This is a genomic window from Streptomyces sp. SID486, from assembly GCF_009865385.1.
In the GTDB taxonomy this organism is placed as follows: Bacteria; Actinomycetota; Actinomycetes; order Streptomycetales; family Streptomycetaceae; genus Streptomyces.
Genome location: NZ_WWJT01000048.1, coordinates 1 through 55577, shown reverse-complemented (window position 1 = coordinate 55577; position 55577 = coordinate 1). Strand labels below are relative to the sequence as shown.

Here is a 55577-nt window from a genome sequence, read left to right as displayed (position 1 = left end):
GCCCTTGCCGAACTCGGTCATGTTGGCGAGGAGCGGGACGGGGACGGCCTTGCGGAGTGTCTCGAACTCCCGCTCGTCGGCGAGGGCTTCAGGGAAGAGCGCGTCGGCGCCGGCGTCCACGTATGCCTTCGCACGGTCGATCGCGGCTCCCAGACCCTCGACGGCCCGCGCGTCGGTGCGGGCCATGAGGAGGAAGTCCGGGTCCCGGCGGGCATCCACCGCGGCGCGGATACGGCGGCTCATCTCCTCGCGCGGGACCACCGACTTGCCGTCGAGGTGCCCGCAGCGTTTGGGGTTGACCTGGTCCTCCAGGTGGAGTCCGGCGAGGCCGGCGTCCTCCATCAGCTGGACGGTGCGGGCGGCGTTCACCGGTTCGCCGAAACCGGTGTCGGCGTCGATCAGGACGGGCAGGTCGGTCACCCTCGTGGTCTGCTGGGCTCGGGCCGCGACCTCCGTGGAGGTGGTCAGGCCGATGTCGGGCAGGCCCAGGTCGGCGGCGAGGACGGCGCCGGAGAGATAGGCGGCCTCGAATCCGGTGTCCTGGATCAGGCGGGCGGACAGCGGATTGACGGCACCGGGCATGACGAGGACCCGGTTGTCGGCCAGTCGTTCCCTGAGTGCCCGGCGGCGCTGAGCGGGCGTGGTCCGGGTGTGCAGCATCAGAAGAGGCCCTTCGGCAGGCCCGCGTCGTACGCGGCGACGGCGGCGGTGTCGACGACCGGGAACAGGCCGCTCAGTTCGGCGGAGGACAGTTCGGCCAGGCGCTCGGCGTCGGCCAGGAAGCGGTCCTGATCGGCCGGTGCCACGACTCCCTCGGTGAGAGTACGGAACTTGCCCGCGTAGGCGGGCCGGTCGAAGGGGCGGGCCCCGGCGGGGTGGGCGTCGGCGACGGCCAGCTCGTCCTCGATCACGGACCCGTCCTCCAGGGTGATCACCGCGCGTCCGCCGAAGGCCCGGCGGTCCGGGTCGGGGTGGTGGTAGCGGCGGGTCCACTCCGGGTCCTCGACTGTCGTGATCTTTCGCCACAGCGCGACGGTCTCCGGGCGCCGGGCGCGCTCGGGGGCGTAGGAACGCTCGTGGTGCCAGGTCCCGTCCTCAAGGGCGACGGCGAAGATGTAGGGCACGGAGTGGTCGAGGGTCTCGCGGCTGGCCGCGGGGTCGTACTTCTGGGGGTCGTTCGCGCCGGATCCGATCACACGGTGGGTGTGGTGGCTGGTGTGCAGGACCACGGAGCGCACCCGGTCCAGCGGGCCGGTCTTCTCCCGCAGCCGCCGGGCCAGGTCGATGATCGCCTGGGCCTGGTACTCGGCGGAGTGCTCCTTGGTGTAGGTGTCGAGAATGGCCCGCCGTGGATCGCCGGGCTCGGGGAGCAGCACGGTGTAGCCGGACTCGGGGCCGTCGAGCATCCAGGCGAGGAAGCCGTCCTCGCCCTCGTAGACGGGTGACGGGGAGGTCTCCCCACGCATGGCCCTGTCGACGGCCTCCACGGCCGCCTTGCCGGCGAAGGCGGGCGCGAACGCCTTCCAGCTGGAGATCTCGCCCTTGCGGGACTGCCGGGTGGCTGTCGTGGTGTGCACGGCCTGCTGGACGGCCTGGTAGACCGTCTCGGTGGGCAGCCGCAGCAGGGCACCCAGGCCGCAGGCGGTGGCCGCGCTCAGGTGGGCCACATGGTCGATGCGGTGCTCGTGCAGGCAGATGCCCTTCACCAGGGCGACATGGATCTCGTAGGCGGCGACGATCCCCCGCAGCAGGTCGGCACCCGCGCGGCCGGTGTGCTGAGCCACGGCGAGCAGCGGCGGGATGTTGTCGCCGGGATGGGAGTAGTCCGCCGCCAGATAGGTGTCGTGGAAGTCCAGCTCGCGCACGGCGGTGCCGTTGGCCCAGGCGGCCCACTCCGGCGAGACCCGGGCGTGGGTCCCGAAGACCGAGGCCCCTCGTCCGGCCGCACCGTGAGCGGTGGCCTGGGCGCGGGCGACGGCGACCGGCCGGCGCAGCAACGAGGCCACGGCGACCGAAGCGTTGTCGATCACCCGGTTGACGGCCATGGCGCCGCTGCCGGCGTCCAGACGCTCGGTGCTCGTGGCCACCGCCGCGAGCTTCCAGGCGAGTTGGTCCTCGCGGGGCAACCGGTCGGCGCTGGGGTGGACACGGACGTGGTGCTCGGTCACGGGACTCCTCGCGATGTCGGGCGGCAGTGCTGAAGGCGGCTGACGTGAGAGAGCCTTCCCGGCGACCGGCCATCGGGCCACCGCTCCACAGTGCGGAATGTGTACAGCGCGGAGCTGCGAATCTGCGAAAACTGCGAATTCTGCGGATGCTATGTTCGCAAGGAGGCAAGCTGACGGGGAGGTGCGCCCATGGCCCGACGACCGGCGGACCGGAAGATCTACGCCCACGCCAAGCTGCGTCGGCTGCGCCGTGAGCACGGTATGAACCAGGTCGACATGGCCCGCGCCCTCGGCATCTCCACGAGTTACGCCAACCAGATCGAACAGAGCCAACGCCCGCTCACGGCACCCGTACTGCTGCGGATCGCCCAGGTCTTCGGTGTCGACACCGAGTTCTTCTCCGAGGCCGACGACGACCGGCTCGCCATCGACCTGCGAGCCGCGCTCGCCGACGAGGCGTGCGGGGTGTCACTGCCGGCCGACGACGAAGTCTCCGCCGCCGTCAGGGACCATCCGGAAGTGGCCCGTGCCCTGGTCGCGCTGCACCACAGATACCGCGACACGGCCGAACAGGCTGCCGCCCTCGCCGTACCGGGGACCGACGGAACACTGCTGCCTCACGGCGAGCCGCACGACGAGGTCCGGGACTTCTTCTACGCCCACCACAACCACTTCGAGCCGCTGGACAGCGAGGCCGGACAGCTGGCGGCGGCGCTGGAGCTGCGGCCGGGCCGGGCGGCCGACCCGATCACCGCTCGGCTCGCCGAACGGCACGGTGTGCGTGTCGTGCAAGCAGCTCCCGACCACTCCCCCGACGCCCGCCGCTACGATCCGCAGACCGGGGTGCTGTTCCTCTCCCCCTGGCTCAGCGACGGTCAGCGGGCCTTCCAGCTCGCCACCCAGCTGGCGTTGCTGGAGCACGGCCCGCTGCTCGGCCGACTCTCCGACAGTGCCGCTGAACTGACGTCACCGGAGTCGTCGGCGCTGGCGCGTATCGGTCTGGCCAACTACTTCGCGGGCGCTCTGCTGATGCCCTACACCGCCTTCCACACCATCGCCGAGGAGGTGCGGTACGACGTCGAGTTGCTGTCCGCCCGCTTCGGCGTCGGATTCGAGACGGTCTGCCACCGCCTGAGCACGCTGCAACGCAGCGGCAGCCGAGGCGTGCCGTTCTCCTTCCTGCGGGTCGACCGGGCGGGCAACATCTCCAAGCGGCAGTCGGCCACCGACTTCCATTTCTCCCGGCTGGGCGGCACCTGCCCGCTGTGGACGGTCTACGAGGCGTTCTCCGCGCCGGGCCGGATCCTGACACAGGTGGCGGAGATGCCGGACGGGAAGCGGTACTTCTGGGTCGCGCGGACCATCGTCCGAGGTGGCTTCGGCCACCACGCGCCACGCGCCGAGTTCGCCGTGGCACTCGGCTGCGAGCTGCGGCACGCGCACCGGCTCGTCTACGCGGAGGGCATCGCCCTGGACGATCCCCGCGCCGCGACACCCATCGGCCTGGGCTGCCGGATCTGCGAGCGCCGCGACTGCGCGCAGCGGGCCCGCCCGCCGGCCGGCGGGCGCCTGGCCATCGACCCGGACCGGCGTACGTACGTGCCGTACGCGGTGGACACCCACGCCCCATGACACCGACAGCCGGAGCCACCGAGCCGGAAGCCGTGGCCCGCTGGCTCACCGACCCGGGGAGCGCACCGCACGGGGGTGAGTCCGTACAGGTTCCGTGCGGGAGAGTCGCGCGGTGGCTGGAGGAGGCGGGGCTGTCGAGGGTCGTGTGCTCGCTGTGGCCGGGCCGGAGGTGGCGCGGGCGGCGATCAGTGCGGCGTGGGACATACCCGCCGCTGTCTTCTGACGCCTCGATGTGCCTCCCCTCACGTTGACCGAGCTCAGCGGCCGGCCTGGGCGCTGGAATCTGCGGCTCGGGCGCCCCCTGGCCGTGCCGGACGTCGACCAGGACTCGTCACCGACATTCAGGACGCCGGATCCCGGTGACGGCGCAGCAACGCCGCCAGCTCGCAGCGGAGGCAGGAACCAGTCTGGGCGGACGTACTTTCGGCACAGGGCGCCGACGACGTGTGGGCCCGCCCGGTGCAGTCCTCCCCCTGTGAGGCGATCAGGGCCTCCAGGTCATGGAGCAGTTGTTCGGTGCGCTTGGCCTGCTGGGCGAGGACCCGTACCCGGGCGCTCTGGCCGCCGATCTGCCGTCGGCTGGCGATGAGCTGGTCGTATTCCTCCCGGGTGAGGGCGACCGCCTCACGGCCGCCGAGGGTGATGTGGCGCGGCTGGGGGGTTCTGGCCACTCGGTTCCTCCGCTCATCGGCCGGGTGGTCCGCGTCGGGTCGGGCTGCACTGTCGAGCCGTACGCACTCTTGAGGTGGGACTCGGTGTCCGGAGAACGCCAGAGGGCCCCCGGATGGTTCCGAAGGGCCCTCTGTTGTCCGGAAGGAATCAGTGCGCGGCCGGAACCGCGCTGCCGCTGGTGGCCGCTGCCGGCTTGGGGGCCAGCAGGCGTTCCGCCAGTTCACCGAAGAGCAGACCGAAGCCGGCCCACAGGGCGGACTGGATGGCCAGTGCGGACAGGCGGAACCGCCACAGCAGGGCGGCCGGGAAGTCCTTCGGCACCTCGTTGATGACGGGCAGGAACGCGTAGGCCAGACCGATCACGACGGCGAAGGCGGCCACCGCGACGACCGTCGCCCACCAGGTGCCCAGGCTGGGCGCCAGGCGCTTGCCCAGGATGGTCGCGGCGACCGCGAGGAGGACGCTGAGCAGCATCATCAGGAAGTACAGCGTGGTCCGCTTGCCGATGGTGTCGGGGTCGCCGACCGAGGGCGGGTTCGCCGGGTACTTCAGGAACGGCACGACGTAGACGGCGAGCAGGGCGCAGCCGGACAGCAGCAGCGCGGTCGCCCGCGGGCCGAAGCGGCCCACGCGGCCGAGCGCGAAGCAGTACGCGAGCGCGGCGATGCCGCCGAAGGCGACCCCGTAGACGAGGACGCCGGTGGCGAGGCCCGCGGTGGACTGCAGGGAGCGGGAGACGACTTCCATCTCGTGCTCGTGGGAGTGGGCGTCCTCGAAGGCGATCGCCTTGTCGACGCTCGGCTCACCGAGGAGGTAGGCGACGACGAGGGCGAGCACGCCGGCGGCAAGGCCGGCGAGCATGCCCCGCACGAGGAGGTTTCTTACCGTTGCGGAGTTCATGGGTGTGCGGCGTCCCTCGCGTCAGTGGCAGGGGAAGCCGAGCAGGTGGCGGGCGTCGTGCACCCACTCGTGGACGTCGGTGCCGTTGACCACGGAGGTGGCGCCCTGCTCGGCGCCGACGAAGTAGAGCAGGACCAGCATCAGGACGCCGAAGAAGACCGCCCAGGGAGCTATCGCCTTCAACGGCAGCTTGGCGGGGATGGCGGGAGTGCTGGCTGTCGGCTGGGCGACGGTCTGCGCCATGGCAGGGCCTCCTCTGGGAGTTCGCGTCCCATCTCGGTGGTGCACAGGACGACGGCCACGGGTCTGACTCACGCAACACCCCAGGAAGGGGTCCCGCATACAGTGGCGCGACCGTGCCGGATTCCCACCGGCTTCCGTCTCGCCGTCGTCGATATCGGACAGACCGTACCGCGTGACGCATGCACGGCCAAGACCGCGTCCGCCCGGCGTGATCTTCCTCTCCCACCGGACGGACGGTACGGGCATGGGCTTCGTGGTTCAGCGGTGCCGGAACACCGGTGGTCGTCTGCCGACGAACGCCCCCATGCCTTCCTTCTGGTCGGCGGTCGCGAACACGGCGTGGAACAGACGGCGTTCGAAGCGGACGCCTTCCGTGAGGGTGGTCTCGAAGGCCCGCCCGACCGCTTCCTTGGCCATCATCGCGACCGGCAGCGACATGCCGGCGACCGTCTCGGCTACGGCCAGGGCTTCGCCGAGCAGGTCGTCGGCAGGGACTACGCGGGAGACCAGTCCGGCTCGCTCGGCTTCGGTCGCGTCCATGGTGCGCCCGGTCAGGCACAGCTCCATGGCCTTGGCCTTGCCGACGGCACGGGTCAGGCGCTGGGAGCCGCCGATGCCGGGGATCACCCCCAGCTTGATCTCGGGCTGGCCGAAGACGGCCGTGTCGGCGGCGAGCAGGATGTCGCAGAGCATGGCGAGCTCACAGCCTCCTCCCAGGGCGTATCCGGCGACGGCGGCCACGGTGGGCGTACGCAGTTGTCCGAGGCGGTCCCAGGCGGCGAACCAGTCGGCCAGGTACATGTCCATGTATCCCTGTGGCTGCATCTCCTTGATGTCGGCACCGGCCGCGAACGCCTTCGCCGAACCGGTGATCACGATGCAGCCACAGCCCGGGTCCCGGTCGAGGGCCTCGGTCGCCGCGACGACTTCGTTCATGACCTGGAGGTCGAGGGCGTTGAGTGCCCTGGGCCGGTTCAGGGTGAGCAGGGCGGTCCGGCCCTTGCGCTCGACCAGGATCGTCTCGTACTCGGCGGCCGGTTCCGTGGTCATCCCTCAGCTCCGCTCTGGTCCCTGATCGTGCGTACGATGCCGGAGAAGTCCTCCGTGGCACCGGCTCGCTCGGCATAGGCGGAGTACAACTCGGCGGCTCTTAGGCCGAGTTCCGCGTGCACTCCGCCCGCCCTGGCCGCGTTGGCCGCGAGCCCCAGGTCCTTGGCCATCAAGGAGGCGGCGAATCCCGGACGGTAGTCCCGGTTGGCCGGGCTGGTCGGCACGGGCCCGGGAACGGGGCAGTTGACGCTGAGGGCCCAGCACTGCCCGGATGCCGTCGAGGCCACGTCGTACAGGGCCTGGTGGGACAGGCCGAGGCTCTCGGCGAGGACGAACGCCTCACTGACGGCGATCATGGAGACCCCGAGGATCATGTTGTTGCAGATCTTGGCCGCCTGCCCGGCACCCGCACCCCCGCAGTGGACGGCCTTCTTGCCCATGGCTTCGAGCAGCGGAAGCGCCTCGGCGAACGCGGTCTCTCCCCCGCCGGCCATGAAGGTGAGGGTGGCCGCTTCGGCTCCCACGACTCCGCCGGAGACCGGTGCGTCCAGGGTTCGCATTCCGGCGGCTGCCGCGCGGTCGTGGGCGGCACGGGCGTCGGCGACATCGATGGTGGAGCAGTCGATGAACAGGGTGCCGGGCCGGGCGGCGGGCAGAAGGGTGTCGTAGAGGTCCAGGACATGGCGGCCCGCGGGAAGCATGGTGATGACCGCGTCGGCGTCGGCGACCGCGGCGGCCGCCGACGGCGCGGGTTCCACGCCTGCCCGCGCGGCGCTGTCCACGGCCTCGGGCACGAGATCGTGACCGCGCACGCGGTGCCCGGCCTTGACCAGGTTGGCGGCCATGGGGGCTCCCATGTGCCCGAGGCCGATGAAGGCGACGGCAGGGCTCACCAGGCCACCTCCGTGGTCGCGTCCGGACCGGCGAGTCCGAGTTCGCGCTCACCGAGCGGAGCGAAGAAGCGTTCGACGTCGGCTTCGGTCACCTCGACCAGGGTGGCCGGCGACCAGCGCGGATCGCGGTCCTTGTCGATGACCTGGGCGCGGATGCCCTCCACGAGGTCCGGATGCCGCAGGGCGGCGCGGGAGACGCGGTACTCCTGGTCGAGGACGCGCTCCAGCGGGCCGAGGCGCCGGGCGCGGGACAGGGCGGCGAGGGTGACCTTGAGGGCGGTGGGCGACTTGGCGAGGAGGGTCTCGGCTGCTTCCTTGGCGTCCCGGCCGCCGTCGGCGAGCAACCGGTCGACGATCTCCTCGACCGTGCCAGCGGCGTAGCAGGAGTCGATCCACGCCCGTCGGCTGCCCAACTCGTCCTCGGGGGGCGGCTGTACATGGCGGCCCAGTGCGTCGCGCACGGGCATCTCGGCGAGGTCGTCGATGAATCCCCTCAGTGCCGCGGACGGCACGAAGTGGTCGGCGAGCCCGCAGAGCAGAGCGTCCCCCGCACCGATCCGTGCGCCGGTCAGCGCCAGGTGCGTGCCCAGTTCACCGGGCGCCAGGCCGAGCAGGTAGGTGCCGCCGACGTCCGGGACGAAGCCGATCCCGGTCTCCGGCATGGCGATCCGCGAGCGTTCGGTGACGATCCGGACGCTGCCGTGCGCGGACACTCCGACCCCGCCGCCCATGACGATGCCGTCCATGACGGCCACGTACGGCTTGGGGTAGCGGGCGATCCGGGCGTTGAGGCGGTACTCGTCGCGCCAGAAAGCGGCCGAGGCGGAGCCGTCGCCGTCGCGGGCGTCGTCGTGGATGCTGCGGATGTCGCCGCCCGCGCAGAGGCCCCGCTCCCCGGCACCGGTGATGACGACGGTCTCCACGGCCGGGTCGCGCTCCCAGTTGCCGAGCGCGTCGTCGATGCGGCGGACCATCTCGTGGCTGAGGGCGTTGAGGGCCTTGGGCCGGTTCAGGGTGATGTGGGCGGCCCGGCCGGTGGTGTGGAACAGGACGGGTTCGTCGGTGGCGGTCATCCGCACACCTCCGTCAGGCCGCGGGCCACGATGACGCGCATGATCTCGTTCGTTCCTTCCAGGATTTGGTGGACGCGCAGGTCTCGGACGATCTTCTCGATGCCGTACTCGCTGAGGTAGCCGTAGCCCCCGTGCAGCTGGAGTGCGCGGTCGGCGACCGAGTACCCGGTGTCGGTGGCGAACCGCTTCGCCATGGCGCACAGGTACGGTGCCTGCGGGTCGCCTCGGTCGAGGGCTCCCGCGGCCTGCTGGACCAGGGCACGGGCGGCGGCCAGCTCGGTGGCCATGTCGGCGAGGCGGAAGCGCAGCGCCTGCGCGTCGAGGAGCCGGGCGCCGAACGCCTCCCGGTCGGCGAGGTGGGCGAGGCTGCGGTCGAGGGCGCTGCGGGCGCCGCCGAGCGAGCAGGCGGCGATGCCGAGGCGGCCGCCGTTCAGGCCGTTCATGGCGATGCGGAAGCCCTCGCCCTCGCGGCCCACGAGCCGGTCGGCGGGCAGTCGTACGCCGTCCAGGACGACCTGGCGGGTCGGCTGGGCGTTCCAGCCCATCTTCCGTTCATCGGGGCCGAAGGTGAGCCCGGGGTCGTCCTTGTCGACGAGGAAGGCCGAGACGCCGTCAGGGCCGGCGCCGCCGGTACGGGCCATCACGACGTACACCTGAGAGGCGCCCGCGCCGGAGATGAACTGCTTGACGCCGGTCAGGACGTAGTGGTCGCCGTCGCGGACGGCCCTGGTGGTCAGCGCTGCCGCGTCGGAACCGGCGCCCGGTTCGGTCAGGCAGTAGCTGGCGAGGTCCTCCATGGCGCACAGGCGGGGCAGCCACCGGTCGCGCTGGGCGTCGTCGCCGTAGCGGTCGATCATCCAGGCGACCATGTTGTGGATGGAGAGGTATCCGGCGATGGACGGGCAGCCGGAGGCGAGGGTCTCGAAGACGAGCACGCCGTCGGTGCGGGTGAGGCCGGAACCGCCGGACTCCTCGCGGACGTAGACGCCGCCGAGTCCGATCCCGGCCGCCTTGCGCAGCACATCGACGGGGAAGTGCTTGTCGCGGTCCCAGTCCAGGGCGTGCGGCGCCAGGTGGTCCTGGGCGAAGTCGAGGGTGGTCTCGACGAGGGCCTGCTGGTCCTCGGTGAGCCAGGTGGTGGTCATACGGCACTCAGCCCATCGTGGGGATCGTGAAGCTGGCGCCCTCGCGCAGCCCGGCCGGCCAGCGGGAGGTGACGGTCTTGGTGCGGGTGTAGAAGCGGATCGCGTCCGGGCCGTGCTGGTTCAGGTCGCCGAATCCGGACCGCTTCCAGCCGCCGAAGGTGTGGTAGGCGACCGGCACCGGGATGGGCACGTTGACGCCGACCATGCCGGTGTTCACACGCCGGGTGAAGTCACGGGCCGTGTCCCCGTCGCGGGTGAAGATGGCGACGCCGTTTCCGTAGGTGTGCTCGCTGGGCAGGCGCAGGGCTTCCTCGTAGTCGGCGGCGCGCACGACCGACAGCACGGGGCCGAAGATCTCCTCCTGGTAGATGCGCATCGCCGGGGTGACCCGGTCGAACAGCGACGCCCCCGCGAAGAAGCCCTTCTCGTGACCGGGAAGCACGAAGCCCCGGCCGTCCACGACGAGTTCGGCGCCCTCTGCGACACCGAGGTCGATGTACTCGCGGACTCTGTCGACGGCGTCCCTGCCGACCAGCGGACCGAAGTCGGCCTGCGGGTCGTCGCTGCGGCCGATCCGCAGCGCGCCGATGCGCTCCTTCAGCCGGGCGACCAGCGCGTCGGCGGTGTCCTCGCCCACGGGGACGGCCACGGAGACGGCCATGCAGCGCTCGCCTGCCGAGCCGTACCCGGCGCCGATCAGGGCGTCCACCGCCTGGTCGAGATCGGCGTCCGGCATCACGATCATGTGGTTCTTGGCACCGCCGAAGCACTGGGCACGTTTGCCGTGGGCCGCGGCGGTCGCGTAGACGTGCGCGGCGACGGGGGTGGAACCGACGAAGCCGAGGGCGGCGACGCGGGGATCTTCCAGGAGGGTGTCGACCGCTTCCCTGGCGCCGTTGACGACGTTGAGGACGCCGGCCGGCAGGCCCGCCTCCAGGAACAGTTCCGCCAGCCTGAGGGGGACGGAGGGGTCGCGCTCGGACGGCTTGAGGATGAAGGCGTTGCCGCAGGCCAGGGCGGGCGCGGCCTTCCAGAGGGGAATCATCGCCGGGAAGTTGAACGGTGTGATGCCGGCGGCGACTCCGAGCGGGGCGCGCAGGGAGTGCACGTCGATGCCGGTGCCGGCGTTGTCGGTGAACTCGCCCTTGAGCAGATGCGGGATGCCTGCGGCGAACTCCACGACCTCCAGACCGCGCTGGATGTCACCGTGGGCATCGGCGATGGTCTTGCCGTGCTCGGACGACAACAGCCGGGCGAGCGCGTCCTTCTCCTGTTCGACGAGGTGCAGGAAGCGCAGCAGGACGCGGGCGCGGCGCTGCGGGTTCCACCCGCCCCACTCGCGCTGGGCGTCGACGGCGACGCTGATCGCCGCCTCGGTCTCGGCCCGGTCGGCCAGCGGCACGCGTGCCTGGACCTCGCCGGTGTTGGGGTCGTACACGTCGCCGTGGTTCCCCGAGGTTCCCGGGGTGTGCTTGCCACCGATGAAGTGGGTCAACTCACGTACGTCTGCGGAGTCGTTCGGACGGATCATGGGTGCCTGCTCTCGTCAGGTGCGGGTGATCCGGGATGGCGCGCCGAACCGGCACACAGGGACGCGGTGGCGTGCACGTGTGTGCGGGGGCAGCGCGAGAACGCGTATGGCGGGCGAACCGTCAGGCGGTGACGACGGGAATGCGGCGTGAGTGACGCCGGCGGCCGAGTCCGCCGGGATCGTGAATACGCAGCGGTGCCATGCGTGTCAGCTCCATCCTCGTGGACAACACGGAACATCCCGCGGCCGGTATCCTGACTCCCGGATCAGCGCGCGCCGTCCGCCTTCCCGACATCCAGCTCGTCAGTGGCGTCCTGCTCGACGGCGTACTCCCCGGTCACAGTGGCGGGACCGTGCCGGAATCACACCGGCTTCCCTGCACCGCGGGCCTACCCCTCGAATATATAGTTGGACGTCCTAGTAAATCCACCCCCGCAGGCCGGGTTCCGGTGGTGTTCGAGGTCAGCGGGGTTCGGATTCGGCCGTCCGGGGGGCCACGAATCGCACGGGCGCCCGGAAGCGGGCCTTGCGGGCGGCGCGCCGGAAGGTGGTCAGGACGGCGGGTCCGGCCAGCAGCACGCACACGAAATTGGTGACCGCCCGGCCGGTGTCCCAGCCCAGCGAGGTGGCCAGGTCGAACGCGACGTAGCGGTGCCACTGCTCGGTGAAGGGCAGGCCCGGCAGGTAGGCGATGGAACTGTGGGGGTCCAGGGAGAACGGCCAGAAGGAGAGGTTGAGCAGGAAGCCGAAGAGGTAGCCGGACAGCGAGCCGTACATGGCCAGCATCAGCACCTCGCGCCGGCCGCCCGCCCTGGGCAGGAACCCGGCGAGCATGCCCACGAAGGCGCAGCCGAACATCTGGTACGGCATCCAGGGCCCGACTCCCCCGGTGATCAGCGCGGAGGCGAACAGCGAGGTGCAGCCGAGGACGAAGCCGAAGCCGGGACCGTAGACCCGCCCCGCCAGGACCAGGACGAAGAAGACGGTCTCGATGCCCGCCGTTCCGGCGCCGAGCGGGCGCAGGGCGGCGTTGACGGCGGAGAGCACGCCCAGCATGGCGAGCGCCTTGGAGTCGATGCCTCCCTCGGCGATCTCCGAGAGGACCACGCACAGGACGAGCACCAGCAGGACGCCGAAGATCAGCGGGGGCGCGTAGTTCGAGCCGAACGTGCCCGGCGCGACCACGAACGGCCAGAAGAAGGCGACCAGTCCGAGGAAGGCGGCCAGCCCCATGACCACGCCGGCGCGTGGGGTCAGCCGGATGGCGGTGCCGGTGCGTGGGTTCATGGGCGTGCTCCCTCGTCACAGTCGGCGGCGAGTTCGTGTGCCACTTGGTGCACCGTCAGGAAAGGCAGCGGGGAGAGGATCTTCGCCGTCTGCGGGGCGAAGGTCGGCGAGGAGACGATGACGTCCGTGGTCGGGCCGTCGGCGACGACATCACCTTCGGCCATCACCACGACGCGGTCGGCGGCACGGGCGACGAATTCGACGTCGTGCGTGGAGACGACGACCGTACGGCCTTCCGCCGCGAGGGCGTCCACGATGCCGATCAGTGCCGTCTTGGCCTGGTAGTCCAGGCCCCGGGTCGGTTCGTCCAGCAGGACGACCCGGGGTGCGGCCGAGAGCTGGATGGCGAGGACCAGCGCGAGTTTCTGCCCCTCGGAGAGATCTCGGGGATGGCTGGCGTCGTCGATGCCGGGCGCGAGCCGGTCGAGCAGGGCGCGCGCCTTCGACTCGGTGCCCGACTCGGCGTCGGCCTGGTCGAGTTCCTGTTTGACGCTCTCCAGGTAGAGCAGGTCGGCCGGGGTCTGCGGAACCAGCCCGACGAGCCGACGGGCTTGGGCCGGCGGTACCGAGTGCGGGTCCGTCCCGCCGGTGTCGCCGGTCACCCGCACGCTTCCCGCCCGGCGTGGTCCGGAGCCCTGCAGGGCCCACAGCAGGGAGGATTTTCCGGAGCCGTTGCGGCCCATCAGCGCGGTGACCTCACCCGCGTGCAGGTCGAGGTCGACTTCGCGTACGGCGGCGACGCCCCGGTAGCTGACCGTGACGCCGCGGGCGCTCAGCAGCCGTGTCCGTTCGCCGTCCGTCAGCGGGGACCGCACGGGTACGGGCGCAACGTCGGCGAGCGTGGCCCGCAGTGGTGCGGCGGCGCGGCGGGCGTCACGGACGGACAGCGGCAGCGGTGACCACTTCGCGGTCCGGCCGAGTTCGACGATCGGTGGTGCGATCGTGGACGTCCGCAGGATCTCGGCGGGGGTGCCGATGTGGGCGTGGCCGTCGCCGGGCAGGTGGATGACGCGGTCCGCGTACTGGACGACGCGTTCGAGGCGGTGCTCGGCCATCAGGACGGTGACGCCGAGGTCGTGGACGAGCCGGGTGACGGCGGCGAGGACCTCCTCGGCCGCGGTGGGGTCGAGGGCGGACGTGGGTTCGTCCAGGACCAGGACGCGCGGGTGGGCGGTGAGGACCGAGCCGATGGCGACGCGCTGCTGCTGGCCGCCGGACAGTTCGTGCAGAGCGCGGTGGCGCAGGTCGGCGAGGCCGAGCAGGTCGAGGGTCTCCTCCACACGCTTGCGCATGGTCGCGGCTGGAACGGCCAACTGCTCCATCGTGTAGGCCAGTTCCTCCTCGACCGTGTCGGTGACGAAGCCGTCGGCCGGGTCCTGGCCGACGACGCCGACGACGTCGGCGAGTTCACGTGGGGGGTTCTCGGCGGTGTCGCGGCCGTCGACGGTGACGCGGCCGTACAGGGTGCCGCCGGTGAAGTGCGGCACCAGCCCGTTGACGGCACCGAGGAGCGTGGACTTGCCGACGCCGGTGTGCCCGACGACGAGGCACAGTTCGCCTTCCTCCACCGTGAGATCGACGTCGCGCAGGGCGGGCTCGGCCGCGTCCTCGTACTGGACGGTGACCTGGTCGAAGGTGATCACGGGTTGTCGGCTCTCTGGGCGGGGCTGGGCGGAGGGGCGAGGAAACCGGCCGTTCCGGCGAGGAGGACCGCGACGGTCGGGACGAGGGGAAGGTCCGGCCAGGACAGCGGGTAGTAGGTGGGGTTGAGCTGGGCCGGGTCGTAGCCGAGGTCGCTGAAGAGCAGGACGGCGGACAGCACTCCGCTGCCGGCGACGGCCCACTCGGGCAGGCTCCAGGGGTCGGGCCGGTACACGGTGCGGGTGACGCGCCGGCCACCGAGTCGCAGGCCCGCGACGCACAGGACGGCTCCGACGGCCATCGCCGGCAGCCCCAGGAGCGCCGGCGCCGAGGCGTCGAGCAGCCCGTACGCCCCCGCGCACAGCCCGCACATGCCCAGCAGCATCAGGGCACCCGTGACGCGGCGGGAGCGCCGGGTGGCGGTGCCCGCCCGGCCGTAGCCGCGCGAGTCCATGGCGGCCGCCAGCCGCAGGGAGCGTTCGAGCGCGTCTTCCAGGACGGGTACGACGATGCCGCGCAGCGCCTTCATCCCCTGTGTCCGTGCCGCGCGCAGCTTCTTGGCGCGGCCGACGCGTTGCACGCTCTGCACGAGCTGCGGCGCCACACTGATCGCGACGGTGACCGCCACTCCGAGTTCGTACAGGGCGCCGGGCAGCACCCGCAGGGCTCGTTTGGGGTTGGCGAGGGTGTTGGCGGCACCGATGCAGCACATCATGCAGGCCAGCCGCAGCCCGTCGGTGGCCGAGGACAGCAGCGCCTCCAGCGAGACCGGGCCGCCGATCCTGATACCCGCGTACCAGTCGGGAGTGGGCAGGTGCGGCAGGGAGAAGAGGAAGTGGTCGTGCGGGGTGATGCCGGTGGCGAACACGGCACGGAAGACGACGCGGATCGCCACGACCGTCAGGGCGAGCCAGAGGTAGTACTTGAAGCCCCGCGCCCACGGTGCCTCGGTGCGCCGGGCCGTGACGACGTAGCCGAGGACGGCGAGCACCAGGAACAGCAGCAGCGGGTTGTCGGTACGGCTGACGGCGGTGGCCAGGGCGACGGCCCACACCCACCAGGCGACGGGATGCAGCGTGCGCGGGAGGCGACGGCCGCCGCCGTCGGACACCGTGACGGCCGGCGACACCTCCATGGTCGTTCGGGCCACTGCGGTCACTCGGTACGACGACGCCGGTGTGCCACGTACCCGGCGGCGCCGCCGATCAGGACCACGAGCCCGGCGCCGGTGGCGACCGGTACGAGCGAGCCCGAGCCGTGCTCGGCATCGGCGGCAGGCTCGGCGTTCACCACCCGGGTACCGCTACCGGTGGCCGGGCTCGACGCGGTGGGCGCCGGGCTGCTCGTGGTGGCAGTGGGCGACGGCGACGGGCTCGGCGACTTGCTGGGCCTCGGCTTCTCGGGTTTCGGTGAGCGCGGCTCGGAGGGCGTCGTCGTCTGCCGTCCGGGAACCGGGCCGGTGTCGACGTCCGGTGGCAGCGACGGCGCCTTGTGGGTCGATCCGGGCTTGCCCGTGTCACCCTGCGGCCTGGTGTTGTGGGCGCGCAACTGGTCCGGCGTGACCTTCGGGCGGCCTTCGGTGCCCTGGATGTCCGTACCGCCGAAGATCCACAGGTCGACGCTGCCGGGCCTGGGCTTGTAGAGCATGGCGCCCAGCTGGCTGTAGCTCCAGTCCCTGGCTCCGGGATCCGCGTGCCAGTACGACCAGTACGCGGAGGCCGGCGGGGTGAGCACGCAGTCGTCCTGGGCGGGCGTCGGGTACTGCTCACCGTTCTTGTAGCCGCTGTATCCGATCCTGCAGATGAAAGCCGGGCCGTCGTGACCGGTGCCGGTGGTCCTCCAGCCGCCCTGGTTGAGCAGCTCGTACCCCGTCGTCGGTGTGGTGCCGCAGGAGCGCAGGATCGGACCGCCCCAATGGCTGAGGTCCACGGCGAGGACGACGCCGGAGGTGGTGGTGCAGCGGCCCATGGGCTGCGGGTCGGCGGCCGCCGGGGTGGCGGTCGCCGCGACCGTCCCGGCCGTCAGGCCGAGCGCGGCGAGCACGCGAAGGAGACCGATGCGTTTCATCGTCCGCTCCCGGTGTCCGTGCGACGGCGGGCGACGATCACCGTGCGCCAGCCGGCGAGCACCAGCAGGGCGGCGATCGCGGCGAGGGCACCGACCTGGGTACCGGTGGAAGCGAGGGCACCGCCCCCGCCACCCCCGTTCGCGGTCGTCCCGCCGTCGCCGCCACCGGACTCACCCGTGGTGATGATGTCCGGGCCACTGCTGCTGGGTGTGGGTGTGGGCTGCGGTGACGTGCCGGTGAGGCTGCGCTTCAGCTTGCCGAACGAGATGCCGGTGGCGCCGCCGACGGCCTGGGTGGAGGCGCGCAGGTCGGAGCCGCGCTGACCGCCCTTGGCGACGTTGAAGCCACCGTCGGTGTTCTGCTGGGAGGCGAGGAACCTGCGTGCCTTGGTGATCTTCGAGGTGTACTTGCCGGCGTCCAGGGACAGCGCCTGCACGGCGAGGGCGGCGGAGTTCACCGAGTCACCCGCGGCGCCGGGGAAGCCGCCGTCGGCCAGCTGCCTGGACGCGATCCAGGTCAGCGCCTTGTCCACGGCCTTGTCCGCCTGGGCCCCGCCCGCCAGGTCGAGCGTCATGGCGGCGATGGCGGTGGAGTCGACGTCGGAGTCCATGGTGGAGGGAATCAGACTCGGCCAGGCGCCGCTGGGCTGCTGGAGGCTCTCGAGGTAGGTGATCGGCTGCTTGGCCGCCGTCTTCTGACCGGCACGCAGCTGCGCCATCACGGCCAGGGACTGGGCGAAGACCGAGGGCGCGTACCGGTAGGCGCCCTCGGCGGCGCAGGAGCGGTCGGGGACCGTGCTCGGCTTGGCGCAGACGGCCTTCGCGAGCGCGGCGATCAGGTCGTGCCCGGCGAAGTGACGCGGGTCGCGGCCGACGGCCTCGGCGAGCAGCGCGGTCTTGCCGAGGGAGCCGCCCGCAGCATACGGCGTGCCGATGCCGGTCCAGTCGTCGACGGTGCGGCCCTCGCCGTCCTTGCCGCGGTGGTCGAGGAAGTCGACGACGCCGCGCAGCCTGGCGTTGTCCAGGGCCGTGGCGGCCAGGGCGTAGGCGCCGTCGATGGTGAGGCCGAAATCGGCGCGGGCCGAGCCGGTACCGGCGGTGTAGTACTGGCCCTGCTTGAGGTTGGCCGCCTTGGTGAGGTAGGCGACGCCCTTCCTCAGATCCGGTCCCACGCCCGGAGCGGGAGCACTCGGTGAGCCGGTGGGCTTGGTCGGCGGCTCGGACGGAGGCACGGGCTTCTTCGCCGTGAGGGTGACCAGGCTCGTGCCCGCACCGGCGAGGACGGCGGGCGGAGTCGCGTAGAGGGCCGGGTCGGTGTCGGTCTCCTCGAAGCCGAAGCCGCCGCCCTTGAGCTGGTGCCGGGACAGCCAGCCGACGGCCGCGTCCGCGCGCTTGGTGTCACCGAGAGCGCGCAGGGCCTGCGCGGCGTATGCCGTCGCGGTCACGCTGCCGGAGGAGGATCCGGTATAGCCGGGGAAGGCACCGTCCGCGCGCTGGGTCTTGGTCAGGTAGGTGCGAGCGTGGGTGACGGCGTCGTCGTGGCCCCCGGCCTTGTGCAGCACCAGGGCGACCAAGCCGGTGGTGGCGGCGTCACCGTCGCAGTACTCGCCGGCGCGGATGAGGATGCTGGTGATGCCGCCGTCCTTGCACTGGAGTTGCGTGAGACGGTCGACGGTCGTGGCCGGGGGTGCCACCCCGGCGCGCAGCAGGGCCAGGACGGAGAGGGCCTGGCCCTCGGTGTAGGACGCGGACCGGAAGTCGCCCTTGGCGGTGCAGCCGGGCTGCGCGTCACCGGACTCGGGGCCCGCCGCGCACACGTTCTTCGTGAGGACGTCGACGAGGTCACGGCCGCCGAGAGCACGCGGATCGCGTTCGGTGACCTCGGCGAGGAGGGCGAGGCGGGCGACGGCGGTGGCGTCCGGCGCCTGGTCGGCGCCGTTCGGGTAGCCGAAGTCGCCGACGTGGGCGGCGAGGAAGTCGGTGACCTTGTCGACCGTGGCGCTCTTGCCGTCCACCGCGGCGAGCGCGTAGGCGGTGTCGGCGGTCAGCGAGTAGTTCGGTGTGGTGGCTCCGTCGTCGACGATGCGCTCGCCGTCGGTCAGGCGGCCCTTGAGCCATGCAGCGGCAGCGGTCAGGCCGACCGTGCCGGGGGCGCCGGTGGGCGTTCCGCCCGGGTCGGGTGTGTGGGTGGCGCCGGCGCGTACGTCGTCGGGGGTGAAGGCGGGCTTGCCCGTCGTGCCGCCGACGTCCGTGCCGCCGTAGACCCAGGCGTCGACATCGCCGTCCTTGAGTCTGCGGTCCATGGCGCCGTACTGGCTGTAGGTCCACTCGTCCTGGCCGGGTGACGCGGTCCAGTACGACCAGTACGCCGTCGCCTGCGGAGTCAGGACGCAGGACTCCTTGTCCGGGGTCGGGTACTGCGTGCCGGAGTGGAAAGCGCCGTAACCGATGCGGCAGATGAATGCGGGGCCGTCGTGCTGGGTGCCGGTGGTGGTGAAACCGGCGTCGTGCAGCAGGTCGTAGCCCGTGGTGGGCGTGGTGTCGCAACCGCGCTCCACTTCGCCGCCGAACGCCCCGAAGTCGACGGCGACGACAGCACCCTTGGTCGAGGTGCAGTCGCCGACCCCCTCGGCGGCGGCAGATGCCGTCGTGAAGAACGTCACGCAGGCCGCCAGCAGGACGAACAGGGCGGACACGAGTGCCGTGCCTCGCGCGCCCGCGATTCTCCCGTTTCTTCGCTTCCCCGTCCGCACCACGGCCCCCTCGCGCCTGCCCGACGTAGGCGCGGACGTGGCAGAGGGCCTCCGTCGGACGAGGAGTTCCCCGCAGCCGGAAGCTGGTCGCACCACGCCGTAGTCCACGACGGCGTCTGTTGCTGTTGAACACGCTCCAGGCATTCCGGCTCGCCCGGCGGTACCGGGCCTACGGTTGCGGGTCAGCGCCGGACTTCGACCGGCTTCCCCTGGAACTTATGGCGTATCAGCGGGATTTGAACACGTCTCACAGGCACCGTCAAGGTGGTCCACAGGCCGGCCGAGGTGAACACTGGCGGCTCGGCCACGCGTCCGATACCGTCCCACTGCCGAGTGGGGGAACCCGGTGGGAATCCGGGGCTGACGCGCAGCGGTGTGGGACGGCAGCGGCCGGCCCGAGCCCGAATGCCCAAGCGGTGAAGCACCTTTGGAAGCCGGTCCACGCGTTCCGGACGGCGGCCACGCCCGCTGCTCCGCAGGCCACCGTCGGCCCGGCACCGGGTCCGGCCGGCGTCCTCCGTCCAAGGAGCAGGCCATGCCCCGTTCGCTGTCCTACCGCCGTCCCGCCCTCGCCACGGCCGCCGCGCTCGGCGCCTTCGCCCTCACCACGCTGCCCGCCGCGGCCACCTCCACACCCGCGCAGATCGCCACGTCGAAGACGAACGGCGTCACCTACCTCAAGTCGCTCCAAGCGGCGGACGGTTCGTACGCCGGCTCCGGCCTGTCCAACGAGTGGGCCTTCAGCGCATTCGCCTCGGCCGGAACCGCTGCCGTGGACGTGACGCCCGGCGGCGACCCGAGCAAGAACGCGAGAACCGTCTACCGCAACCTGCTCTCCACCGCCGGCTGGCCCTCCACCTCCCCCGTGGCCACCGACTACGAACGCGCCACGCTGAACGCCTACGCCGCAGGCATCGACCCCTCCCGCGTCTCCGCGTCCCGCAACCTGATCGCCGACATCTACGGCTACTGGCAGACCGCCGAACCCGGCTACATCGGCCCGTCCGCCAACTTCAACGGCACCGTCTTCGCGGCCCTCGCCCTGAACGGTGCGAAGACCCAGTCCGGGCAGGCCCGCATTCCGCAGGCCCTGCGCGACGCGGTCGTCACCCGCATCCGGGCCAACCAGCACAACGACGGCGGCTGGAACTACAGCAAGGCCGAGGGCAACCCCAGCCAGCTCTCCGCCGCGAGCGACATCGACATGACAGGGGCGGCGATGGCCGCCCTGTGCGTGTCGGGCGTGCCGAACACGGACACGGACATCGTGCAGGCCAAGGCGTTCCTGAAGAGCAAGCTGGTGCCGAACAGCGGTGCCTTCAACGCCATGTTCGGCGTCAACACCGACTCCAACGGCTGGGCGGTGTCCGGCCTGAACGCCTGCGGCATCAACCCGCAGACCGGTGACTTCCTCACCTCCATGGGCAAGACACCGGTGGACTTCCTGATCGCCCAGCAGTTCAACCCGGGCGGCGGCTTCAAGTACCTGCCGTCCGACACCTCACCGGCGGCGTACGCGTCCATCGACGGACTCCGGGCCGTGGCCGGCGGCGGCTTCACGGCCACCCCGCCGGTTCCCACGACGCCGGGCGCGCCCCAGTGGGTGAGCCAGTCCTCCCTCACCGCCGGTACGGCCACGAAGCTGGGACTCACGGTGGACGACGGCGCGGGAAACCTGAAGGTGTGCTCCGTGGCCCTCACCCCGACCGGCTCGACGACCACGCTGGGCGCCCTCCTCGACGCGGCAACGAGCGCCGCCACGCCGTCCGGCTGCGTCACGAGCGTCACCCCGTCCTCCGGCACCGCCACGATCACCGCCGTCAACGGCAAGGCCAACAGCGGATCGAACACGTGGAAGGTCAGCATCGACGGCTCGGCGTTCACCTCCGCCACGCGGGGCACGGTCGTCGGTGTCGGCGACACGGTCGCGTTGCGCTGGGGCGCCTGACACCAGCGCCGTCGGTCGCGGCGGGACCTAGAGTCGAGGCATGCGCATCGTCTCCCTGCTGCCCGCCGCGACCGACATCGTCGCCGAGCTCGGATTGTCCGACCGGCTGGTCGGCCGTACCCACGAGTGCGACTGGCCTCCGCGCGAGGTGGCCTCGGTACCCGTCGTGACCGGAGCGGATCTGGATCAGGACGCGCTCACCAGCAGGGAGATCTCCGACGCCGTCGGCGGCTCGGCGCACTCGGGCTCGTCGCTGTACACGCTCGACACCGAGGCTCTCGCGGCGCTGCGCCCCGACGTGATCCTCACCCAGGACCTGTGCGACGTGTGCGCGGTCTCGTACGAGAAGGTCAGCCGGGCGGTGCGGTTGCTCGACGCCGACACCCGGGTCCTCAGCCTGGAGCCGCGCACCCTCGACGACGTCCTGGACTGCCTGGTCGGCGTGGGTGAACTGCTCGGCGTGCGGGAGCGCGCCGAGCAGCGACGGGCAGCCCTGCTGGGCCGCCTGGACCGGGTCCGCGCGGCGGTCGCGGGACGCGTGCGGCCCCGGGTGGTGGCGATCGAGTGGCTCGCCCCGTTGTGGCCCGCCGGACACTGGGTGCCCGAGCAGATCGGCACCGCCGGAGGCCAACCTCTTCTCGCCACGCCCGGTGAGCACACGAAGCCGATGACCTGGGAGGCGGTACGCGCCGCGCAGCCGGACGTCGTCCTTGTCCTGCCGTGCGGCTTTCCACCTGAACGCACCTTGCGCGAAGCGGAGTTGCTCAGAGATCTGCCGGGCTGGTCGGAACTGCCCGCGGTTCGGTCCGGCCGCGTGTGGGTACTGGACGGCCCCGCCTACTTCAACCGCCCCGGACCACGGGTGGTACGCGGGGCCGAAGTACTCGCCCACGTGCTGCACGGCGCCCGCACCGGAGAACCGGTCACACCGGCCGAAGCGCTGCTGTTCCCCGACCGGTGATGACGGGCAGGAGTCAGAACGCCGTCCAGGTGAACGCCACCTGGTCGCCGGCGTTCAGCTTGAACTGGCAGCCGCCCACCGGGGTGGACGTGCCGTTGACCGAGATGTTCCAGTAGGCGCTGCCTCCACCACTCACGTTCTTGATCGTGTCGACCGAGTAGTCGTCGAACGACGCGTACCAGGTGCCGTCCCAGGTGAAGTGCCGCTTACGCGCGGCATCGTCGAGGGCCGCCGTGGGCGTCGGCACGGCGGACGGGTTGGCGCCGCCGTTGGTGCCGTCGCATCTGTGCGTACCGCCGGTCGCGGTGGTGACCTCATGACCGCGGGTTCTGATCTTCCCCTTGAACAGCAGGCCGTCCGGTCCCTGCACGGTCAGGGTCACCTTGACGGGAGCGTTCGTGCCCGGCGTGCTGTCGGCGTGCGCGACGGCCGGCGCGGAGGCGAGGGCGAGTCCGAGGACGGTTGAGGCGATCACGGTGCGGCGTGCGGATGTGCGGTGCAAGGCTCGAGCCTTCCTGATGGGGTGGCCCGCAGCCCATCGCCGTAGGAGCGGGCCGGCACCTGGGGAGGCGGCCCCGTCGCCGTGCGGTTCGACGACTGGACGCACCGGGCCAGGGTGACCCGAACGAGGCTCTCGGCTCCTTGCTGCAGACCATGACAGTGAGAAGCGGTTCACGGCACGCGCCGGGTATCCCGACTCACGGCCACGCGGCCGCACACGGTTGCAGGTCAGCGCCGGTCTCCCACCGGCTTCCCCCAGTCACGCGCCTATGCGGTTGTCGTGCTGACAGCTCGCGCGCACACCGATCACCGTTTCGTGTGCGGTCGAACTGTGCTCACTCTATGGGGATTTGACGAACCTACGTCAGACTTCGCGACATCAGGTCTCGGGCGTTCCAGGGTCGGAGCCCAACGGCGCGCCCGCCTCGCGAAGTAACCGTGCGGCGTGGAGGGGTGAAGGCATACAGGTCGAGGATGTCCGGCAACGGAGTGACTCCCGGGCCGTCGGCGCGTACCCAGGCGATGATGTCCTCCGTCGCGTCCGTGTCGTTGACGAGCCCCAGCCAGACCGGCCGGCCAGCGGCGGCCCGGCCCACGGCGGACGGCTGTACGACGATGACGTTGGCCTGATCGCACACGTCAAGGCAGTCGGAGACGCGCACCGGCACCTCCGCCCGCAGTCGCGCGGTCTGGGCGGCGTGATCGATTCCGGTCACCTTGGGGCTGCCACAAGGTGAAAACCCAGCTGCCGGGACAGCGGCAGCAGCACTTCCTCGATGAGTGCATCCTCGCCGCACGTGTCCAGAAACGCGGCACGTGCTGTACGCCGCTGCATCTCGGCAACGCTCAGCGGACGATGCGGGTTCTTGGCCCGTGCCGCAGGTAGCAGTGCTTGTCCCCCCGGTAGAAGGCTTCGAACCCTTCCACCGTGCCCGAAACGGCGTGATCACATCGGCGCGTCCGCGACCGGACGAGATCGGACGCCGTGCTGCGGGCCCCGGTCGTCGCCGGGAGCCGTGAGGTTCGCGACCGCCGCCGTCGTTCTCGGTTGGGTCCGTGGTCAGGTGGTGGCGTTGTTGAACGCCAGCAGGTTGCTCGTTGGCGCGGGGACGGCGGTCAACAGGTCGCGCGTGGCCAGTGTCGTGATGGCGTCCGGGACGGTGGTGGTGGTCAGTCCGTCGGTGATCGACAGGAGGTACGCGGCGAGGCCGGCGATGTGGGCGGCGGCCTGCGCGGTGCCGGAGCCGGTGGTGGCGGCGTTGGGGCCGCCGATGTAGGTGGAGGGGATGTTGTGTCCGGGGGCGAAGACGTCGACGCCGGGTCCGTGGTTGGAGAAGTAGGCGCGCGCGTCACGGATGTCGCAGGCGCCCACGGTGAAGGCGCCGGACGCCCCGGAGGGTGAGTAGTCGCGGGCGTCCCTGCTGTCGTCGCCGGCCGGCACGACGACGAACAGCCCTTGTCGGGCGGCGGTGTCGACCCGTTCGTCGAGTTCGCGGTTGCGCGGCAGGCAGGCACCGATCAGGGCGACGGACGGTCGTCCGGAGGATCGCGCCTGTTCCGTGGTCCAGGCCAGGCCCTCGGCGATGTCCCCGGGGTCGGCGAGCGCATTGCCCTTCACCACCTTCACGGCGATGATCGACGCGTTCTTCGCGACGCCGTGCTTCGCGCTCGCGGCCGTGCCGGCCAGGAGAGTTCCCCGCCCGACGGTGTCCTCGTGTCCGGTCCCGGTCACGTCCACACCATGCCGGGCGCGCCCCGCGAATCCGAGGTGGGCGGTGTGGACGCCGCTGTCCAGGACGTAGATGTCCACCCCCTCGCCGGCCCGCACGTCGTACACGTACCTTTCGAACGTCTGGGCTGTCGGCTTCGGGCGCTGGGAGATGCGGGAGATGCCCCACGGCGCGCCGGTCTGGGTGGTGATGGCCATCTGTTCGCTCCTGGGCTCGATCGAAACGGGGGGAGCCGGGGGATTGCCCGGTGTGGTGGGCCGGTGTCCGCGCGGGGCGACGGTGACCGGCAGGTTCGGCCACCGTCGCTCGGGGGGTCAGCGGCGGTACATCACGTAGAGCTTGCCGGCGTGGGCGGCGGCGGCGGGTTCGTCCATCGAGGTGGCCCGTGTGTTGCCGCCGACGTATTCGCTGGCGCCCCATTTGGCGGCGGGGGTGTAGTCGGCGGCGCGCAGGTAGCCGTCCTCGCCCCGGCGCACGGCCCATGTCCTGTCGCCGTCGGTGGCGGCGGCGAGCCCGTGGGTGGTGCGCCAGCCCGCGGTCACGGAGGTGGGGGCCTGGGCGGTCCATTCGGTGGGGGACTTCGACGTCATGAAGTACACCTTGTTGTCGAGGCCGCGGCCGATCCGCCACACCTGCGAGGTACCCAGGGGGGCCATCGCGACAGGGCTGTCCACCTCCCAGTTGACGTCGGAAATGCGGGGGCTGCTCCATTCGTTGCCGCCGAGGGTCCTGTGGTAGAGCCGGCCCTGGCCGCCGACGTGGGTCGCCCACAGCCGCCCGGGAGTCGCAGCCATGGAGGGGGCCAGGTCCGTCCTGAACGAACTGCTGAGGAGGTACCTCGGGGACCAGACGCTGGCGAGTTCGTTGAAGGCGCTCACATACAGCAACTGATCCCTGCCGGTGACGACGTACCATAGCTGGCCGAAGGCGACGCACAGCGCGGGCGCGCGGTAGCTGAGGTCCCCGCCCACGTACTCGGGCGGCCTCCACGTCCCGTCGCTCTCCAGCCGTGTCCACATCACGTTCGTGTGGTGGGAGACGAACGCGACGTAGAGCCTGCCGTTGAACGAGGCCATCGCGGGAGGGCTGATGCTCTCCCAAGGCAGGGGGACCGGGCGCTCCCAGCCCTGCCGGGTGCGCACGGCGTATTCCAGGGTGCCGACGGGGAACGCGATGCCGCCGCCGGTGAACTTCACGTTCAGCTCGTGGTAGCCGACACCGTTGAAGTGCCAGCGCGCGGTCCCGCGGTTGGCGAGCACGGCCATGGCGTTGCGATCCAGCAACAGCGTCCGGGCGCAGGAGAGATCGTTCTGGTTGATCCAGCTGACCACGGTCATCGCCAGGGACGTGACGTCCATCAGGAATCCCAGGACACTGGGGGCCGCGGCGCTGACGGCGGCCCACAGGCTGGCGAAGATCGGGTCGTTGTTCAGCCGCATCAGCCGTTCGACGATGTTGTTGTCGTTGCCGTCGCCGGTGTCCCATTCCCAGCACGCGACGCTCAGGACCACCCCCTTGTTCGCGGCCCCGCTGAAGGCGTCGCGTTGCCAGGGGAACGGGCCGAAGACGCAGGTCCTGCCCGCGGCGGTGTCGTTCCCGCCCCATTCCTGCGACAGCAGCGGCTCCGCGCGCGAGATGTCGCTCTGGCCCCCCGACACCCAGCGGATCTCGTCCCGGGTGTTCGGCCAACCATCCCCGACCACTCGGTTGACCACGAAACTCTCGTACTCCAGCTTGAAGGTCACCGCCCGTGCGTCGTCGCCGGCCTCGGACTCGGGGGCCTCCCGTCCCTGGGAGGGCTCGGCCCACCGGGCGGGCAGGGTGACACCGAAGCCCCATTCGCGCATGCCCTCGACGAACCCCGCGGGGTCGAACTCCCCACCCTCGGCCAGTGCCGCCTCGTCGAGTGTCGACCAGTTCGACTGCGCCCGCCACTCCGCGTCCACCGCCGGCAGATCCTCGGCCAGGTCCGCGAAGTCGTAGCCCCGCGACACCGGACGCCCGGTGAGGACCTCGGGCACCCCCACCGCACTCCCACGCTCCGTCACCGCCTCGCGGTAGACCCGGCCCCACTCCTTGACGTCGTCCTCCGACAGGGCCATCCTCAGCCAGTCCAGCAGCAGTTGCTCCAGCGCCGTCGGCTCCTCGCCCTGCCGCAACCGGTCCGCGCCGTGCAGCAACGCCCCGAACATCACGTTGGCTTTCCGCATCCGTGCCAGGTTCCGCGCCGCCCGCGAATCCACACGCGCCCCCGACAACAAGCCCTGCAACCGCTCCAGCGGCGTGATCGCCTGCCCGTCACTCACAGGACCGCCCCCACTTCCCCACTCGAAGTGCACTCGGCCGTTCACACAACGCAAAGGACCGTACGGGAAGAACCCGACGCCAGGACGATTACCGGCGGATATTGGGCCGAAAGGCTGAACGCCCCTCCCGAGAGTGCGCTCGAACCGGCCTGCGGCAACACGGCGTTGTCCGTGAGGCACGCGGCCCCACCCGTGCCGGGAGGCGCGGCCGATCACCGGCACCGGCCGTCCTGCCCGGACGTATCGCGTTCCGGGGGGACCGGGCGATTCGCCTCGGCTCCGGGCTGTGGCGGACAGGAAGTCGCCGAGCGGCCGGCACACTTCGTCGCGTTCGATCTGCCAGCCGCTCGGCGGCGGGCAGGGCCTCCCCGCGGTCCCGGCCCAGCGTAGGGGCTGCCGAGAGTGCGAGAACCGGGTCAGCACGCTCACGCCGCGACCATGATCGTTCTCAGCGTCAACCGCTGTGCCGATGCTTCCCGAGGCCGGTCCCCTTCGAGGGACGCTGTTGGCGATTTGTCGCCTGTCCAGCAGAGCCGGGCGTTGCGCCGACACGGAAGCGCGGAAGGCTTCGGATGCCACTCCGGCAGGGCAAGGTCCACGAGCCGGAGTCGCGATGGGCCTGCGGGCGACGCGTCGACAACGTGTTGTGACATGGGACGAAGGACGGGATCGACGGCAACAGGCGTGGTGAAGTCATGCGAGGCGAACGAGGGTTACGGCTTCCTCTCGGATGACGCGGGCGGCCCGGATGTGTTCGTCCACTTCGCCGACGTTCGGATTCCGGGAAGCCTGCACCGGGAAGACCGGGTCTCATACGACGTCGTCTGCAGTGCGTCGTCTCCTGACCACGGTTCGATTGATCCCAGACGCCGGGAGACGCTGGACGTAACGGTGGTGGAACCCGAGCTGGTCGTCGAGGTCGGCGTCGACGTCGCCCGCGATGTTTCCGGCCGGTGGCGCCACCCAGCACGCCTGCATCGACCCCTCCCCCGCCGACGCCCCCGCCCGGCGCCGTCGCGCTGACGGCGGCATGGACACGGCGGTTCCGCCGACGCGCAACCGGCTGAGCGTGCCCTTATCCCCGGCCGCGGCCGCGCCGCCCGTCCCGCCCGCCCCAAGGGGACGGTTTCCCAGTAGGGGCGACACCACAGCCGTACGGACAGGAGCGACAGGCGGGGGCGCAAGGCGGTGGTGTCACGGGGGCGGGATACGGCGAGTGCCTGGCAGGTGGCGTTCAGGCGGCCTGGGTCAGCACACCAGGTCGTCGGGGAAGGCGGTCACATTCATACTGGCACCCTTCATACCGGCATTAGATCCTGTGTTCGAATTGCGTGTCACCTCGTACACGCCACTCGGGCCGTGATCGGGGGTCACACCCGGCGTGGCCGTCCTCACGGTCGGGGCGACCACGTCGGCCCAGGTCGGCGGAGTTCCTCAGCCCAGTTCCGAAGCGGTCCTTCGAGGACCAGGTTGTTTCCGCGGGCCACGGTCTGGAGCAGCTGGGCGCACACGGTCGCTTCGGCGGCCAGGCCGGCCGGACTGCCCAGCACGGGGAAGGCGACGCGGACGCGGGCAGCGGTGTCCGGCTGGAGCAGCGAGTCGGCGTAGAGCGTGGCGGCGTCGCGCCCACCAAGGCTTGTGACCAGGCGCTGACTGACCCTGCACGCGCCGGGGGCTTGCTGCTCAGCGACTGGATGCTGTCGACGGGCCGGCGTCCTCTGGGACCGATGACGGTGGGAAAAGGCGCTCTTCAAGAGCGGTCACTCCGAACAGCAGGGCCATCATCGCCACGGGCACGAGCAGGGCAAACAGGATCACAGCACCTCCCAGAGGGTCGGTCTGTGGCACCTGGCGGAGCCAGCTCCAGGATGCGGCCGAACGGGGGAACGTGCACCCCGTCCCACGGCCGCACGCCGGCCAAGGCGTCAGTGATCCCACGTCCAGGCGAGAGGCGGGCGGCCCGGGCGGTGAGCAGGGCAGGACCGCCGTCGTCGTGATCGCCCGCCACTTCGTACCCACGCGCTGACCTGGTCAGGGCGGCGCAGGCGTCAGGCGGTCGCCAGGCACTGCCACTCCCGGTGGCGGTGCCACTCGCAGGAGGGACTCCGACAAGACCACCCCTGATGGGCCATCAGCCCACCACGCCGCCTACGAATGCCCTCTGACCAGGAAAGACAGCGAACCACTGCTGGAGTACTAGTTGTCCTCCGGCGGCAGCCCGGCGTTTTGCCGGTCGAATGCCCGCTGGCGATCGGCGTACGACCGCTCGGTGTCCGCGGGCGCTGCCCTCCGGGTGGGCTCGGTCACCTGGTCCGTGCCGTAGACGTAGCACGTGGACTCATCGCTGTACGTCGGCCTGTACAGCGTGACGGCGTACAGGTTCTGGTCGGCGTTCGCGCACGTGACCGCGCGCACGATCCCGTCGTGGTACACCCCGTTCCTGCTCTCGCGGTGGCTGACGATGCGCACCTCCCGATTCGGGTCGGGCTGGAGTTCTGCAACCGTGGTCATAGTGAATCTCCCTCACTTCGAGAAAAGGGACAGAAGGTGGCTTTTGTCACCTTGGCATGCCGGTCTTCGACCGGAAAGCTACTGGTGGGTTACTCACTGGTCGGCGGCGAGCACTCTGTCGCGGAGTCGCGATGGCCGGGCCTGTCCATGTGCGCAGCCCGACCGACCGGAAAGGACAACGCCTGCGGCAGGCCAGACGAACCCGAGCCAGGTACATCTCGGGCCGCTGAGGCAGTTACCATCGCCAGTTCGATCTGCTCCGATCACACTGCCCAAACCCGGGCCCTGCACGCCTGCCTGCGCCGGCGCAACGCCGACGCCCCTGTCAGCGGCTTCACCACGGCAGTCCATACAGACGCCGGTTTGGGGAACGGCACCGTTCCCGTTCCCCAAACCGAGATGCCGAGGCCGGCGTGGCACGGTCCGGCCTGGTGTGACGAGGTCAGAGCACGGCGACGGTGAACGGCCTGTCTGCGGACCTGCCCTCGCTGTCGCTCGTGACGACCGTGATGGTGTCGGTGGCGTTGCCGCAGTAGCCGTGAGGTCCGCCGATGGCGGTGATCTCGCCCCGGCTGTTGTTGAGCGTGGCGACGATCGCCGCGCTGCTCAGGTCGATGTTGGAGTCCGAGACCTTGACGCAGTACACACCCGCCTGGTTGGTGCCGGTTCCCCGGGTGACGGCGTCGACGTTCTTGGATCCGAGGAGTGAGGCGGTGCCGCTGACCTTCGCGGCGGCGCGGGCGTACGGGGCGTCCAGGTTGCCGGCGGCCGCAGCGGTGCCGGACAGGACGGCCAGTGACGTCACGGCGCCGAGGGCGAGCGCGACGACTCGGCCGGAACGGGTGGAAATGCGCATGTGCCTGCTTCTTTCTCGGTCACGAGCACGCTGTCGAGCCAGCGCCGACCGGGGAGTTCGATCAGGACGGTCGTGCCGCCGGCCGACATAGGAGCAGAGGCACCTGCGACCGGCGTCACCACAGGAAGCCAAGCAGAGTTCCGGGAGAGGAAACGGTGCTGCTAGCAGTGCTCCACACCAACGCATGAAGCAGCACTCCCCAAACACCAATGGGAAGCACCACCCGCGCACTTCGCGCTCCCTGCGCTCCGGCCCAACGGGTGCCCTCGTCGGCGGTCGGCTGGAGTCACCCGGAACTGACCAGCCTCTCTATCCGGGAGACCTGCTGGGCGAGTGCACAGCCCACGTGGCGTGAGCGGCGCATCCAGAGCAGCGGGGGACGCGATCGGCCGCGTCCCTCATGGGCAGGTTCGGTCTGTCCGAGACGCGCACCCCACTGCCGGACGGAGAATCATATGAACACCACTCAGCTTGACCAGCCGTTCCGCATCATCGCTCGCGGACAGGATCTCCCACGTACCAGTCACGGCCATGCACTGTGCTGACGGCCCTCGGGTACGCGTCCCGGCGAGCACACGCCTGCCTGCTCGCTGTCCGGCCTCCCCCTGGGACTCTCGGCATGCGGGCGACGCGGAGGGAGCGCCCGCAGCAGCAGACCATGGTGACGCCGGTGGGGGCCGGGAGACCGGAGGACTGAGCCGACACCATCGCACAGACTCCGGCTTCGCGAACGTCCGGCACACGGTGGAGCTGTCCGGGGTGTCCCCGGATTGCGGCCGACGTCCGAAGGCGGACGAGCGCCGGTGAGCTCCGGCGCCACTCCCTTTCAGGTTGCCTCCGCCAAGGACAGCAGTCGCACCCCGAAGCACAGCCGCCGGCATGCGCCTCGCGGCCGGGCGCGCCCGGCGCGACGGCTGCCGGCAGCGCACAACACCCCTCCCCACGCCACGCGCCGCGCCCTTCCTTCACCGCGACCGCGGCGATGACCAGGGCAGCGAGCGGATCGGCCCACGACCAGCCGAACACGGCGTCGACGAGGAGGCCCACCAGCAGGACCGCCGACAAATAGGTGCACAGCAGGGTCTGCTTGGAGTCGGCCACGGCCGATGCGGAGCCGAGTTCCCGTCCGGCCCGGCGCTGGGCCGCCGACAGGACCGGCATGACCACGAGCGAGAGAGCAGCCAGCACGATCCCGGCCGGGGAGCGCGTGGCCTCACCTGCGCCGGTCAGGGCCCGTACGGCATCGACGGTGACATAGGCGGCGAGCGCGAAGAACGACAGCGCGGTGATCCGCAACGCGGTCTTCTCGCGGGCCTCGCGCGCCGCGTGCTCGCGGGCGGAGAACTGCCAGGCGACGGTTGCGGCGGAGGAGACCTCGATGACGGAGTCGAGGCCGAAACCGATCAGCGCGGTGGACGAAGCCAGGGTCCCGGCCGTGAGGGCGACGATCGCCTCGACGGCGTTGTAGGTGACGGTCGAGGCGACCAGGAGCCGTATCCGCCGGGCAAGCACACCGCGCCTGGCCGGGTCGGGGCCGAAGGACAGCGATATCTCTGCGCTCACGGTCAGCAGCATCCTTCGGCGTCGGCGCACGTCCGGTCGCCCTCGACGGCGACCACGGCGGTGCGCAGGTCGTCGAGCGCGTGGCCGAGGCGTTCGTCGGCGAGTTCGTAGCGGGTGCGGCGGCCGTCGGGGACGGTGACGACCAGGCCGCAGTCGCGCAGGCAGGCGAGGTGGTTGGACAGCCTGGTGCGCGAGATGGCCAGTGCGTCGGCGACACCAGTTCATAATGGTGTTCATTTTCATGTAGCCTTTACTCGCCACCCCAACCAGGAGGACCCTCATGGCCGTTCCCAAGCGGAAGATGTCCCGCAGCAACACCCGCCACCGCCGCGCCCAGTGGAAGGCGGCCACGCCCACGCTCGTGCCCGTCACCGTCGACGGAGTCTCGTACCTGGTGCCGCAGCGGCTGGTGAAGGCGTACGAGCGCGGTCTGCTGCGCCCCGAGGGCTGAGCGTTGCTGCCGTCCGACCCCTTTGCCCCCTCCGGCCGACTGCCCGTCACGGTCCTGTCCGGGTTCCTCGGTGCGGGCAAGACCACTCTCCTCAACCACGTCCTCGGCAACCGCGAGGGACTGCGTGTCGCGGTGATCGTCAATGACATGAGCGAGGTCAACATCGACGCCGCCCTGGTGCGGGGCGGCGAGGCGGCCCTGTCGCGTACCGAGGAACGCCTGGTCGAGATGACCAACGGCTGCATCTGCTGCACTCTGCGCGACGACCTGCTCGAGGAGGTCGACCGGCTGGCCCGCGAGGGCCGCTTCGACTATCTGCTCATCGAGTCGTCCGGCATCTCCGAGCCCATGCCGGTCGCCGCGACCTTCGCCTTCGCCCGTGACGACGGCGCCACCCTCGGCGACTTCGCCCGCCTGGACACCATGGTCACGGTCGTGGACGCCGCGAACTTCCTGCCCGAGCTGGCAAGCGGTGACGAACTCGTCGAGCGCGGCCTGGACCAGTACGCGGACGACGAACGCACCGTCAGCGACCTGCTGATGGACCAGATCGAGTTCGCCGACGTCATCGTCCTGAACAAGCTCGACCTCGTCGAGGAGGAGTCCGCCGACCGGCTGCGGGCGACGCTCACCCGTCTCAACCCGGCCGCGCGTCTCGTCCCGGCCGTTCACGGCCGCGTCAGGGTGAGCGACGTGCTGGGCACCCGGCTGTTCGACCTGGAACGCGCCCAACAGGCTCCCGGCTGGGTGCGGGAGCTCAACGGTGACCACGTCCCCGAGACGGAGGAGTACGGCATCTCCTCCACCGTCTTCCGCGCCGAACTTCCCTTCCATCCAGGTCGGTTGTGGACGTTCGTGACAGAGGAACTCGACAGCGGCGCATACGGACAGATCCTGCGCTCCAAGGGCTTTTTCACTCTCGCCAGCCGTCCGCACGTGACGGGCCTGTGGTCACAGGCCGGCTCCGTCGCACGCTTCGAACCGTCCGCCGCACGCGACACCGAGAGCCCCGAGTGTCAGGAACTGGTCTTCATCGGCACGCACCTGCACGCGGACGCACTGCACGCGGCACTGACCGACTGCCTCATGGCCGACGGCGAGAGCCTGCCGCCCACGGACCCGTTCCCCACCTGGGACACCTACGGCATCGACGACACCTGCGAGCATGAGCACCCCGAACTCGTGGCGCGCCCCTGAGGACCCCGGGCCGGGCGGCGAACACAGCCACGGCGCCGCCCGGCCCGGTACGGACACCAAGAGCTCCGGATAAATGCGTTGGGCCGACCGGCCCCCGCTGATAGCGTCTGGGCAGCCGTGAGAGAACGCGAGGAGGTGAGACCCATGAAGGCTGTATCCATGTGGGTGCTCCCCCATGTCGTCACGGTGGGCGATTGACGTAGGTGTCGCCGGGAGCGCCTCCGACAAGGCACTCCTGAGAGGCATCACCTATGAACTCTGTGCATTCCGCTCCGGGCACGGACAGCCATCCGGTTGTGGTCACGCGGGTCTCGGAAACGCAGTGGCACGCCGTGGAGGACGACCTGACGGTCGGCCGCGGCGTCGCTTCGCGTCGGCCCGACGGACGGCTCTTCGTCAGCATCGACGCGTGGCACGGCGCGGTCTTCGACCGCATCGCCGACGCGATGCCGGCGGACCTGCCCACACCGCTGTACACCGTGGTCGACGAGGCCGACCACGACTCGAGGTCCGCCTGGGAGCGGGCCGGCTTCGCCATCGCACGCCGCGAGTGGGGCTATCTCGTGCCCACCGACCCGCACATCACCGGTCTCGGCTCGGTGCGGCCCCCGTCCGGCATGACGATCGTGCCGGCCGGCGAGGCGGAGGAGGGCCCACTGCGCGCCCTGGACCGCCTCATCCGCGACGAGGTCGAGGCCACCGTCGGATGGCGGACGATGCCGGCCGAGGTGCTGCCCCGCGCTGCGGGGACCACCGTGCTCGACCCGTCGAAGTACGCGGTGGCGCGGCACGTGGATCAGTACGTGGGACTCATCCGGGTGGCACCGCTGACCCGGCAGCCACGGATCGGGCTGATCGCCGTCCGGACCGACAGACACCGCCGCGGCATCGCCCGGGCGCTGCTGGCCCACGCCCTGGGGTCGCTGCACCACTGCGGGACCACTTCGGCATGGGCCGAGGTGACCGAGTCCAACGCGGCGGCCACCGCCCTGTTCGAGAGCATCGGTGCCCGGCGCACCGCCAGCACCCTGGAGCTCGTCAGCCGCTGACGATCCATCACATCGCACCGGGCGAAGCCGAAGACACCGTCGCAGAACGAGAGAAGTGAGAGACCATGACCAAAACAGCAGGGGGCGTAGAAGCCGAAGGCACCGTCATCGAGTGCCTGCGCAACGCCACCTTCAAGGTGGAGCTCCAGAACGGGCACACGGTGCTCGCCCACATCAGCGGGAAGATCCGGAAGAACCGCATCAAGATCCTCCCGTACGACCGCGTGCTCGTGGAACTCAGCCCCTACGACCTCACCCGCGGCCGGATCCGCTACCGGTACAGGGCGTAACGGAAGGAGCCGGCGCCTCCGAGACCACCAGGGAGGACAATCAGAAGCCGCGGCGGTTCTGCCGCCTCCCGCACGTGGCCATCGCCCTATCGGGAGCCGTAGGGCAGGAGCGCCATCTCGCGTGCGTTCTTGATGGCCTGCGCTGTCTGCCGCTGCTGCTGACGCGTCACATGGGTCACCCGACGGCTGCGGATCTTTCCGCGGTCGGAGATGAACTTCCGCAGCAGATCGGTGTCCTTGTAGTCGATGTAGGTGATGCCGGCGGCGTCCAGCGGGTTGGTGCGCTGGCGCTTGGCCGTCTCCTGCCCGGTGTTCGTACGTCGGGGCATGGTGAGGTCGGTCCTCTCTTTCAGGTCACGGGGTCCAGCAAGCCGTCGAAGGCGTGCGGGAGTTGCTTCCAGCGGTCCCTGCCCGCCGCGTACTCGTCGTCGGTGAGCAGGCATGAGTCGAGCAGGGCCGACAGGCCGTCGCGGTCCAGGCCGGGCGAGGTGAAGGTGAGGTACTGGCAGCGGTCGCCGTGTTCGGGGTGCCAGTCCAGAGAGGCGGCGAGGCGGCGTTCGGCCGGCACCATCTCCCAGGCCGCGTCGGGCAGAGCGGCCAGCCAGGGACCGGCCGGCTCCACGCACAGCGCACCGCCGGCGGCGTCCCAGGACAGCAGGGTGTCGGGGCGGTCCGCCAGCCAGAACCGCCCCCGGCTGCGCGCGGCGGCGCAGGTGAGGTCCTCCAGCGCCGCGTACAGACGCTGCGGATGGAAGGGCCGTTCGCGCCGCCAGACGAAGGTGCTCACCCCGTGCTCGTCGCACTCCTGCGGCAGCAGCGCGCAGGCGGGATGCACGCGGGCGGCGCCCGCTGCCACGTCGAAGCCCGCCAACAGCGCCGCACCCAGGGCACCGTCGCTCTCCACCCGGACGCTTCGTGCGCCTGGTGTGAGCTGGGCGAGCAGCGCGTGGTCGGTGTCGTCGGCGGCCTCGTCGCCGGAATCGTCGTCGCCGAGGGCGATCACCGTGGGGTACTCCAACTGCCGGGCGAAGGTGTCGGCCACGGTGCGCTGGTCGGTCGGCGCGGCGGCTAGGCCGACGTCGGCCAGGTCGTCGCCGTTGGACAGATACGGCAGGACGAGTGCCAGATCGACCGCCGTGGCGACCCCGGTCAGGGCCAGCGGTGCGCCCGCGGCGGCGATGACTCCGGCCATGGCCTGGGGCTCGACGGAGTCCCACAGTTCCACGACGGCCAGCCGGTAGGTTCCCTGCGCTGCGAGCCGCAGCAGTTCGGGGACGAGATCCTCGCGAAGTGCGCAGCACGCGCAGTCGTTCACCAGGGGTGCGTCGCCACTGCCCAGCAGACCGTCCGCGTCGCGCACCGTCCGGCGCACCGCGCTGTCGACGGCGGACGTCAGGTCGTGGTGCAGCGCGACCGACCAGGGGACCGTACGCAGGATCTCCTCGACGGCGGCCCGGCGGACGTCCGCGTGCAACCCGCCGACGATCGCCACCGGCAGCCGCGCCTCGTCCCGGTTCACGGCTCGCTCCGTCCGCGTCCGTAGCGCCGCTCGAAGCGCTCGACCCGCCCCGCGGTGTCCAGGACCCGCTGGGTGCCGGTGTAGAAGGGGTGGCTCGCCGAGGAGATCTCGACGTCGATGACCGGATAGGTGTTGCCGTCCTCCCACTCGACGGTCTTGTCGCTGGTGGCCGTGGACCGGGTGAGGAAGGCGTAGTCGGCGGCCCGGTCACGGAAGACGACCGGGCGGTACTCGGGGTGGATTCCGGGCTTCATCGCGCTCAGCGCTCCTCACGGAAGTCGACGTGGCGGGCGACGACCGGGTCGTACTTGCGCAGCGTCAGCCGGTCGGGGTCGTTACGGCGGTTCTTGCGGGTCACGTAGGTGTAGCCGGTGCCGGCGGTGGACCTCAGCTTGATGATCGGGCGCAGTTCGTTACGGGCCATGGACAGCACCATACACGAGATTGGTTTTCATTTTCATTTGGCGTTAGTGTGCTGCTGCATCCACCCCAAGGAGGAACAGCCATGTCCGCCCACTGCCAACTGACCGGCCGACAGCCGGGCTTCGGCCATCACATCTCCCACTCCCACCGGCGCAGCAAGCGCCGCTTCGACCCCAACATCCAGAGCAAGCGCTACTGGCTGCCGAGCGAAGGCCGCCACATCCGGCTCACCCTCTCCGCCAAGGGCATCAAGACGGTCGACATGATCGGCATCGAGGCCGCGGTGGCCCGCATCCGCGCCCGGGGAGGGAAGGTCTGATGGCGAAGAAGAGCAAGATCGCGAAGAACGAGCGGCGGCGCCTCATCGTGGCCCGATACGCCGCGCGCCGCGCCGCGTTGAAGGCGATCATCGCGTTCCCCGGAAGTTCCGAGGAGGACCGTGCCGCCGCCCAGCGGGAACTACGCCGGCATCCCCGTGACGCGAGCGCCACCCGCTTGCGCAATCGCGACTGCGTGGACGGCCGCCCCCGCGGCTACCTGCGCGCCTTCGGCCTGTCCCGCATCCGCGTACGCGAGATGGCCCACGCGGGCGAGCTCCCAGGCGTGACCAGCAGCAGTTGGTGACCCGGCACGCCAGGGGCTCATAACGGGCGCGTCAGCGACACAGCCCGAATCCGTGCCCGGTTCCGAACGCGCCTTCCGCCACTCTCGACGGGCGGGCGGCGGCACCGGCTCGTGGCGCTCTGCGACGAGCGGGTGGGTATGGCCCACCCCGCACGTGGACGGCTTCCACGTGCGGGGCCTTTGTCCGCAGGATGCGGATCAGCCGGTCGTCAGGGCGGTGTCGTCGACGTCGAAGCTGGTCTGCGGCGAGGAGTCCTCCACGCCGTTGAACTTCAGGGCGACCGTCTGACCCGCGAACGAGGACAGGCCGAAGGAAGGTCTTCTGCGCGTACCCGGAGTTGTGGTTGAGGTTCGAGTACGTCGCCAGGGTGGTCGAACCGGCGGTCACCGTCAGCTTGTCGTACTGGGTGCTGGTGGTGGTCTCGGCGGTGTCGATGTACAGGTAGAAGGTGAGCGTGGCCTTGCAGCCGGCCGGGATCGTCACCGACTGGGGCAGCGTGTCGGTGTGGCTGGAGCCGTAGCCGTCGAACCAGGCGTAGGAGGAGCCGCCGTGGGCCGCCTCGCCGGTGTCGTTGGTGATGACGCCGCTGGTGGCGGTCCAGCCGGTGCTGCCCGACTCGAAGCCCGGGTCGGCCAGTACCTGGGAGCCGGAGCAGGTGCCGCCGGAGGAGCCGACGGTCCAGGTGAAGGAGATCGAGCCGGAGGCGCCGGTGGAGTCCTTCGCGGTGACCGTCACCTGGTAGGTGCCCGCGGTGGACGCCGTACCGGAGATCTGGCCGGTGGAGCTGTTGGTGGACAGCCCGGTCGGCAGGCCCGTGGCGCTGTAGGTGAGGAGTGAGGCGCCGCCGCTGTCGGTGGCCTTGATCTGCAGGTTGACCGAGCTACCGGTGGTGGTGGACTGGCTGCCCGGGTTGGTGACCGTCACCGTGTTGCCGCCACCGCCGCCACCGGAGGTGAAAGCGGCGGTGCCGTTCGATCTTCTGGCGAGAGGAATCGTCAAGACTTGTGGCTGAGGAGTGGTTGCCTGCTAGCAGGCGAAGGGACTTGAGTCTCCAGTAGGGGGAGACACAAAGGTGGGGGCATGGACGGCGACACGCTCTACTCGATCGGCGAACTCGCTCGACGGACCGGTCTCACGGTCAAGACCATTCGGTTCTACTCCGATCGCGGAATCGTGGCGCCGACGGACCGCAGCCCGGCCGGCTACCGCCTCTACGGCATCGACGCCGTCGCACGCCTGGACCTCGTGCGGACCCTGCGCGAGCTGGGACTGGATCTTCCCACGATCCGCAAGGTCGTGGACCGCGAGCTCTCGCTTCCCGAGGTCGCCGCGGCGCACGCCGAAGCACTGGCAGTGCAGATCCGCGTCCTGCGCCTGCGGCGCGCGGTGCTGATGACGGTGGCCGAGCGCGGGTCCACACCTGAGGAGACGGAACTCGTGCACCGGCTGGCCCAGCTCTCCGAGGACGAACGCCGACGTCTGATCGGCGATTTCCTCGACGCCGTCTTCGGCGGTTCTGACGCCGCCCCCGCATTCGCGGGGGTCATGCGCTCGATGACCCCCGAGTTGCCCGACAACCCGGAGTCAGAGCAGGTCCAGGCGTGGGTGGAGTTGGCCGAAATGTCCCTGGACCCGGGTTTCCGCGCCGTCATGCGGCGGATGGCCGAGGACCAGGCAGCCGAGCAGACTCGAAGCGACATGATGGGCCCGCGACGGGACATTGCCGCAGTCGTCCGTGACCAGGTCGGCCCGGCCCTGGCCGCCGGCATCGACCCGGCCTCGCCCCAGGCCGATCCGATCGTCGCGGCGTTCACGGCGCACTGCGCGCACATCCTGGGCCGCCCCGACGACGTTGAGCTTCGCCGCCGGCTGGCGACTCGGCTGGAGAGCGTGAGTGACCCCCGCAGGGAGCGGTACGTCCAGCTGCTCGCAGTGGTCAACGGCTGGCCGGCCCCGGAGAGTCTGGCTCCGGTGTTCGACTGGTCAGTCCGGGCTCTGCGCGTCCGGACACAGCAATGACGGGGCGGTCGCGAGGCGGCATGGGGCGGACGCGGCTGGCGTCGGGTGAAAACGCCACCGCATACGATCGGTTGATGAGTGCCCCGGTCGTACTTCAGGTGGCCGCGTCGCCGGTCTCTCCCGCTCTCGTTCTTCGCCCCTGGCGCATGGCGGACGTGGCCGCATTGGTCGAGGTGAGCCGGGATCCCGCACTGCGCCAGTGGACGAGCTCTGTCGTGGACAACGATGCCGACGGGGCACGCTGGGTGCAGGCTCAGCAGCAGGGCTGGGCAACGGGGGACCGGTTCGGCTTCGCTGTCCTTGAGACACAACCCGGTTCAGCTCGCGTGCAGTTGGTAGGCAACGTGGTCCTCAAGGAAGTCGCCTCCGGCAAACCGGCGGCCGAAGTGGGCTACTGGACCGCGGCGCAGGCTCGCGGGCGGGGAGTGGCCTCCCGTGCTCTGGAGGCCCTCACCAGCTGGGCCTTCGACACCTTCGAACCCGACGGGCTGGAGCGTCTCGAACTCCTGCACCAGGTGGACAACCTGGCATCGTGCCGGGTTGCACAGAAGAGCCGCTACGACTTCGACACCATTCTGCCCGCGGCACCGCCCTCCTTCCCCCGCGATGGCCACCTGCACATACGGCGCCCGAGTGCCTGAGATCCTCCCGGCTTCTGCGGATCGGCTGAGGCTGCTCACGCCGAGAGGGTCTCGGAGCGTTCGACGAGGTGGCTGGCGCGCTTGGCCGCGGGCTGGGCCGATTTCGGCAGGGAATCGAGAACATTTGCGGTTTTGTGAACCCAGCATCTTTGTTCGCGGGTGTCGGGGAACACCTCGGCCAGGGCCTTCCAGAAGCCGGGCGCGCCGTCCCCGACGGCCAGCACCGGGGCGCGCATGCCCCGGCGGGCGCAGTCGCGTAGCAGGCCCGCCCACGCCTCCGTCGACTCGCGATAACCGTCGGCCGGCGCGATCAGCTCCTTGGTGCCGTCCGCCCGCACGCCCATCACCACCAGCACGGCAGCCTTGGCCTCCTCCAGGCGTATGCGCAGGTGAATGCCGTCGGCCCACACGTACACGTAGTCCGTGGCCGACAGATCGCGCTCCATGAAGGCAGCGTGGTCGGCCTGCCACTGGGCCGTCAGCCGCCTGACCGTGGCCGGCGACAGTCCGGCCGAACTGCCGAGGAACTGCTCCAGCGCGGGCACGAAGTCCCCAGACGACACCCCATGCAGGTGGAGCAGCGGCAGCACCTCTCCGATCTTCGGGGACCTCCGGGCCCAAGGCGGCAGGATCGCCGAGGAGAACCGCCTGCGTTCGCCCGTATCGAGGTCGGTGCGCTTGTCGTTCACCCGCGGGGCCTTCACCTCCGCGGTCCCGGCCGAGGTGGTGACCTTCCTCGGCTGGTGATAGCCGCTGCGCACTACCAGCCGGCGCCCGTTCTCGTCCCGCTGGTCGGCCAACTCGGCGATGCATGTGTTGACCTCGGCTTCCAGCGCGGCGGCCAGCGTCCTGCGGGCGCCCTCCCGGACGATCTCGTCCAGCAGCGACGACCCATCTCGCGTGGCGCCGTCTTCGTTGACCACGGTGAGCATGAAGGTGCCTTCCCGACCGACGCCGCGAACGTCGGTCCTGCTCGGTGACCTATCGATCAATCGCCCGGGAAGGTACGTCCTACCGGGGCCGATCCACAGGATCTGAGCATTGCTCCTCGTCCCCGGCAGGCGTGGTTGTAGGGCGCTTCCCATCGGCGAGGAAGGGACCGGGCCGGTGGCTTGACCGGTCTGTGAGTGTTGATCGCTGCCGAGCGTGCTGATTGGCTGGCTGGCATGACTGAGCTCGGACAGGTCGCCTGGCCCCCTGCACCGATCAGGACCGAGAGGCTTGTACTCCGTGAGCCCGAGGCCCGGGACCGTGCGGCGTTCATCGAACTGCTCGCCTCGCCAGAGGTGCACACCTACCTCGGCGGCCCTCGCCCGCGTGACGAGCTTGAGCGCGAGATGCCCGAGGTGCCCGAGCGGTGGCCCGGGAGTTTTGTCGTTGATCTCGACGGGGCGATGATCGGCCAGATCCTGCTCAGGAGAGCACCGGAGCACAGTCGCCAGGCTGCCGCGGGGAAGGTCGATCTCGGCTACCTGTTCCTGCCGCGGGCGTGGGGCTTCGGATACGCGGCCGAGGCGTGCGCGGCGGCACTCGACTGGTTCGACGGTGGTCTTCCCGGCGAGCCGGTAGTGCTCCATACCCAGACTGCCAACGTCGGCTCGATGCGCCTCGCGGCGAAGCTGGGATTCATAGAGGTGGAGCGTTTCCATGCCTGGGACGCCGAACAATGGCTCGGCATGCGGTCCCCCGTCATGCCCTCTGATTGAGCTCGTGCTCGACAGGCCCTGTGGCCTCGTCCTGACCGCGCAGCGGTCAGGACGAGACGAGGCGGTGCAACTACGAGCCGGGCTCGGGGGCCGGGCGCAAGGGGGGCCACAAGCACTAGTCAAGACTTGTGGATCGGCAGTTGCTCAGCTTCGAGTTGATCGGAGCCTGGTGAGTCCTCCGACCGTCGAGAGCTCGTCATTGAGAGGCTCGGCGGCGGCCGGCGAGGTGATGAGCAGGAGTACCGACACGTCGGGGTGCTCGTCGTCGTAGAGATCGTCTTCCCCGTCGTCTCCGGGAATGGCGTTCGGCTGGATCTGGAGGCGGGTCGTGTCGGCGAGGGTGGCCAGGAAGTAGACGCCGAGGTAGTCGCTCTCGCGTTCGGTGAAGGTCAGGTCGAGTCGGTCGGCGAGCAGGCTGGCCAACTCGTTGGTCGTGTGAGAGTTCGTGCCGTAGGTGTCCGAGACGGTCATCTGGGCATTCTCCTCAGGCCGCGTGGCTTTCGGTGCGTTCGGCCAGCAGGCCGTTCTCGAACCGGGCCCCGGCCCGGACGAGTGGGACCAGGTGGGCTCCGGTGATCGCCCGCCAGCGGGCCTGGGCGGATTCGACGAGCTTGAACACCATGGCCAGGGCCGCGGCCGGGCTGCCGGCGCCTCGGGTGACCTTGTCCGGAGCTTGACGGTGGAGAAGGTCGACTCGATCGGATCCGTGGTCCGCAGGTGGACCCAGTGCTCGGCCCGGAAGTCGTAGAACGCGAGCAGCTCGCCCCGGTCGTCGGTGATCTTCGCGACGGCCTTGGGCCACTTCGTGCCGTAAGTGCGGGAGAACGCCTGGACCGCCTTCTCGGCGTGGGCCCTGTCCTCTGCGTTGTAGATCTCCTGCATTGCCTTCGTCGCACCCGGCTGTGCGGATTTCAGAAGACAGTTCATAACATTACGGGCTTTATGGACCCAGCAGCGCTGGTGCCGAGCGGTCGGGAACACCTCGATCAGGGCTTTCCACAGGCCCATCGCACCGTCGCCGATGACGAGTTCGGGATCGCGCATGCCGCGGCGACGGCAGTCGCGCAGCACGTCGGCCCACGACTCGGTGGACTCCCGCAGTCCCTCGGCCAGCGCGATCAGCTCCTCGGTGCCGTCCAGGCGGACACCGAGGAGGACCAGCACGCACGAGTGCGCCTGACCGAGCCGCACCTTCGGGTGGACCCCGTCGGCCCATACGTAGACGGAGTCGCGGTCGGACAGGTCCCGGTCCTGGAAGGCGGCGTGGTCGTCGCTCCACTGCTTCGTCAGCCGGGTCACCGTCGCGGCCGACAGTCCGGCCGTGCCGCCGAGGAACTGCTCCAGCGCAGGCACGAAGTCTCCGGACGACAGTCCGTGCAGGTAGAGCAGCGGCAGCACCTCCGAGATCTTCGGTGACTTGCGGCACCACGGCGCAAGGATCTCGGAGGAGAACCGCTTGCGCTCGCCGGTGGCCTCGTCGACGCGGCGGTCGTTGACGCGCGGCGCGGTGACCTCGACCGGCCCGGCCGCGGTGACGACTGTCCGGGGCCGGTGGTGGCCGTTGCGTACGACCAGGCGCCGCCCGCGTTCCTCGGTCTCGGCAGCCAACTCGGCTGCGTAATGGTCGACTTCCGTCTCCAGCACGGCGGCCAGCATCCAGCGGGCGCCCTCGCGGACGATCTCGTCGATCAGGGAGCCGGACGCGGTACTGCCGTCGGCGTTCACCACGCTCAGCACGGGCGTGCCTTCCCGACCCGCGCTGCGAACGCGGGCCTACTCACGGAGTCGCCGTAGACGACGGAGAACTGCGCACCGTTCGTGTTCGAGGTCGTGGTGCATTCGGCGAACCCCCAGGTCGTCGCCAGACTGGGCGACAGCACTTCTCCAACGTGCTCTTATCGCTGCCGGCCCGTCGCCGGTGCGTCTCAAGGCAGTAGTTTTCATCTGATCGACGAGACGACGGGGGCGGGAGAGCACGTCGTTCGATCAAGAGTGGGCGGAACTGAAGGCGAAGGCTCAGATGCGGCAAGTACCTCCCGTCGGGACGACGATTTCATTGCCGCGCAGGTCAGCGCCTTTAAGATCACCGAGTACCTGGACGTGCCACCCACCACCTCGGATGACGAGGTGCCCCGTGTACCGAAGGCGGAAGGCCCTGTCATGTGACGGCTGGCCGGTGTGTGCGGGACGGAGGGACTCCGAAGGGGACCGGGGAACCGTCCAGAGGACAACGGCGACGACGCCGTGACTGACAGGGGGGCCGCCTGCGGCACGGGAGCTCGGACAACCCGATGACGGAACTGTGAGCAACGGGCTGTCTCGACGCGCGAAGGTGCTCCGCCTGCCCGGCCGGTCACCTGTTGACAGGCCGGGTGAGTCCCCGGCGCGGACCCCGAGCGGCCGAAGAAGCTGTCGTTTTCCGCTGTGTCCGCCAGGTCCGAAAAAATGATCCCCGGCCCGGTGACGCTCTCATCCGGTACGCCGGTCGGATCCGGCGTGGTGGTCCGCGCGTCGTGAGCCGAAGGCCAGGCCGAGCCGGCACGCCCAGCCGATGGGTTGCAGCGCCCAGCAGATCGCGATCCGGTAGAGCAGCGTGAGCGCGATTGCCTGGTCGGTGCGCGGCCCGTCCAGCACGAGCAGCGCTGTCAGACTGGCCTCCACCACACCGAGACCGCCCGGCGTCACCCGCAGGCTGCCCGCCATCCGGGTGAGCGTGTATGCCACGAGGATCCCGCGCCAGGGAACGCCGATGCCCGGCCCCCACGCGCAGGCGAGGAGGCATGCCGCGTCGCAGCCCCAGCTGAGCAGCGCGACCCGGTAGCCCGCGACTGCGGCCGCGTCCTTACCCTCATGGGCACACGAGCCGCGTGAGCCGTTCGGCGTCCCGCGCGACGGCCCTCCGTACCGTGACCGGCCGGCTGATCGGGGAAGTGCGTGAACCCGTCGGGAAGGGATGTCGCACCGAGGTCCTCTCAGGACGCTCCTCAGCGGGACCTCACGTCTCACCCGTCGTCGCAGAGAGATCACACAGGTGACAGATCATCTCGTTCCGCTCTGCGGGTAACGTCGAGGTATGAGTCATCCACACCCCGACCTCAAAGCGGCCCCTACCCTGCCCGAAGGAGGGCTGAGGGTCATCGCCCTGGGCGGCCTGGGTGAGATCGGCCGCAACATGACCGTCTTCGAGCACGCCGGCAAACTGCTCATCGTCGACTGCGGCGTGCTGTTCCCCGAGGAGACCCAGCCCGGCGTGGACGTGATCCTGCCGGACTTCACCTCGATCCGGGACCGGCTGGGCGACATCGTGGCCGTCGTCCTCACCCACGGCCACGAGGACCACATCGGCGGCGTGCCGTACCTGCTGCGCGAGCGGTCCGACATTCCCGTCGTCGGCTCCAAGCTGACGCTGGCGTTCCTGGAGGCCAAGCTCAAGGAACACGGCATCCGGCCGCGCACGGTGCGGGTGCGGGAGGGCGACCGCCGTGGCTTCGGGCCCTTCGACTGCGAGTTCGTGGCGGTCAACCACTCCATCCCGGACAGCCTCGCGGTCGCGATCCGCACCCGGGCCGGGATGGTGCTGCACACCGGCGACTTCAAGATGGACCAGTTCCCTCTCGACGACCGCATCACCGATCTGCGCGCCTTCGCCCGCCTCGGCGAGGAGGGCGTGGACCTGTTCCTCACCGACTCCACCAACGCCGAAGTACCCGGCTTCACCACCTCCGAGCGGGAGCTGAACCCGGCGATCGAGCAGGTGATGCGCACCGCGCCGCGCCGGGTCATCGTCTCCAGCTTCGCCAGCCATGTGCACCGCATCCAGCAGGTCCTGGACGCCGCCCACCAGCACGGCCGCAAGGTCGCCTTCGTCGGCCGGTCGATGGTCCGCAACATGGGCATCGCCCGTGACCTGGGCTATCTGAAGGTCCCCTCCGGTCTGGTCGTGAGCACGAAGGAGCTGGAGAAGCTCCCGGACCACAAGATCACTCTGGTGTGCACGGGCTCCCAGGGCGAGCCGATGGCCGCGCTGTCGCGGATGGCCAACCGCGACCATATGATCCGCATCGGCAAGGGCGACACCGTCCTGCTCGCCAGCTCCCTCATCCCCGGCAACGAGAACGCCATCTACCGGGTGATCAACGGCCTGACCCGCTGGGGCGCCAACGTCGTCCACAAGGGCAACGCCAAGGTGCACGTCTCCGGGCACGCCAGCGCCGGCGAACTCGTCTACTGCTACAACATCGTCAAGCCCCGCAACGTCATGCCCGTGCACGGCGAATGGCGCCACCTGCGGGCCAACGGCGACCTCGCCATCCGCACCGGTGTCGACCCCGAACGGGTCGTCATCGCCGAGGACGGCGTCGTCGTCGACCTGGTCGACGGGCGCGCGTCCATCACCGGCAAGGTCCCCGCCGGCAATGTCTACGTGGACGGCATGGAAGTCGGCGGCGCCACCGAAGCGTCCCTCAAGGACCGCCTCACCCTCGCGGAGGAGGGCGTCGTCACGGTGGTGGCGATCGTCGACGCCGACACCGGCGCCCTCGCCGAGGCCCCGGACTTCCTGGCCCGCGGCTTCGTCCACGACGACACCACCTTCGAGCCCGTCATCCCCGTCATCGAGAAGACCCTGGCCACCGCGGCCGAGGAAGGCGTCGGGGACGCCCGCCAGCTCGAACAGCTCGTCGCCCGCGCCGTGGCGAACTGGGCCTTCCGCACCTACCGCCGCAAGCCCCTCATCATCCCCGTCATCATCGACGCCTGAGCCCCGGCGGCGTGGTTTCCGGTTCCGTGCCCGGTCTCGCCGGCGGCGAGGCCGGGCACGGGAGTCAGCAGCCACCCACCTGTACGCCGACACCAGCGACAAGACCACCGGGCACGACCACCGGGCACGACCGAGGCGACCACGTTCGCCGACGCCGCAAGGCACCACCTCCTCGACCAGAACAAGCAAGCAGCCAGCGAGAAGGAACGGGCGCTTGGCCGAGTGGAGCGCCCGAGCGTGGAGGACAAGGGTCAGGGCGCGCCGGTGCGGGTCGTCGGCCCCGTGACCAACCGCGGGGACGCCATCGGCTCCTCGAACTGTTCCTACGCGGGACGCGGAGGTGATGCGGGAGATCGGCGAGACCTCGCACGTCCGGGCGTACATCGTCGTCGCGAACCGGTCCTGCACCGACGTGTAGGGCCGCCGTACCGTCCCGCTGAGCCTGGCCGCGGAGATCCAGCACCGGCTGCTGCCGTCGTCGCCGGCGTGTGGGGCTGCGCAGTGCGCGGTGGGATCGAGGGCGCCATCTCGACCTGCTTCTTGTTCGTAGCGACTTTCGGATGCCCCGGATCGACAGCCGTGTCGCCCGGAGGGCGAACACCAGCCGGTGCCGGATCGGCAGGCCGAGCGCGACCGTCGCCAAGCCGGGCTGGTCCGTGGTCGTGTCGACGTGGACCGCTCTCAGAGCGCGGTAAGTGACGTGATGTCTGTTTCGAGCTCTCGAGTGGGACTGTCGGGCCGGTCCCGACCTGGTCATGCGGCTGCGACTGCGGCCTGGTGAACAAGCCTGCTCGGGCTCGGTGAGGATTCCGCGTTCAGGCCCCGCCCACGCCGCCGCCCGCTGACCGACGGGTGCTGGACCTTCCAGGAGGCGATGACCGGCTCGATCAGGGCCCACCGCTCATCGGACACGTCGCTCTGGTAAGGCTGGCGGTCACTTACGAAGAACACTCCAGCACGACAGAACACTCTGATCAGCCCCGATACGCCTGCGCCACACGTTCCAGCGATGACGAACGCAGCATCATGTCACATACCGCCCTCTCAGTTGTTCGAGCGGTCCTCGGGAGACACTCAGGTCCACGGCCGAAAAGTGCCTGTGAGCCATTGGTAGCCCGGGCGCACTTGCTAAGGACGCGCCAGAATACTTCTGGTGGGGCGCCCCGGCAGTCGTACACATGGGGGGAGGTTGCTTTGACATTGGGAACCGGGGCATCTTGTCTGGCATGCACCTTACAAGTGACTTTGCTCGGCATATTGGGGGATGAATAATGGACATGATGTCTCGTATTCGCCAGGCGCGGGCCGTGACGCAGGTGGTGGGCCGACGCACCACCTTGCGGTACTTAGCCGTCGGCCTAGGCGCCTCGATTCTTGCCGCGTGCAGCAAGAATTCGGGTGACAGCCGGGACGGGGACCAGGGCCCTGTTGGGCAGGCAGTCAGCGCCTTCGTCAGGGGCGTGTGGCACGTCGAGCTTTCTTCACAGGGCAACGAGCCTGTCCCCCTTCGCGTCGGGGTCACGGCGAGCAGCTACACCATCGAGCCGGACGAGGAGGGCGCCCCGAGCGATGACCGCTCATGGGAGGGTAAGTGGGCCATCCGGGGCAGCAAGCTGTATCTCGACAGCCCCACGTCACCCGATGAAGCCGAGATCGTGCACCAGGTCACTGCATCCGATATTCCTGCCACGATCGGCGAAACGTTGTCATTGCGGCTTGTCTGGCACATCCCTGGTAGCACTGACGATGATGTGCGAATCGAGTACGCCAAGGGCACGTTGCACATTGTCCATATCGACGGTGACGGCATCCGCACAGAATGCACCTGTACGCGGATTTAGAGGGCGGTATGTGACGTGATGCTGCGTTCGTCATCGCTGGAACGTGTGGCGCAGGCGCATCGGGGCTGATCAGAGTGTTCTGTCGTGCTGGAGTGTTTTTCGTAAGTGACCGCCAGCCTTACAAGAGCGACGTGTCCGATGAGCGGTAGGCCCTGATCGAGCCGGTCATCGCCTCCTGGAAGGCCCAGCACCCGTCGGTCAGCGGCCCTCAGGGCGCCTACGAGATGCGGGAGATCGTCAACGCGATCCTTTACCAGTCCCGTACGGGCTGCCAGTGGGACTACCTCTCGCACGACCTGCCCCCCGGCCGGCGCGGTGAAGTACTACTTCTACAAGTGGCGCGACGACGGCACCGACCAGACCATCCATGACCTGCTGCGCCGGCAGGTCCGCGAGAGCCGGGGCCGCAAGGCGGACCCGAGCCTGGTGGTCTCGACACCCAGAGCGTGCACGCGGCCGCCGGGGTGCCGGCCGTCACCACCGGAAGGGGCGCGGCAAAAAAAGTCCCGGGCCGGCCTGGAGGTTGACGTACTCGGCCTGGTGATCGCGGTGGTGGTGCTGGCCGCCTCGGCGCACGACAACGCCGCCGACATCGCCTTGGTGGACAAGGTCGCCGCGGATACCGACACGGTTGAGAAGGCCCTGGTCGACCAGGGGCTCAAGACCGCCGTCGTGGGCCACGGCAGGAAGGTCGGCATTGACGTCGAAGTCGTCGAGCGCAACCCTGCGACGAGCGGGTTCGTGCCGCAGCCGATCCGGTGGCGGGTGGAGCAGGTAAACGGGATCTTGATACTGCACCGCAGACTGGTCCGCGACTACGAACACCGGCCCGCCTCCGCGGAGTCGAGGGTGTACTGGGCCGTAAGCGATCGGCTGTCCAGGATGCTCACGGCGACCTCCACCCCCACCTGGCGCGGCGCGTGAACAACGACGACCTCACTCTGGGAGCGGTCCTCGTCCGCCTGGAGGAGCAGGAGCGTGACCTCGCCGCGCAGGCCGATGCCGTGCGCACACGCTTCACGGAACTCACCGTGCAACTGGAGGAGTTCGCCCGAGCCGCCGAAGAGGTGCGCATCACCCGCAAGACGCTGCTGGCACTGCCCGAGCAGGCCCCGCCCACGCCGCCGCCCGCGAAGCTGCCGGGCCATCCGGCCTACCAGCAGATCATGGCGGTGTTCGCCGCAGCCGACGCTCCACTGCGGGCCCGGGCGGTCTGCGAGGCGATAGACCTCGAAATCGCACCCAACAACGTCAACAACGTCCGGCTGAAGCTCAAGCGGCTGGTCGAACGCGGAATCCTCACCGAGCCCGAGCAGGGCTTGTTCACCAGGCCGCAGTCGTAGCCGCAAGATCAGGTCGGGACCGGCCCGACAGTCCCACTCGAGAGCTCGAAACGGACATCACGTCACTTACCGCCCTCTCAGGACACCGACCCTGTGGCGCGGAAGGCAGGTGTCCCCGCGATCAGTGCGGCGGGGACCATTCCGGCATGGAGCCAGCCACACAACTCAGGCTTGACCGGTTCGGCGAGTCCGGCTCGCCACCGCGTGAACTCCAGCCCCGTCGATGCCATGCGGCCACCGGTCATCTCCTCGGGCTGCTGGCCGCGCTGCCCGCCCCCACCGAGGCAGGCGAACGCTTCTGGTCGAGCCTGTGGAGGGCGTCGGGCACCGCGTACCTGCTACTGGTCGACATGAAGGCCCAGGTGCTGCGTTCTCCGGAAGGAGAGGGAGCCGCCCTGGCCAGGCACATCCTCTCGGCCGTCGATGAGATGACTCCGTCCCGGCGCGTGGCGGCCGGGGAGGTGATCGGTCAAGCCCTCGCCGGGTCCGACCATGTGCCCGACCTCAAGACACAGGTCGTCGGCGAGCTGTGGCTCCGAGATCTCGAGCTCACCGCCTGGCGTGTTCTGCATGCGGACCGCAGATGGGACGATCCGGATGGACGGCAAGCCTTCCTCGCCGCCTGGACGAGCACCTGACCGTCTACTGCTCCGAACTGCGCGCACGGAGGCGCAGGGCATGCGGCGCCCGAACCGGACGACGCTCGAAGCAACCGAGGTCAGGAAGTTCGGCCGAGGTCACACCCGTCTCAACAGATCAGGGGCCGCGCAGCAATGGCTGCGCGGCCCCTGATCGTGCACGCCCTGCACGAGAGCAGGCGCTTCGCCCGGTGGGCGGTGAAGCCCACACAGGCGGCGCTCACCGGACGCGGTGTGCGCGATCCCTCGGGCGGGTCTGTGAGGTCAGGCCGGGGTGATGTTCTCGGCCTGCGGACCCTTCTGGCCCTGGGTGACGTCGAACGTCACGGCCTGGCCCTCCTGGAGCTCACGAAATCCCGTGGAGTTGATCGCGGAGTAGTGCGCGAAGACATCCGGGCCGCCGCCGTCCTGGGCGATGAAACCGAAACCCTTCTCCGCGTTGAACCACTTCACAGTTCCCGTCGCCATGTCTGACGCCTTCCAGTCGATGAACGCCTACCACTTCCTGTGGAAGGCAGAGGTGATCGCCCTGGTCCCTGCGGCACAGCACAGCAAAACGCCCACACCCAAGGCGTGGGCAAGGGGGGTTCCGAACCACGACAGCTGACGCAGACGCTACACGCCCACACGCCGCGTCACCACAGGAAACGATCACATCGCACGGCAGACCATGCGTGCGGTGCCCGCCGACGCGGACGGGCACGCTCGTCTCACGCTGCTGCGGTCGGGTCCGCCGATTCGGTGGCGCGGCGGTATTCGGCGTTGAGGCGCTGGGATTCCTCGAGCTGGTCTTCGAGAATGATGATGCGGCAGGCGGCCTCGATGGGGGTGCCGTGGTCGACGAGTTCCCGGGCGCGGGCGGCGATGCGCAGCTGGTAGCGGGAGTAGCGGCGGTGTCCGCCCGCGGAGCGCAGCGGGGTGATGAGGCGGGCTTCGCCGATGGCGCGCAGGAAGCCCTGTGTGGTGCCGAGCATCTCGGCGGCCCGGCCCATGGTGTAGGCGGGGTAGTCGTCGTCATCGAGACGGCCGAACGTGTCGTCTGCTGTCATCGCACCTCTCTGGAACGCGTGGAGGGGCCCTGGCGCCGTACCGGCACCAGGGCCCCGAAGGAACTACTACACCATCTGCCGGCCCTGATACTGCACCGGCCCTGTGTTTCCGCGGACCCGACGGAGACGCTGTCGGGGGCGCGGGGATCGCGGTTGCTCGACCGGAGACCACCTCACTATCGATGTCCTGCGGTACCCGGGTCCAAGGCTTCCACCCGGGCGATCCTGATGGCGCTCGGCTCCTCCGTTCTTCCCTCTTGATCGGCTACTCACCGACGGAAACTGCAACTGCTGACACCGCGAACCACTCGTGGCCTCGAACAGCTGCCACGCTTCGACAGCCGGCCCCGTCGCCCGTCCTGCGTCTGCTCTGGCTGGGAACCCCACTGCCGAACTTCCCGGTGCGCGCGCCCGCAGCCGACGCCTTCACCGAGGTACTGCTCACTGACTTCACTGCTGGGTACTGCGAACCTTCACTTACCGGTACCGCCACTGCGGTACTGCTCGTGGCGGCCCCTGATCACTGCGGGCCACCCGGTCCGGTTGTCAGTCCCGTCGCCGTCCTGCGACCACTCTGGCTTCGGAACTCCACCACCGCACCGTCATGCCAACTGCAACTGCTTACTGCTGCTCGGCAGTTCATCTCTGCCGGGCCTCTCCTGATCTCGGCTACGACAGAAACCTTAACCACAGCGTCGGCCAATGTCTACTCCAGCGAGTACAGATTTCCGCGCGCTGGAGGATGAGGTACTCCGCCTCGACCGGTCCGCCTCGACCAGTCCGCCTCGACCGGTCCCCATGGTTCAAGGAGCTGCGAGGTTCTGGCCGGCTCTCACAGTGACCCACCACCGCGTGGCATGTCGGGTCGGGCGCGACGTCGCCGCCTGCGCCGCGGCTGCCGTCGGCGGCACCGGCCGACACTGCGTCTCGTGGAGTCCGGCCAGAACAACCAGATGTCCCTGGCCGCGGTCACCGGTGGCGCTGTCATCACCGGTGGCCGGCTGCCGAAGCGGTGTGGCGGCAGAGGGTGTCGGCTGTGCTGGGGGATTCCGCTCACTTGGGCGAGTTCGCCCGCCGTCTTCGACGCCCCCGTGAAGGAGGACGGGCCGCCCACGCGTCTGCACTTCGATGTCACCCGGATCCTGCGGGGCAGCGGTGACGGGAACCCGCTGCACACGGTGCGGGCCCGACCGGCGTACCGGTCGGGCCCGCACTGCTGCTCAGGTGTCGGCTCGTGTCTGTTTACCCGATCAGGTCGTGACGGGGGTGCCGGGCATCGCGGAGGCGTGCCGCACCGGGCCGGGAATGCCCAGGGGTGCTGCCTCGGGAACGGCGCGGCAGGTGAAGCCGAGCGCAGCCATGGCCCGCAGGACTTCGGTGGCGCTGAAGTCACGGCGGTCCTGGCGTGTGAGGACCTGGCCGACCTGCTTGACGGGGTAGTGGCGGCGGCCGATGATCACCGATTCGCCGGTGACCGGTTCGGGCTTGATGCCCTTCATCGATTCCAGCACGCCGCCCTTGGTGAGCTCGAAGGGGAAGCGGGCGATGACGCAGCGCATGTGGCCTCACAGGGAGAAGGAGAGAACGGTCCGCCCAGGGGCGAGGTGTTTCGGCGGGAGAGGGCGGGGATACCCAGGGCGCTGCCTTGCTCGTCGACCACCGGCAGGACACCGAGCCGACGGGTGCGCATCGCGTGCTCGGCTTCGGCCATCGTGATCACGGGTGAGGCGAACGAACCGTGTTCGCCGAGGATGTCGCGCAGGCGGACCCGGTCCGTGTGGTCGGAGCGGTCACGGACGGCGGCGAGTTCGGCATGGGTGACCAGTCCGGTGCACCGGCCGTCCTGGTCGCAGACGACCAGTCGGACCGTGCGGGCGGCGGCCATGACGGCCGGCGTCACCTCGACGCTCATGTCGTCACAGACCTGCGGTCCGGCCGCGTCCATGACCCCCACCGCTGTCCTGTGCGCGGGGTCGGCGTCCGCCGGGCAAGGACTGTGTCTGGATCAGCGTCAAAAGGTGCCTCCTGCAGAGGTGGGCCGGCTCCCTGATCACGAAAGTTCTAGGCCACCGCGCCGAAGCCGGACTGGCGCCCGGGATTGCGCCTGTTCGCCGAGGCGGGGCGACGGCGGCCCCGGGAGGTGGCGCTGCGCTTGGGGCGTTCGACCACCGGTGCGGTGATGACGACCGGGATGCCGGACGGAGCCTGGGCGCCGGTGATCCGGCTCAGGGCCTCGTCGCCCGAGCGGATCTGGGTGGTCTGCGGCCGGATTCCGGCGTCCGCCATCAGGCGGACCATGCCTCGGCGCTGGTTCGGCGTGACCAGGGTGACGACGCTGCCGGACTCGCCGGCGCGGGCGGTACGGCCGCCGCGGTGGAGGTAGTCCTTGTGGTCGGTCGGCGGATCGACGTTGACGACCAGGTCGAGGTTGTCGACGTGGATGCCGCGCGCCGCGACGTTGGTCGCCACCAGCACGGTGACGTGCCCCGTCTTGAACTGCGCCAGCGTGCGGGTGCGCTGGGGCTGCGACTTGCCGCCGTGCAGCGCGGCGGCCCGCACCCCGCTGTTGAGCAGGTCCTGAGTCAGCCGGTCGACGGCGTGCTTGGTGTCCAGGAACATGATCACGCGGCCGTCGCGGGCGGCGATCTCGGTCGTGGCGGCGTGCTTGTCGGCGCCGTGGACGTGCAGGACGTGGTGCTCCATCGTCGTGACCGCACCGGCCGACGGGTCGACCGAATGCACGACGGGGTCGGTCAGGTAGCGGCGTACCAGCAGGTCGACGTTGCGGTCCAGGGTGGCGGAGAACAGCATCCGCTGCCCCTCCGGGCGCACCTGGTCGAGCAGCGTGGTGACCTGGGGCATGAAGCCCATGTCAGCCATCTGGTCGGCCTCGTCCAGCACGGTGATGCCCACGTGGTGCAGCCGGCAGTCGCCACGGTCGATGAGATCCTTGAGCCGGCCCGGGGTCGCGACCACGACCTCGGCTCCGCCGCGCAGCGCGCCGGCCTGCCTGCCGATCGACATGCCGCCCACCACCGTGGCCAGCCGCAGTCGCACGGAGCGGGCGTACGGGGTCAGCGCGTCGGTCACCTGCTGTGCCAGCTCACGCGTGGGTACGAGGATCAGCCCCAGCGGCTGACGGGGCTCAGCACGCTGCCCAGCGGTACGCGCGAGCAGGGCGAGGCCGAAGGCCAGGGTCTTGCCGGAACCGGTGCGGCCGCGGCCGAGGACGTCACGGCCCGCCAGGGAGTTCGGCAGCGTCGCTCCCTGGATGGGGAACGGTGCGGTCACACCCTGCCTGCCGAGTTCGGCCAGCAGCTGCTCGGGCATGTCGAGATCGGCGAAGCCCTCGACGGCGGGCAGCGCGGGGGTGATCGTCCTGGGCAGCGCGAACTCACCTTGCACTGCGGCGGGCCTACGGCCGTGACCGCCGGAGCGGACGGGCCCGCCGGTACGACGCGGTGCCCGCGAGCCATGGCCGCCGGCGCCACTTCCGGCGGCGGCACGGGCGCGGGCGGAGCGGTCGTTCGTGTACGTGCGGTTCATGCGGAACCTTCCTCGATGTGGCACATATCAAGGAATTCCCGCCGCGGCGAATGGCATGGAGAATTACAAGTATGGACCGGTGACAAAAGAAAGCAGAGCCGGCCGGCGGAAACATCCGTGGGCACAGGTGCTGAAATGGGTGACGCGATGGGGACCTTGAGATCCGGGCGCCCGCTGCGATGCAGCGCTTCAGGATGCGCCTGCACCCTGGGGGAGGAACCGCTTGTGGTGGTACTGCGGATTCCGCCGGGCCGTCCCGCGGGTGAAAGCCGCTGCGGGATACGCGTGCAGCTGGGGCCCGCACCCCGAGGGATGCGGGCCCCAGCTACGGATTGCGCGTGAGCGTCAGGCGGGAACGATGTTCTCGGCCGTCGGGCCCTTCTGGCCCTGCGCGATGTCGAAGCTCACCTTCTGGCCCTCGAGCAGCTCACGGAAGCCCTGCGCGGCGATGTTCGAGTAGTGGGCGAACACGTCGGCGCCGCCACCGTCCTGCTCGATGAAGCCGAAGCCCTTTTCTGCGTTGAACCACTTCACGGTACCAGTAGCCATGTCATATCTCCTTCGGGGCAGTGCATCGGCGTCCGCGCTGCGCGGACGCCGTGTCGCCGCGATGATTACCCCGCCCGGAAATGACCGGAAATACAGAAGTACTCCCGCCCGGCAGAAGCCCGGCGAGGGCACTTGAAGTTTTGGGAACCACAACTGCAACTGAGATAGACAGTAGCACGCCGAAGCCGCCCGTGTGCGCTGGATAATTCCACTCTGCTCTTCGCGGCAAAAACTCCGATTGCGCGGCCCTCCAAAAACTGGTCCCTCGGGAACAGATATTGATTCACTCGGCGTTCAACGCCGCAGATCGGAGACCTCGCGGATCGGACGTTGATCCCGAATCAGCCGCAGCCCCACCGGGGCGCCGCCGTAGCGGACGGCGGTGGTGACCAGCTCGCCGACGACCAGCTCTGTGGGGAACACCCGATGTTCCAGCCCCCAAGGGCTCCTGCGGAAGTCAAGGAGTGGACACCGCGGATCACCTTGCCGAGTCAAGTCCAT

At 70.0% G+C, this 55577-nt stretch carries 50 protein-coding genes, 11 pseudogenes and 5 riboswitches (1 of these 66 running past the window's edge); of the genes and pseudogenes, 21 read left to right on the top strand and 40 right to left on the bottom strand.

Going from position 1 to position 55577, the window contains the following annotated elements:
* Both prpB and GT045_RS02350 read right to left on the bottom strand, forming a co-directional pair.
* Positions 1-660, bottom strand: partial view of a methylisocitrate lyase gene (gene prpB / locus GT045_RS02355; protein WP_161333133.1) — the 5' portion only. Its footprint begins 246 nt before the window's first position; only the first 660 of its 906 coding nucleotides appear in the window; it begins with the start codon at positions 658-660; its stop codon lies beyond the left edge, outside the window.
* Entirely contained in the window at positions 660-2168 is a 1509-nt protein-coding gene (locus tag GT045_RS02350; protein WP_161333132.1) for an MmgE/PrpD family protein, read from the bottom strand. Before GT045_RS02350 ends, prpB begins: the two co-directional genes overlap by 1 nt.
* A 189-nt stretch (positions 2169-2357) precedes the next feature.
* On the opposite strand from GT045_RS02350, the gene GT045_RS02345 reads away from it, so the two are divergent.
* Complete coding sequence (locus tag GT045_RS02345; RefSeq protein ID WP_161333131.1) at positions 2358-3800, top strand: short-chain fatty acyl-CoA regulator family protein; 1443 nt, start codon at positions 2358-2360, stop codon at positions 3798-3800.
* Between the two features lie 11 nt (positions 3801-3811).
* Positions 3812-4104 (top strand): annotated as a pseudogene (locus tag GT045_RS39405) (histidine phosphatase family protein); the annotation flags it as partial.
* Positions 4105-4141: 37 nt separating this feature from the next.
* Here the strand turns inward: GT045_RS39405 and GT045_RS02340 are convergent.
* The 13 genes from GT045_RS02340 to GT045_RS02280 form a co-directional block, all read right to left on the bottom strand.
* Entirely contained in the window at positions 4142-4471 is a 330-nt protein-coding gene (locus tag GT045_RS02340; protein ID WP_161286861.1) for a hypothetical protein, read from the bottom strand.
* Positions 4472-4619: 148 nt separating this feature from the next.
* Complete coding sequence (locus GT045_RS02335; protein WP_161333130.1) at positions 4620-5372, bottom strand: CbtA family protein; 753 nt, start codon at positions 5370-5372, stop codon at positions 4620-4622.
* Between the two features lie 21 nt (positions 5373-5393).
* Complete coding sequence (locus tag GT045_RS02330; protein ID WP_161333129.1) at positions 5394-5615, bottom strand: CbtB-domain containing protein; 222 nt, start codon at positions 5613-5615, stop codon at positions 5394-5396.
* A 36-nt stretch (positions 5616-5651) separates the two neighbouring features.
* A riboswitch (cobalamin riboswitch) is annotated at positions 5652-5797 on the bottom strand.
* A 76-nt stretch (positions 5798-5873) separates the two neighbouring features.
* Entirely contained in the window at positions 5874-6665 is a 792-nt protein-coding gene (locus GT045_RS02325) for an enoyl-CoA hydratase (RefSeq protein WP_161333128.1), read from the bottom strand.
* On the bottom strand, positions 6662-7558 hold the full coding sequence (mmsB, locus tag GT045_RS02320; RefSeq protein WP_161333127.1) for a 3-hydroxyisobutyrate dehydrogenase: 897 nt from the start codon (positions 7556-7558) through the stop codon (positions 6662-6664). Before mmsB ends, GT045_RS02325 begins: the two co-directional genes overlap by 4 nt.
* Positions 7555-8631 carry an enoyl-CoA hydratase/isomerase family protein gene (locus GT045_RS02315; RefSeq protein WP_161333126.1) on the bottom strand — a complete coding sequence of 359 codons (1077 nt, stop codon included), beginning with the start codon at positions 8629-8631 and terminating at the stop codon, positions 7555-7557. Before GT045_RS02315 ends, mmsB begins: the two co-directional genes overlap by 4 nt.
* Positions 8628-9776, bottom strand: a complete 1149-nt coding sequence (locus GT045_RS02310; RefSeq protein WP_161333125.1) for an acyl-CoA dehydrogenase family protein — start codon at positions 9774-9776, stop codon at positions 8628-8630. Before GT045_RS02310 ends, GT045_RS02315 begins: the two co-directional genes overlap by 4 nt.
* Positions 9777-9783: 7 nt before the next feature.
* Entirely contained in the window at positions 9784-11307 is a 1524-nt protein-coding gene (locus GT045_RS02305; RefSeq protein WP_161333124.1) for a CoA-acylating methylmalonate-semialdehyde dehydrogenase, read from the bottom strand.
* A gap of 226 nt (positions 11308-11533) precedes the next feature.
* Positions 11534-11719: riboswitch (cobalamin riboswitch) on the bottom strand.
* A 50-nt stretch (positions 11720-11769) separates the two neighbouring features.
* Positions 11770-12594, bottom strand: coding sequence for an ECF transporter S component (locus GT045_RS02300; RefSeq protein WP_161333123.1), 825 nt, complete (start codon positions 12592-12594; stop codon positions 11770-11772).
* Entirely contained in the window at positions 12591-14237 is a 1647-nt protein-coding gene (locus tag GT045_RS02295; RefSeq protein ID WP_161333122.1) for an ABC transporter ATP-binding protein, read from the bottom strand. The genes GT045_RS02300 and GT045_RS02295 overlap by 4 nt, the downstream gene beginning before the upstream one ends.
* Complete coding sequence (locus tag GT045_RS02290; protein ID WP_161333137.1) at positions 14234-15370, bottom strand: energy-coupling factor transporter transmembrane component T; 1137 nt, start codon at positions 15368-15370, stop codon at positions 14234-14236. Before GT045_RS02290 ends, GT045_RS02295 begins: the two co-directional genes overlap by 4 nt.
* A gap of 20 nt (positions 15371-15390) precedes the next feature.
* Positions 15391-16302 (bottom strand): hypothetical protein, encoded by a 912-nt coding sequence (locus GT045_RS02285; protein ID WP_161333121.1) that lies wholly within the window; start codon positions 16300-16302, stop codon positions 15391-15393.
* Positions 16299-18998: a prenyltransferase/squalene oxidase repeat-containing protein gene (locus GT045_RS02280; protein ID WP_345942526.1), complete on the bottom strand. Its 2700-nt coding sequence runs from the start codon at positions 18996-18998 to the stop codon at positions 16299-16301. Before GT045_RS02280 ends, GT045_RS02285 begins: the two co-directional genes overlap by 4 nt.
* A gap of 196 nt (positions 18999-19194) precedes the next feature.
* Positions 19195-19264, bottom strand: a riboswitch (cobalamin riboswitch).
* Positions 19265-19356: 92 nt separating this feature from the next.
* Positions 19357-19489, top strand: a riboswitch (cobalamin riboswitch).
* Positions 19490-19590: 101 nt separating this feature from the next.
* Between GT045_RS02280 and GT045_RS02275 the strand changes: the two genes are divergently transcribed.
* Positions 19591-21003, top strand: a complete 1413-nt coding sequence (locus GT045_RS02275) for a hypothetical protein (protein ID WP_161333120.1) — start codon at positions 19591-19593, stop codon at positions 21001-21003.
* A 40-nt stretch (positions 21004-21043) separates the two neighbouring features.
* Entirely contained in the window at positions 21044-21964 is a 921-nt protein-coding gene (locus GT045_RS02270) for a cobalamin-binding protein (protein ID WP_161333119.1), read from the top strand.
* 13 nt (positions 21965-21977) lie between these two features.
* Here the strand turns inward: GT045_RS02270 and GT045_RS02265 are convergent, their stop codons facing one another.
* The 4 genes from GT045_RS02265 to GT045_RS02250 form a co-directional block, all read right to left on the bottom strand.
* Positions 21978-22466 carry a DUF4430 domain-containing protein gene (locus tag GT045_RS02265; RefSeq protein ID WP_161297584.1) on the bottom strand — a complete coding sequence of 163 codons (489 nt, stop codon included), beginning with the start codon at positions 22464-22466 and terminating at the stop codon, positions 21978-21980.
* A gap of 163 nt (positions 22467-22629) precedes the next feature.
* Positions 22630-22774, bottom strand: a riboswitch (cobalamin riboswitch).
* Between the two features lie 50 nt (positions 22775-22824).
* A complete protein-coding gene (locus GT045_RS02260; protein ID WP_345942525.1) occupies positions 22825-23181 on the bottom strand; it encodes a hypothetical protein in 357 nt (118 codons plus the stop codon).
* 344 nt (positions 23182-23525) lie between these two features.
* Positions 23526-24392, bottom strand: coding sequence for a S8 family peptidase (locus GT045_RS02255; RefSeq protein WP_161333118.1), 867 nt, complete (start codon positions 24390-24392; stop codon positions 23526-23528).
* 117 nt (positions 24393-24509) lie between these two features.
* On the bottom strand, positions 24510-26405 hold the full coding sequence (locus GT045_RS02250; protein WP_161333117.1) for a hypothetical protein: 1896 nt from the start codon (positions 26403-26405) through the stop codon (positions 24510-24512).
* A 534-nt stretch (positions 26406-26939) separates the two neighbouring features.
* Here GT045_RS02250 and GT045_RS40635 point away from each other — a divergent pair.
* Positions 26940-27524, top strand: coding sequence for a cold shock domain-containing protein (locus GT045_RS40635; RefSeq protein ID WP_345942524.1), 585 nt, complete (start codon positions 26940-26942; stop codon positions 27522-27524).
* A gap of 1173 nt (positions 27525-28697) precedes the next feature.
* On the opposite strand, the gene GT045_RS02240 is transcribed toward GT045_RS40635, so the two are convergent.
* The 4 genes and pseudogenes from GT045_RS02240 to GT045_RS02225 all read right to left on the bottom strand — a co-directional run.
* The gene (locus tag GT045_RS02240) at positions 28698-29012 is read right to left on the bottom strand and encodes a hypothetical protein (RefSeq protein ID WP_161333116.1); all 315 of its coding nucleotides are present in this window, start codon (positions 29010-29012) and stop codon (positions 28698-28700) included.
* A 442-nt stretch (positions 29013-29454) separates the two neighbouring features.
* Positions 29455-29868, bottom strand: a complete 414-nt coding sequence (locus GT045_RS02235) for a hypothetical protein (protein WP_161333115.1) — start codon at positions 29866-29868, stop codon at positions 29455-29457.
* Between the two features lie 903 nt (positions 29869-30771).
* Positions 30772-31443 (bottom strand): annotated as a pseudogene (locus GT045_RS02230) (cation transporter); the annotation flags it as partial.
* A pseudogene (locus GT045_RS02225) lies at positions 31434-31646 on the bottom strand (helix-turn-helix domain-containing protein); the annotation flags it as partial. The pseudogenes GT045_RS02225 and GT045_RS02230, both read right to left, overlap by 10 nt.
* 65 nt (positions 31647-31711) lie before the next feature.
* Here GT045_RS02225 and rpmF point away from each other — a divergent pair.
* The 4 genes from rpmF (at position 31712) to infA (ending at position 34418) form a co-directional block, all read left to right on the top strand.
* Positions 31712-31882, top strand: a complete 171-nt coding sequence (rpmF, locus tag GT045_RS02220; RefSeq protein ID WP_161333114.1) for a 50S ribosomal protein L32 — start codon at positions 31712-31714, stop codon at positions 31880-31882.
* Positions 31883-31885: 3 nt separating this feature from the next.
* A complete protein-coding gene (locus tag GT045_RS02215; protein WP_237538288.1) occupies positions 31886-33079 on the top strand; it encodes a GTP-binding protein in 1194 nt (397 codons plus the stop codon).
* A gap of 251 nt (positions 33080-33330) precedes the next feature.
* On the top strand, positions 33331-34128 hold the full coding sequence (locus GT045_RS02210; protein WP_161333113.1) for a GNAT family N-acetyltransferase: 798 nt from the start codon (positions 33331-33333) through the stop codon (positions 34126-34128).
* A 65-nt stretch (positions 34129-34193) separates the two neighbouring features.
* Entirely contained in the window at positions 34194-34418 is a 225-nt protein-coding gene (infA, locus tag GT045_RS02205; protein WP_161297572.1) for a translation initiation factor IF-1, read from the top strand.
* 86 nt (positions 34419-34504) lie between these two features.
* Here infA and rpsR read toward each other — a convergent pair whose 3' ends face one another.
* From rpsR to rpmG, 4 genes are read right to left on the bottom strand one after another with little or no spacing between them, the layout of a single operon-like run.
* Complete coding sequence (gene rpsR / locus GT045_RS02200) at positions 34505-34747, bottom strand: 30S ribosomal protein S18 (protein WP_161333112.1); 243 nt, start codon at positions 34745-34747, stop codon at positions 34505-34507.
* A gap of 20 nt (positions 34748-34767) precedes the next feature.
* Positions 34768-35937: a GTP-binding protein gene (locus GT045_RS02195; RefSeq protein ID WP_161333111.1), complete on the bottom strand. Its 1170-nt coding sequence runs from the start codon at positions 35935-35937 to the stop codon at positions 34768-34770.
* Entirely contained in the window at positions 35934-36191 is a 258-nt protein-coding gene (locus tag GT045_RS02190) for a type B 50S ribosomal protein L31 (RefSeq protein WP_053667035.1), read from the bottom strand. Before GT045_RS02190 ends, GT045_RS02195 begins: the two co-directional genes overlap by 4 nt.
* A gap of 5 nt (positions 36192-36196) precedes the next feature.
* Positions 36197-36361, bottom strand: coding sequence for a 50S ribosomal protein L33 (gene rpmG, locus GT045_RS02185; RefSeq protein WP_161297569.1), 165 nt, complete (start codon positions 36359-36361; stop codon positions 36197-36199).
* An 81-nt stretch (positions 36362-36442) separates the two neighbouring features.
* On the opposite strand from rpmG, the gene rpmB reads away from it, so the two are divergent.
* Positions 36443-36679 carry a 50S ribosomal protein L28 gene (gene rpmB, locus GT045_RS02180; RefSeq protein WP_161333110.1) on the top strand — a complete coding sequence of 79 codons (237 nt, stop codon included), beginning with the start codon at positions 36443-36445 and terminating at the stop codon, positions 36677-36679.
* A complete protein-coding gene (gene rpsN, locus GT045_RS02175) occupies positions 36679-36984 on the top strand; it encodes a 30S ribosomal protein S14 (protein WP_161333109.1) in 306 nt (101 codons plus the stop codon). The genes rpmB and rpsN overlap by 1 nt, the downstream gene beginning before the upstream one ends.
* A 198-nt stretch (positions 36985-37182) precedes the next feature.
* Here rpsN and GT045_RS02170 read toward each other — a convergent pair.
* A pseudogene (locus GT045_RS02170) lies at positions 37183-37957 on the bottom strand (putative Ig domain-containing protein); the annotation flags it as partial.
* A 108-nt stretch (positions 37958-38065) separates the two neighbouring features.
* Between GT045_RS02170 and GT045_RS02165 the strand changes: the two are divergent.
* Entirely contained in the window at positions 38066-39004 is a 939-nt protein-coding gene (locus GT045_RS02165) for a MerR family transcriptional regulator (protein WP_161333108.1), read from the top strand.
* Between the two features lie 74 nt (positions 39005-39078).
* Positions 39079-39645 carry a GNAT family N-acetyltransferase gene (locus GT045_RS02160; protein ID WP_161333107.1) on the top strand — a complete coding sequence of 189 codons (567 nt, stop codon included), beginning with the start codon at positions 39079-39081 and terminating at the stop codon, positions 39643-39645.
* Between the two features lie 38 nt (positions 39646-39683).
* Here the strand turns inward: GT045_RS02160 and GT045_RS02155 are convergent.
* Positions 39684-40577, bottom strand: a pseudogene (locus tag GT045_RS02155) (IS256 family transposase); the annotation flags it as partial.
* 234 nt (positions 40578-40811) lie between these two features.
* Between GT045_RS02155 and GT045_RS02150 the strand changes: the two are divergent.
* Entirely contained in the window at positions 40812-41351 is a 540-nt protein-coding gene (locus GT045_RS02150) for a GNAT family N-acetyltransferase (protein WP_161333106.1), read from the top strand.
* Between the two features lie 144 nt (positions 41352-41495).
* Here GT045_RS02150 and GT045_RS02145 read toward each other — a convergent pair whose 3' ends face one another.
* On the bottom strand, positions 41496-41822 hold the full coding sequence (locus GT045_RS02145; protein WP_161333105.1) for a hypothetical protein: 327 nt from the start codon (positions 41820-41822) through the stop codon (positions 41496-41498).
* A 13-nt stretch (positions 41823-41835) separates the two neighbouring features.
* A pseudogene (locus tag GT045_RS02140) lies at positions 41836-43088 on the bottom strand (IS256 family transposase).
* A gap of 81 nt (positions 43089-43169) precedes the next feature.
* Between GT045_RS02140 and GT045_RS02135 the strand changes: the two are divergent.
* The gene (locus tag GT045_RS02135) at positions 43170-43517 is read left to right on the top strand and encodes a hypothetical protein (protein ID WP_161333104.1); all 348 of its coding nucleotides are present in this window, start codon (positions 43170-43172) and stop codon (positions 43515-43517) included.
* 303 nt (positions 43518-43820) lie between these two features.
* Here the strand turns inward: GT045_RS02135 and GT045_RS39395 are convergent, their stop codons facing one another.
* Positions 43821-44159, bottom strand: coding sequence for a YbhN family protein (locus tag GT045_RS39395; protein WP_237538292.1), 339 nt, complete (start codon positions 44157-44159; stop codon positions 43821-43823).
* Positions 44160-44162: 3 nt separating this feature from the next.
* A pseudogene (locus GT045_RS39390) lies at positions 44163-44313 on the bottom strand (GNAT family N-acetyltransferase); the annotation flags it as partial.
* 111 nt (positions 44314-44424) lie between these two features.
* Between GT045_RS39390 and GT045_RS02125 the strand changes: the two are divergent.
* The 5 genes and pseudogenes from GT045_RS02125 (at position 44425) to GT045_RS02100 (ending at position 49932) form a co-directional block, all read left to right on the top strand.
* A complete protein-coding gene (locus GT045_RS02125; protein ID WP_161333103.1) occupies positions 44425-46110 on the top strand; it encodes a ribonuclease J in 1686 nt (561 codons plus the stop codon).
* Between the two features lie 1271 nt (positions 46111-47381).
* On the top strand, positions 47382-47951 hold the full coding sequence (locus GT045_RS02115; protein ID WP_161333102.1) for a hypothetical protein: 570 nt from the start codon (positions 47382-47384) through the stop codon (positions 47949-47951).
* A 152-nt stretch (positions 47952-48103) separates the two neighbouring features.
* Positions 48104-48875, top strand: a pseudogene (locus tag GT045_RS02110) (transposase).
* Positions 48872-49294: a hypothetical protein gene (locus GT045_RS02105; RefSeq protein ID WP_161333101.1), complete on the top strand. Its 423-nt coding sequence runs from the start codon at positions 48872-48874 to the stop codon at positions 49292-49294. Before GT045_RS02110 ends, GT045_RS02105 begins: the two are co-directional and overlap by 4 nt.
* Before the next feature lie 146 nt (positions 49295-49440).
* The gene (locus tag GT045_RS02100; protein WP_237538286.1) at positions 49441-49932 is read left to right on the top strand and encodes a hypothetical protein; all 492 of its coding nucleotides are present in this window, start codon (positions 49441-49443) and stop codon (positions 49930-49932) included.
* A 264-nt stretch (positions 49933-50196) separates the two neighbouring features.
* On the opposite strand, the gene GT045_RS02095 is transcribed toward GT045_RS02100, so the two are convergent.
* Both GT045_RS02095 and GT045_RS02090 read right to left on the bottom strand, forming a co-directional pair.
* Entirely contained in the window at positions 50197-50400 is a 204-nt protein-coding gene (locus GT045_RS02095) for a cold-shock protein (RefSeq protein WP_030212004.1), read from the bottom strand.
* Positions 50401-50642: 242 nt separating this feature from the next.
* Positions 50643-50981: a MerR family transcriptional regulator gene (locus tag GT045_RS02090; RefSeq protein ID WP_161333100.1), complete on the bottom strand. Its 339-nt coding sequence runs from the start codon at positions 50979-50981 to the stop codon at positions 50643-50645.
* Positions 50982-51934: 953 nt separating this feature from the next.
* Between GT045_RS02090 and GT045_RS39380 the strand changes: the two are divergent.
* Positions 51935-52135, top strand: a pseudogene (locus GT045_RS39380) (hypothetical protein); the annotation flags it as partial.
* A gap of 96 nt (positions 52136-52231) precedes the next feature.
* On the opposite strand, the gene GT045_RS02080 reads toward GT045_RS39380, so the two are convergent.
* The 5 genes and pseudogenes from GT045_RS02080 to GT045_RS39375 form a co-directional block, all read right to left on the bottom strand.
* Positions 52232-52540 (bottom strand): SCO5918 family protein, encoded by a 309-nt coding sequence (locus GT045_RS02080; RefSeq protein WP_161287115.1) that lies wholly within the window; start codon positions 52538-52540, stop codon positions 52232-52234.
* 53 nt (positions 52541-52593) lie between these two features.
* Positions 52594-52996, bottom strand: a pseudogene (locus GT045_RS02075) (hypothetical protein); the annotation flags it as partial.
* Between the two features lie 46 nt (positions 52997-53042).
* Positions 53043-54527: a DEAD/DEAH box helicase gene (locus tag GT045_RS02070; protein WP_161333099.1), complete on the bottom strand. Its 1485-nt coding sequence runs from the start codon at positions 54525-54527 to the stop codon at positions 53043-53045.
* Positions 54528-54872: 345 nt separating this feature from the next.
* Positions 54873-55076 carry a cold-shock protein gene (locus GT045_RS02065; RefSeq protein ID WP_004986771.1) on the bottom strand — a complete coding sequence of 68 codons (204 nt, stop codon included), beginning with the start codon at positions 55074-55076 and terminating at the stop codon, positions 54873-54875.
* A 306-nt stretch (positions 55077-55382) separates the two neighbouring features.
* Positions 55383-55577, bottom strand: a pseudogene (locus GT045_RS39375) (hypothetical protein); the annotation flags it as partial.

What these genes read in the sequence shown, in the direction of transcription:
- GT045_RS02345 (WP_161333131.1), top strand. Translation starts at nt 2,358, where the DNA reads ATGGCCCGACGACCGGCGGACCGGAAGATCTACGCCCACGCCAAGCTG.
- GT045_RS02335 (WP_161333130.1), bottom strand. Translation starts at nt 5,372, where the DNA reads ATGAACTCCGCAACGGTAAGAAACCTCCTCGTGCGGGGCATGCTCGCC.
- GT045_RS02330 (WP_161333129.1), bottom strand. Translation starts at nt 5,615, where the DNA reads ATGGCGCAGACCGTCGCCCAGCCGACAGCCAGCACTCCCGCCATCCCC.
- GT045_RS02325 (WP_161333128.1), bottom strand. Translation starts at nt 6,665, where the DNA reads ATGACCACGGAACCGGCCGCCGAGTACGAGACGATCCTGGTCGAGCGC.
- GT045_RS02315 (WP_161333126.1), bottom strand. Translation starts at nt 8,631, where the DNA reads ATGACCGCCACCGACGAACCCGTCCTGTTCCACACCACCGGCCGGGCC.
- GT045_RS02310 (WP_161333125.1), bottom strand. Translation starts at nt 9,776, where the DNA reads ATGACCACCACCTGGCTCACCGAGGACCAGCAGGCCCTCGTCGAGACC.
- GT045_RS02305 (WP_161333124.1), bottom strand. Translation starts at nt 11,307, where the DNA reads ATGATCCGTCCGAACGACTCCGCAGACGTACGTGAGTTGACCCACTTC.
- GT045_RS02300 (WP_161333123.1), bottom strand. Translation starts at nt 12,594, where the DNA reads ATGAACCCACGCACCGGCACCGCCATCCGGCTGACCCCACGCGCCGGC.
- GT045_RS02290 (WP_161333137.1), bottom strand. Translation starts at nt 15,370, where the DNA reads ATGGAGGTGTCGCCGGCCGTCACGGTGTCCGACGGCGGCGGCCGTCGC.
- GT045_RS02285 (WP_161333121.1), bottom strand. Translation starts at nt 16,302, where the DNA reads ATGAAACGCATCGGTCTCCTTCGCGTGCTCGCCGCGCTCGGCCTGACG.
- GT045_RS02275 (WP_161333120.1), top strand. Translation starts at nt 19,591, where the DNA reads ATGCCCCGTTCGCTGTCCTACCGCCGTCCCGCCCTCGCCACGGCCGCC.
- GT045_RS02270 (WP_161333119.1), top strand. Translation starts at nt 21,044, where the DNA reads ATGCGCATCGTCTCCCTGCTGCCCGCCGCGACCGACATCGTCGCCGAG.
- GT045_RS02255 (WP_161333118.1), bottom strand. Translation starts at nt 24,392, where the DNA reads ATGGCCATCACCACCCAGACCGGCGCGCCGTGGGGCATCTCCCGCATC.
- GT045_RS02250 (WP_161333117.1), bottom strand. Translation starts at nt 26,405, where the DNA reads ATGCGGAAAGCCAACGTGATGTTCGGGGCGTTGCTGCACGGCGCGGAC.
- GT045_RS40635 (WP_345942524.1), top strand. Translation starts at nt 26,940, where the DNA reads ATGATCGTTCTCAGCGTCAACCGCTGTGCCGATGCTTCCCGAGGCCGG.
- GT045_RS02240 (WP_161333116.1), bottom strand. Translation starts at nt 29,012, where the DNA reads ATGACCACGGTTGCAGAACTCCAGCCCGACCCGAATCGGGAGGTGCGC.
- GT045_RS02235 (WP_161333115.1), bottom strand. Translation starts at nt 29,868, where the DNA reads ATGCGCATTTCCACCCGTTCCGGCCGAGTCGTCGCGCTCGCCCTCGGC.
- rpmF (WP_161333114.1), top strand. Translation starts at nt 31,712, where the DNA reads ATGGCCGTTCCCAAGCGGAAGATGTCCCGCAGCAACACCCGCCACCGC.
- GT045_RS02210 (WP_161333113.1), top strand. Translation starts at nt 33,331, where the DNA reads ATGAACTCTGTGCATTCCGCTCCGGGCACGGACAGCCATCCGGTTGTG.
- infA (WP_161297572.1), top strand. Translation starts at nt 34,194, where the DNA reads ATGACCAAAACAGCAGGGGGCGTAGAAGCCGAAGGCACCGTCATCGAG.
- rpsR (WP_161333112.1), bottom strand. Translation starts at nt 34,747, where the DNA reads ATGCCCCGACGTACGAACACCGGGCAGGAGACGGCCAAGCGCCAGCGC.
- GT045_RS02190 (WP_053667035.1), bottom strand. Translation starts at nt 36,191, where the DNA reads ATGAAGCCCGGAATCCACCCCGAGTACCGCCCGGTCGTCTTCCGTGAC.
- rpmG (WP_161297569.1), bottom strand. Translation starts at nt 36,361, where the DNA reads ATGGCCCGTAACGAACTGCGCCCGATCATCAAGCTGAGGTCCACCGCC.
- rpmB (WP_161333110.1), top strand. Translation starts at nt 36,443, where the DNA reads ATGTCCGCCCACTGCCAACTGACCGGCCGACAGCCGGGCTTCGGCCAT.
- rpsN (WP_161333109.1), top strand. Translation starts at nt 36,679, where the DNA reads ATGGCGAAGAAGAGCAAGATCGCGAAGAACGAGCGGCGGCGCCTCATC.
- GT045_RS02165 (WP_161333108.1), top strand. Translation starts at nt 38,066, where the DNA reads ATGGACGGCGACACGCTCTACTCGATCGGCGAACTCGCTCGACGGACC.
- GT045_RS02160 (WP_161333107.1), top strand. Translation starts at nt 39,079, where the DNA reads ATGAGTGCCCCGGTCGTACTTCAGGTGGCCGCGTCGCCGGTCTCTCCC.
- GT045_RS02150 (WP_161333106.1), top strand. Translation starts at nt 40,812, where the DNA reads ATGACTGAGCTCGGACAGGTCGCCTGGCCCCCTGCACCGATCAGGACC.
- GT045_RS02145 (WP_161333105.1), bottom strand. Translation starts at nt 41,822, where the DNA reads ATGACCGTCTCGGACACCTACGGCACGAACTCTCACACGACCAACGAG.
- GT045_RS02125 (WP_161333103.1), top strand. Translation starts at nt 44,425, where the DNA reads ATGAGTCATCCACACCCCGACCTCAAAGCGGCCCCTACCCTGCCCGAA.
- GT045_RS02115 (WP_161333102.1), top strand. Translation starts at nt 47,382, where the DNA reads ATGGACATGATGTCTCGTATTCGCCAGGCGCGGGCCGTGACGCAGGTG.
- GT045_RS02100 (WP_237538286.1), top strand. Translation starts at nt 49,441, where the DNA reads ATGGAGCCAGCCACACAACTCAGGCTTGACCGGTTCGGCGAGTCCGGC.
- GT045_RS02095 (WP_030212004.1), bottom strand. Translation starts at nt 50,400, where the DNA reads ATGGCGACGGGAACTGTGAAGTGGTTCAACGCGGAGAAGGGTTTCGGT.
- GT045_RS02090 (WP_161333100.1), bottom strand. Translation starts at nt 50,981, where the DNA reads ATGACAGCAGACGACACGTTCGGCCGTCTCGATGACGACGACTACCCC.
- GT045_RS02080 (WP_161287115.1), bottom strand. Translation starts at nt 52,540, where the DNA reads ATGCGCTGCGTCATCGCCCGCTTCCCCTTCGAGCTCACCAAGGGCGGC.
- GT045_RS02070 (WP_161333099.1), bottom strand. Translation starts at nt 54,527, where the DNA reads ATGAACCGCACGTACACGAACGACCGCTCCGCCCGCGCCCGTGCCGCC.
- GT045_RS02065 (WP_004986771.1), bottom strand. Translation starts at nt 55,076, where the DNA reads ATGGCTACTGGTACCGTGAAGTGGTTCAACGCAGAAAAGGGCTTCGGC.